The following is a 57,671-nucleotide window of genomic DNA, read 5'->3' as shown; positions in this document are numbered from 1 at the left end:
GCTTACCGTTGAGTTTGAGCATGTGCCGGAAGGCTTGCTTGAAACCGCTGAGCAATCCGGCAAATTGTATCCGAACAAAGAAGCGATTCTGGTTGGGGCTGATCGCGTGCGCGAAAAAGCACTACTGGAACGTTTGAGTATTCCCAACTGTGCGCACCACATCGTAACGGACCTTGCGCAATTGGATGCCTGCGTTGAAGCATTGGGCGAGCGCCTGATCATTAAAGCCAGCCGTGACGGCTACGATGGTTATGGCCAGTGGCGTTTGTCGCAAAAGTCAGATTTACCTGCACTAAAGGCGCAACTTGAAGGGTTGGATTTGGTGCGCGTACCGTTGGTGGTTGAGCAAATGCTGCAGTTCGACCGCGAAGTGTCGTTGATTGGCGCGCGCAATGTAAGTGGGGAAATCAAGGTCTATCCGCTGGCGGAAAACCTGCATTACCAGGGGCAGTTGCATGTGTCAGTAGCGCCCGCTACGAACAGCAATGATGCGCTAACAGCCAAAGCGTTGGAGATTTTCAGCAAGCTGGTAGAAGGCATGGATTATGTGGGTGTACTCGCAGTGGAATTGTTCCAATGTGGCGACACACTGCTGGTGAACGAGCTAGCTCCACGTGTACACAACTCTGGTCACTGGACTCAGGCCGGTGCGGATACCAGTCAGTTCGAAAATCACCTGCGTGCGGTGCTGGATTTACCCCTCGGCGATACGGCTAATATTGGTGGTAACGCCGCGGTAAGTGCAATGATCAATATCATTGGTTGCGACAGCCATGACCTGGCGTTACTCAGCTTGCCTGGGGTACATCTAAACTGGTATGGCAAAACGGTGCGCAACAAGCGCAAAATGGGCCACATCAACGTCACTGCGGGCAGTTATCAGGCACTTGGCGCTAAACTGGAACAGCTTTCAGGCTATTTATCAGCAGAACACTTCCCTGAATTAATAAAAGAAGCGTCACGTTTGCAAAAGTAAGCTTGACATTCACGCGTCGCAGCATACAATGCGGCGCGCTTACCCAGAAGGGTAAGTGCAAAACTTAATGGGCCGACTTAGCTCAGTTGGTAGAGCAACTGACTTGTAATCAGTAGGTCGCCAGTTCGATTCCGGCAGTCGGCACCATTTCCCTCTTAAAGCAATTCGTTTTTTTCAATCAGGCGAATCGCTTATCCAGATCAATAATTCATGTTTTCTCGCTTGTTTTAACAGGCTTTTATCGTCTACATTGTTAACAGGTAAACGACACAAAAGAAAACAAAATACATGCCTCATTTGTCTGTAGTAAAGCGCGCTGTCGCGCTCAGTGTTTGCGTATTGGGCTTAGTTTACGCGGGTGCAATTACCGCTATGCAAGGTGTAATGGTACACAATGCTAATGCCCGTGCTACCTTTGCCATGGCTACTACTGGTGCCGTGTATTTTACCGTTATGAACCACAGTGAGCGCGCCGTTACGTTGACCGGAGTAAGTGTAGACAGCGCTGTTGCCGCAGAAGCACAACTGCATACCACGGTAATGGAAGGCGATATGATGAAGATGCGCCAAATGACTGATGGCATCGAAATTGCGCCGGGAGACATGGTTGAATTTAAGTCGGGCAGCTACCATGTAATGTTACTGGGGTTAACTAAACCACTAAACGAAGGGACGACGTTCGATATAACACTGACCTTCGTCAATCAACCGCCCATTATCACCACCGTAACCGTAGGTAAGGGTGGCAGTGAGCAGTCGCATCACCACCATGAGTGATGGGCAAGAGGAGTCATCCTATTATGCGATTTCCCTCTATAAATAACACAACCGATTAAAGCTAAGGAGTGAATGATGAGCAAGATTGACATTGGTATATCAGAAACCGATCGCGAAGCCATTGCCGGGGGCCTGAAAAAAGTACTGGCCGATTCGTACACCCTGTATTTGCAAACTCACAACTTTCACTGGAACGTGACCGGGCCTCAGTTCCGTGAACTGCATCTGATGTTCGAAGAACACTACAACGAACTGGCGCTGGCAGTGGATGATATTGCTGAGCGTATTCGTACATTGGGTTTTGCTGCGCCTGGTACTTACCGTGCGTTTGCTGAATTAAGCAGTATTGAAGAAGTTGACGGTGTGCCTGAAGCGTCTGAGATGGTAAGGCTGTTAACTCACGGCCACGAACAGGTTGTGAAAACCTGCCGCAGTGTGCTACGTGTAGCCCAAGATGCCGATGACGAATCCACTTCGGCACTGGTCTCAGATCGTATGCGAGTCCACGAAAAAACCGCCTGGATGCTGCGCGCTATGGTACAGTAAATTCAACGTTAAAAACGAGAATAACAATGATGAAGCAGCCTATAAAACGGGTTGCCAAACTAACAGCACTGGCTTTCGCCGGTGCTGTTGCGTTTAGCAGCCAAGCGACAGAAGACGTCACCGTTACCGAACTGGCCACAGGACTTAACCACCCTTGGGGAATGACATTCCTGCCTACTGGCGAAGTACTTATTACTGAACGCAGTGGGCAGATGCGCGCATTTAATTTTGCTTCTGGGTTGAGTAGCCCATTGAAAGGCGTGCCTCAGGTTGCTGCCAACAATCAGGGCGGCCTGCTGGATGTGATTGCAGATCCTGATTTCGCCAATAACCAAACCATTTATTTCTGTTACTCGCGTCCCACAGAAGGCGGTAGCAGTTCGTCTGTTGCCAGCGCTACTTATGCGGCCGGTGAACTCAAGAATGTTAAGGATATCTTTATCGCCGACTCGGTGGTCGACAATGGTTTTCACTTTGGTTGTCGGTTAGCGTTTGACGCTGAAAACGATCTTTATATAGCACTGGGCGATCGCTACAAGTACATGAAAGAAGCGCAAAACACCGACAACCATTTTGGCAAGATAGTGCGAATCGGCAAAGACGGTGGCGTGCCTTCAGACAATCCGTTTGCAGAGGGTAAGGCGCCCGAAGTGTTCAGTTATGGCCACCGCAACGTGCAGGGGCTGACCGTTCATCCGGAAACCGGTGAAGTATGGGCCATGGAGCATGGACCCAAAGGCGGCGACGAGATTAACCTGATCAAAGCGGGCAACAACTATGGCTGGCCGGTGATCACTTATGGTATCGACTACAATGGCGATATTATCTCTGATAAAACCCATCAGGACGGCATGGAACAGCCAGTGTTGTACTGGAATCCTTCAATAGCCCCCAGCGGAATGACGTTTTATAACGGGGATGTGTTTAAAGCATGGCAGGGTGATTTACTGGTTGGCGCACTGAAATTCCGCCATCTGCGCCGGATCAGTTTTAACGACAAAGGTGAGCCGGTTTCACAAACCGAATACCTTAAAGATCGCAACGAACGTATTCGCGACGTCGAAGTAGGTCCGAATGGCTTTATCTACCTGTTAACCGACGAAGACAACGGTAAATTACTGCAAGTTACGCCAAAGATGTAATCAATATCCGGTATGAAGTGCGCTACCCAAGCAGGTAGCGCGCTCAACTTGCTTATTTGGCCTCAGATGGAGACGTATCGTCACTGCTGGTTTTATAGCGCTCAAACCAGGCCAGAATATTTCCCACCTTTTGAATCAGCCGTGATGGCTTGGATGCAATGCCATGCGAGGCGCCCGGTAAACGCAACATCGCTGCATCAACACCTTTTAATTTTAATGCCTGATAAAACTGCTCGGATTCACTGATCGGCGTGCGGTAATCTGACTCGCCGGTAAGCAGCAGTGTGGGTGTGGTAACATTACCTACCAACGACAGCGGCGAATGTTTCCACAAGTGTTCTGGTATCTCCCAAGGCATCCCTGGCATCCAGTACTGACTAAAATAGGGGTAGGCGTCGGCTGTTAGGGCAAAGCTCATCCAGTTAATTACCGGCTTAGCAACAACCGCGGCAGCAAAGCGATCGGTTTTGCCAATCGACCATGCCGTGAGTACGCCACCACCCGAACCACCGGTAATAAACAGATTTTTCGTATCTACATTACCCTTGGCTATCACGCCATCAACCACGTCCATCAAGTCGTTGTAATCCTGAGACGGGTAATTGTGGTGGATAAGATTGGCGAAGTCTTCACCGTACGACGTGCTGCCGCGAGGATTCGACCACACAACAATATAACCTTTGGCCGCCATTAACTGGATTTCAGCACCAAAGTGTGGGCCATAAGCAGTGTGAGGTCCGCCGTGAATTTCCAGAATAAGCGGGTAGGTTTTGGTTGCATCAAAATCCGGCGGTAACAGCATCCAGGCGTCAATGGTTTTGCCGTCTACTGATGACGTTACGGTTAACGCCTGAATATCAGACATAGTGAGATGCCCAAGTACATCTTCATTGAGGTTTGAAATGGATGATGTTTTACCGCGCTTGCTTCTCAGGAATAAATCCGCTGGGCGGGTGCCAGAAGAATAGGTGTAAGCTATCTCGTCATTTACCGATACCGCAAATTGCCCCGATGTGTACGGACGTCCCAGGGACTGCCCTGAAAGGGTCACATTCAACGATGTTTCGCTGCCATTGAGTGAAAATTCAGATAATTTTACCTGACCGTGGTCCTGATAGCTGATATACAAGCTATCGCTGTCTGGTGCCCATTCTGCCTGGTCAACCTGACGATCCAGTTGTTCGGTAATGTTACGCATCTTGCCATTAGCCAGCGTCATTACCCAAATGTCGGATTGCTGGTGGCTGAGTTTGCGATCGTTAACATAACGAAACGCCAGATACTTGCCGTCGGGGCTGAGCATGGGCGCTGATTCCGGCCCAGCCAAATCGGTAATTTGAGTGACTTGCGATGTTTTTACATCGATTTGATAAATGTCGCTGCTCATGACTTCCATGGCGTAGTTGTCACTGGGATTCATGGAGAAATAAATATGGGTACCGGCTTTGTTCCAGCTCAGGTCGCCATTGTTTGGATATGCATCAAACGTGAGCTGACGCGGTGTACCGCCATCTGCAGGGAGAACATATATCTGAGAAAATCCAGAGGGTGCATACCCCGCACCATCGAAGCGATAGTTAGTTTTTTCAATATAGCTGCCCGTGGGTGCCCATTCTGCTTTGGCTGGTTTGGCCGGCATACCGGTAAATAACGGTTTTTCGGATACGGGGGTAAACAGGGTGAATGCCAGTTGCTGGCTGTCAGGCGACCACACAATACTACCGGGCGAGTAACTTAAATTGGTTAATTTGGCGTCTTCACCTGTATCAAGGTAGCGAATATACAATTGCTGACCTCCATCGCGGTCTGACAGGTACGCCAGCTTTTTGCCATCTGGCGAAATAACCGGGTTGCGGACGCTTGCGCTTTCAGACAACAGTGGACGATGTGTCCCTTGTTTAATGTCATAACGCCACAGACTAATATGCGTACGGTCGTGCATGATATCGTTGCTGCGGCGCTCGTAGATCACTTGCTTACCGTCGGGAGTGAACAGCGGAGAGGCCGCGTATTCCAATTCAAAGACGTGTGGGTAGTCGAAGTACTTTGCAGGTTCAGTGGCATTTACCAGCCCGCTAACAGATAGCAGTGCAGTAGCCAGCATCATGGGTTTTACAGGTGCTTTCATCTTATTTATTGTCCCGGTTTTCTGTCGTTGTAAGGGAAATATTGCCCGTCCAAATATCTTTATACATTACCCAGTCGCCCAACAGACTATAAAAAGGGTAACGAAACGTTGCGGGTTTATTGTGTTCAAAAACAAAGTGTCCTACCCAGGCAAAACCGTATCCAGCCAACGGTAAGCACCACAGTAGCATCCAATGCCCGGTAACAGCAGACAAGATCAATAAGATTATTACCAGCGTCGAGCCGATGAAATGCATCAACCTGCATCTCGGATCGCGGTGTTCGTTCAGATAGTAAGGGTAAAAATCGCTAAAGCGGTTAAAGGGACCTGCGTGTTTTTCTGTCATGACTGCCTCGTTATCAATTGTTGTTTTCAGCGAGTAATTGGCCTGGATACTTGTAATTGCGTTCAGGATGCCCATATTGTTACACAACGCTAATACTGACAAATGAGCATACCGCAGATGATGTCGAACAATATTGTTGACCTGACCGTCGAGAATTTCCAGCAGGTTATTCTGGAAATCTCCAGAGAGAAAGTTGTCCTGATTGATTTTTGGGCCGAATGGTGTGAGCCATGTAAAGATTTGATGCCGGTACTGGAGAAAATTGCCAGAGATTACCCCGATACACTGCTATTGGCGAAAGTAGACTGTGATCGCCAGCAAGAGGTGGCCGCACAGTTTGGTATTCGCAACCTGCCTACCGTTATGGTAGTGAAAGACGCGCAACCGGTTGATGGATTTGCCGGCGTACAGCCAGAATCCGAAATTCGCGCTATGTTAGCGAAATATTTGCCAAGCCCGGAAGATGAATACTTGCAAAAGGCGTCTGAATGCCTTGCCGAAGGCGATTATGCGGCAGCCTTTCCGTTTGCGAAGCAGGCCTACGACATCAATCCCGGTAATATCGATAGTAAGTTTTTGTACATTGATTGTTTAGTCGAGACAGGTGCGCTGGAGCAGGCAAAAACCCTGCTAGGCGAAATTAAAATGGTCGACCAGGATCATCGCTACCAGTCACTCCAGGCTAAAATAGAACTCGCCGAGCAAGCCGCCGATACCCCGGAAATTCGCGCTTTGTTTGAACAGGTTGAAGCACAACCCGACAACCTGCAGTTAAAAGTGGATTTGGCTGTGGCCCTTTATCGGGTGCAGCGTTCGGCTGAGGCGCTGGAACTACTGCACGGTGTGCTGTTAAAAGACTTTGGTTTTGGTGAAGCAAAGAAAACCATGCTGGATGTGATTAACGCCCTGCCTGATGGCGACGCGCTGAAGTCGACCTATCGCAGAAAACTGTACAGCCTGATGTATTAATTGAACTGCCCTGGGAGGGTCGTCTCTCAGGGCGTATATCCATCGCCTTGAAGCCACTTTAGTGCTTCCAGATAACTGGTGAAATACTGCCTTTTATATGCTTTCAGGGCCGGATTATTGCTTACCATTTGCGGATTTGTTCGCTCTAATTGCGCGTGTTTTATGTGATTTGTGTCTACCACATACGCCGCCCTGCACAAGCCTTTGCTGATATTACGGGCAATGCCCTCCCGCACTTTAACCTGAGATTCAGGCGTGCTGAGCACCCATCGGCGACAGTCAATGATGGCCGCCCATGGGGTATTGTTGAATGTTTCTGATACTGGCAGCATTTCGTCTACCAGCAAATTCGCCATGGCCAAATCCCAGGCGCCGGTAACGTAGACTTCCAGTATATTGTTGGAAACCGTCAGGCTAAACTGACCTAAATTAGGAAATAGCATGGCACATTCAGTTAACAGGTGTACGCTGAGTATAGAGGGAAATACTGTGTTGCAACATAAAAATTTGGAGATAGCCAAAAATGCCTGATTGGTTCTGGCCAGCAATAGCCATGGTAGTGATTTTGGAAGGGCTGGGCCCCCTTTGTTTTCCAAACAGATGGAAAGCCTATATCAAGGAGCTCAGCAGTTTGACTGTTGCCCAACTGCGGCAAATTGGTGGTGTCACCGTGATTATTGGCGCATTGTGGCTACTCTGGGCAACAACCTGATTCGTTTCTCGATGGTAAGGGATAACCGGTAGCACCCTCGTTATTGGTATTAATTGTAAGATATTCCTTATTAAATCACTCCGTGCTGAATATTTGTGCATAAAACAGATGATCAGGTGTGGGGAATTTTGATAGAATCCACGCCTAATTTTTTACACATACTCGACTCATGGCTAAAAATATTGTAGTCCTCGGTACCCAATGGGGTGACGAGGGTAAAGGTAAGGTAGTAGATCTACTCACTGACCGGGCAAAGTATGTTGTGCGCTATCAGGGCGGACACAACGCTGGTCACACCCTGGTGATCGACGGTCAAAAAACCGTTTTGCACCTGATCCCCTCTGGTATTCTGCGCGACAATGTAACCTGTATTATTGGTAACGGTGTGGTGTTGAGCCCGGAAGCGCTGATGACTGAAGTCGGCATGCTTGAAGCACGCGGCGTACCGGTACGCGAGCGTCTTAAGATCAGCGAAGCCTGCCCGCTTATTCTGCCTTATCACGTGGCACTGGATGTGGCTCGTGAAAAAGCGCGCGGTAACAAAGCCATCGGAACCACAGGCCGCGGTATTGGTCCGGCATATGAAGACAAAGTATCCCGTCGCGGTTTACGCGTTGGCGATCTGTTTAATGCAGAAGACTTCGCCGCTAAGCTGAAAGAAGTATTACACGTACATAACTTCACACTGACTCAGTACTATGGTGCAGAGCCGGTTGATTTCGATAAAACCCTGGCTGATGCGCTGGCAGTTGCCGACATATTGCGCGCCATGGTGGTAGATGTAACTGATGAGCTGGATAAGGCTCAGAAAGCGGGTCTGCCAATTATGTTTGAAGGTGCACAAGGCACGTTACTGGACATCGACCACGGCACGTACCCTTATGTTACGTCTTCAAACACCACCGTAGGTGGCGTAGCAACAGGCGCTGGCTTTGGTCCGCTCAACCTGGATTACGTACTGGGTATTGTAAAAGCCTATACCACTCGCGTGGGTTCAGGCCCGTTCCCAACTGAGCTTGCCTGTGAAGTGGGTGAGCATCTGGGCGTGAAAGGTCACGAATTTGGTGCTACTACTGGTCGTAAACGCCGCACTGGCTGGTTTGATGCGGTAGCAATGAAGCGCGCCGTACAGATTAACTCCATTACTGGTTTTTGCTTAACCAAGCTGGACGTGCTGGATGGTCTGAAAACCCTGCAAATTTGCGTTGGTTATAAAGACAAAGACGGCAACATTAAAGATGTGCCGCCAATGGCTGCCGATGGTTACGAATTGGTTACTCCTGTATATGAAGAAATGCCAGGCTGGAGCGATACCACTTTCGGCGTGACTGAATATGAAAAACTGCCTCAGGCGGCGAAAAACTATATTGCGCGCCTGGAAGCATTAACGGGTGTACCGGTAGACATTATTTCTACAGGTCCGGATCGCAACGAAACAATTGTACTGCGCCACCCTTACGACGCGTAAGCGCTCTGCGTAGTTCAAATCGATAAAGCCCCGATGCCGGGGCTTTTTTTTGCCTGCTGGCCACTCGAATAATCTCCAGTGCGGATTGGCGTAAATTAGTGTTAGGATAGGTCGGTCCAGTTAAGGTGGAGTTGACCAGTAATGTCGCAAAATACCCCAATTGTTCAGGCGTTTGAACGTTTACAGCAAACCTTTCAGCTAGGTAAAACGCGCACGTACGCGTGGAGAAAATCACAGTTGGAAGCCCTGCAGCGCCTGCTTACGGAAAATGAGCAAGCGTTTTGCAATGCTTTGGCAGAAGATCTGGGCAAAAGTCAAAGCGAAGCCTTTACAACTGAAATTGGCTTTTTGCTGAGTGACATTAAACATACCAAGAAACACCTCAAGCAATGGATGAAGCCCGTAAGGGTAAGCACGCCCATAGTGGCACAACCGGGGCGCAGTTTTATTCAACCAGAGCCACTTGGAACCGTATTGATTATTGGTGCCTGGAATTACCCCGTACAACTTACTCTGGCACCTTATATTGCGGCCCTGGCTGCAGGCAATTGCGCTTTGTTGAAACCTTCTGAATTATCGCCAGCCAGCTCAGCATTAATGGCTTCACTTGTGCCGCGTTATCTGGACGGCGATGCAATTTCAGTGATAGAAGGTGGTAAAGAAGAAGCGGCGGAACTACTGACATTGCCCTTCGACCACATCTTCTACACAGGTGGCGACCGCGTGGGCAAAATTGTAATGCAAGCAGCGGCTAACCATTTAACGCCAGTAACGCTGGAATTGGGTGGCAAAAGTCCGTGCATTATCGATAGTGAAACCGACCTGGCGGTGAGTGCGCGCCGTGTGGTCTGGGGAAAATGGACTAACGCAGGTCAAACTTGCATTGCACCGGATTACCTGTTGGTAGAGCGTTCGGTAACCCGGGAGTTTCTTTTGTTGCTGGAGCAGGAAATCGCCCGCCAGTTCGGCACTCAGCCGCTGACCAGTAAGGATTACGGACGGATTGTAAACCGCACCCATTTCGACCGCCTGCGCGGTTATTTGCAGCAACAGAATGTTGTGATGGGCGGGCAGGTTGACGAATCAGCACTTCGCATAGCCCCCACTATTGTGCTTAATCCGGATATCGACAGCCCTGTTATGCAGGAAGAAATATTTGGCCCTGTTATGCCGCTACTTGAAGTCAGCAGTGTGCAGGAAGCCTTTGATTTTGTGAAACGCCGGCCAAAACCTCTGGCGGCCTATTTGTTTAGCCATCGTCAATCGGTACAGCAGCAAATCGTCGGTGAAGTAAGTGCGGGCAGTATATGTATAAACGATGTAATGATGTTCATGGCAAATCCGGAGCTGCCTTTTGGCGGTACTGGTTTTAGTGGCATGGGGCGTTATCACGGTAAATTTGGCTTTGATACGTTTTCTCACCATAAGAGTGTTATGAAACGCAGCTTCTGGTTCGACGTGGCTATTCGCTACGCGCCGTCCAGTGCGCGGAAACGCTATTTGTTGAAGAAGTTGCTTTAGCACTATTTCGTCTATTGCCAGCTTCTTTTCATCGGTTTTAGAACGGCTCTAATAAAAGTTAAATGTTCCCTTTTGGGCGTGCTAACTTTCAATTCGATAACCTGAGCGTTTGATTTGAAAATAAGAGACGAAGCGTATTAAAAGCGACAAAACAACACACAGCGCTTTGCGTTTATCACTTTATTTTCTACTATGCTTCCTTTCATCATACATTCGCGGTGTAAACGCGAATGTGCTTTGACAGATTTTCATTATCCGACATAAGGGCAGGGTATGACGCAACCTTTTCATTTAGCCATTCCGGTAGACGATTTAGATAAGGCCCGTGCGTTTTACGGTGACTTGCTGGGCTGTAAGCAGGGCAGAAGTGATACTCACTGGATCGATTGGGACTTGTATGGGCACCAGTTAGTTACGCATTGCGTAAAACGTATGCCAACACCACCGGAATACAATAGCGTAGATGGCCACAATGTGCCCGTGCCGCATTTTGGTGTGGTGCTTGGCATGGCTGACTGGCAACAGCTGGCCGACAGACTTACTGCGGCTGGTGTGTCATTTGTAATTGAGCCATACATCCGTTTTAAAGGGCAGGCGGGCGAGCAAGCTACCTTGTTCTTTATGGATCCTGCGGGTAATGCGCTGGAATTCAAAGCGTTTAAAGATATGAAACAGTTGTTTGCGGTAGATTAAAAAATACGCAAAATGATACTGGCTTTTTTTGCTAACTTATTGTTAGTATGAAACTATTGTATTCGGCGCTGGTCGAATCACAAGCAGTTAACACAACAGGAACGAGATAAATGGAGTTTATCCAAAAGAAACGCGGCGTTAAGCATACGTTTACCCTGAAGGAAGACCACTTCAATTTTGCTTATGAGGATAAATCAGGCGCAGGAGACATCGATGTAAACTACGCTGATTTTCCGGTGAAGTCGTCGGTAACCATTGAGCAAAACGAATGGTTGCGCAACGTGGGTTTTTTATGGATTGCGCTGGGTGTGGCCCAAATTGGTTGGGCGTTGTTTAATGACCTGAGCCTGTCTGGCAAAGGTTTTTGGCTAATGGTGGGAACGGCATGTGTATTGTGGGCGCATTTTTCTAAAACCCGCTACTCGGTGTTTCGAACTGATCAGGGTCATGTACTGGTACTCCAGAACAAGCAGCATCAGCAAATAGTCGATACGCTGCATGCACGCAGAAAGGCACAATTGCTTAATTGGTACGGCGATGTGAATCCTGAAAACGATCTGCAAAACGAAATCAGGAAGTTTCAGTGGTTGGCAGAACAAAAAGTAATAACAAAAGCGGAGTCTGAGCAGAAAATTGCCCAGGCGCAACTGCTGCACAATAGTCAGTACGAGACAAACGACAATACATTAAATTAATGCGACTGCTCACGTTAATCGCAAAAAAATAATAATAAAGGAGCGACATCATGCGTGAAGAATTTATAACTGATGGTCAGCGCAGGCGCTCATTATCAAAGGTGTTTTTGGGTTGGTTGTTCTGGGGTGTGTGTTATGCCGTTGGCTGGCCGGTGTGCAAGGTATTCACCCTTGGATCTTATCCACACTCTCAATCCCGTGAGCGGGCTATATTCCGGCATCAGCGGGCACATACGGGCTTTAGTTGTGCTATGGTGGGCTTGATTGTACTGAGTTTGGTTGTGGCGTATTTTACGGGTTATCTTCCCGCGCTTACGCTGAGATAACAATGCGCTGACAGGCTGAACCCAAAACGGGATCAGCGCAAAAAACGGGCATAAATAAAAACCTAATGCCCGCTTACTAGTCGCTACTGTACCATGCAGAACGCGTTGAGTTCTAAGTGGGGAACAACAGGTGCCGTTCCCCGCGGTGGATTAATGGGTACTGCGAACCTCTGCCTTGCCACGGCCGTTTTTCTCAGACGCCGCAGACAGCTTGCCGTTTTCGCTTAAAATCAGGTGCAGATCGCCAAAGCGGCTTTCGTCAATGGTATAACCCATTGCTTTCAGGGTTGCCAATGTCTCAGCACTAAATCCATCGTGTACACGAATAGTATCTTTGGGCCATAACTGATGATGGAAGCGCGGGCTGTTCACTGCCTCTTCTGCACTCATGCCATATAACAGCGTATTGAATACAGAGAGTGTTACTGAGGAGATAATGGTGGTGCCACCGGGGGAGCCGGTAACCAGCTTAACCTTGTCGTTATCCAGAACAATAGTCGGTGTCATCGACGACAACATGCGTTTGAACGGTTCAATTGCGTTGGCATCGCCGCCCATTGCCCCAAAGAAATTGGGGACGCCAGGTTTGGCACTAAAGTCATCCATTTCGTCGTTTAACAGAAATCCTGCGCCCTCAGCTACCACGCCTGCACCAAAACTCAGGTTAATGGTGGTGGTATTCGATACGGCATTACCCCATTGATCAACAATAGAAAAGTGGGTGGTGTCTTCACTTTCATGCAAACCAGGTTGTATGCCTTCTGTAGCGGAAATAGCGGTCAGGTTAATGTCTTTGGCCCGGCTTTCGATATACGCCGGTGCCATTAACTGGCTCTGTGGCACATTAACAAAATCCGGGTCACCCAGATATTCAGCACGGTCGGCGAATACGCGTTTGCCGGCTTCTGACACCATGTGCAAATAGGGCGCAGAGTTGTGTGCAGGCATTACATTGGTGCTTAATACGCTATCAACCATACCCAGCCATTGTGCTACAGCGATCCCCCCTGAACTAGGCGGTGGCGCCGTAACGATTTTGTAGCCGCGCCAATCAAATGTCAGCGGCGTGCGCCATTTGGCGTGATAATTGGTTAAATCACGGTGGGTCATTAACCCATTGGTTTTCTGCATGTAGGCTACGATGGCATCGGCCGTTTCACCTTTGTAGAAGCCATCCGGTCCCTGGTCGCGAATGCGAGCCAGTGTGGCGGCCAGTTCAGGTTGCGTAAATAACACCTCTGGTTCAGCAGCGGCGCCAAAATAGGTTTCAAAATTGCTCTCGCGGCTATTTTCACCTAATCGCTTAATATAGCGGCTCACACGTCCAGCCAGTTTTGGCGGCACGTTAAATCCATCTTTTGCCAGCGACACGGCAGGCTGAACCAGTCTGGCCCAGGGCAGTTTGCCGTATTTCTGGTGAGCTTCCCACATGCCGGCAACCGTGCCAGGAATACCGGACGCTTTGGCACCAAATAAGGAGTCCGTGGGATGAACGTTGCCGTCGGCGTCTAAATACATATCGCGAGAGGCAGCTTCCGGCGCCATTTCACGGTAATCCAGAAAATCGGATTGTCCATCGATATAGATGGTCATAAAGCCGCCGCCACCAATGTTACCTGCCTCCGGGTAGGTTACTGCCAGCGCGAACTGGGCTGCGATAGCAGCATCCACGGCATTGCCGCCCTGTTCCAGAACGTCCATGGCTACTTGTGCGCCGAACTTGTCGGGCATGGCTACCGCATAATCAGATGTCGTTTGATTTGCAGGTTGATTCGAGCAGGCAACCAGCCCGAACAAGCCTAATGTGATCAGTAATATTCGCATTGTTATCCCACCATTATAATACTTGCGACGAGGTAAGCGACGAGGGCCAGTCCTCCGCCAACCAATGCATAGGGTAATTGGGTTCTTACGTGTTCCAGCAAGTCACAGCCGGAGGCGATGGACGATACCGCTGTGGTATCAGAAATTGGCGAGCAATGGTCGCCAAACACCCCGCCACCCAGAATGGCGCCTATCACTAAAGAAGGCGGCAAGCCTAACTGCTGGATTAGCGGCACACCAATTGGGATCAAAATAGCAAAGGTTCCCCAGGATGTACCGGTAGTGAATGACATTATGGCACCAGCAATAAACAACATGGGCACTACCAGTACAACTGGTAAGTACTCACCAACTAATCCTGCCACGAATACGCCGGTACCCAGAATTTTAAGGCTGCTGCCCAGGGTTAACGACAACAGTACAATCGTAACCAGTGGCAGAATTTCTCCCATGCCTTTAAAGCCGGTTTCAACGGCTTCATGATGAGTGAACCGCTTGCCAAAAACCAGCATCAGGTAAGCAACGGCAGTCGCCAGTATGGTGGCGTAAAGTACCGATTTACTGCCGCTGCCCTGGGCAATTTCACCGTTTCCTGTCCACAGCATAAAGCCCACCATGCTCAACACCATGGTAACAATAGGGACTACCATGTAACTGGCTTTGGTTGCCGGAGCGGCCTCGAGTGTTTGCTGGTTACTACTTAACTGCTGTTCTGCTTTTGCCATTGGGCCGTGTACCTTGTCGGCAAATACGGTATAGGCTGCAAGTACCAGGGCAATGATGGCGTAAAAGTTAAAGGGCACTGAACCCCACAAAATACTGGCGGAAGACTCGGGTAGGTCGTATGTGTCGAGCATGCCCAGTACAAATGCCCCCCAGCCATTTAACAGAATTAATATACACACAGGTGCACTGGTACTGTCTATCAGGTAGGCCAGTCGTGCGCGGCTCATGCCGAATTTATCGAACAGCCCTCGCGCGAAAATACCTGCGGTGAGTACACTCAGGTTGGATTCAATGAATACCACTATGCCAGTGGCCATGGTTAATCCACCCACCTGACGCTTACTACGCGCAACACCGCGCTGGGTAAGCCAATTAACGGTGGCGGTGACCCCGCCGGAATCGCGAATATAGGCAAGCAGTGCACCTACCAGCACACTGAATAACAAAATCCGTGTGTTGCCCGCACTGGTTGCAACGTCCACCACCCGTTCAATAGAGGTGATGGGAGCAAGAAGCAGCGAGCCGTCATTTGCGGTGAAGAGAATAAGTGCTTCGGCGCACAATACCGCCATCAGCAGCGCCATAATGACTTCTTTCTTCCAGAAAACAATCACGATAGCGACCAGCGGTGGAATAATGGAAACCCATTCCATAATGTAAAGCCCTGTTGTTGTTCTTGTAGTGTGGCATTAATGCCAGGATCAGCGGTTTAGTACCGCTTCGTATACCAGCGATACAATACTGCCATATTTGCCGGTTTCAAAGGTTTTACCGGTAAATTGCAATTCGCCGTCTTCATTTTCTACAATGGGCGAGTGGCGGGCATTGGTCAACAGAATGACGGCCAAATCCAGAGCAGGGTCGATAACTGTCGCTGTGCCGGTCCATCCGGTGTGGCCAAACGCCTGTTCACTGGCGTAAGGGCCAAAATGCCAGCGGTTTACGCCATTAGCCGCTCGCCGCCAGCCTAGTCCGTAACTCCAAAAGCGGTTATCCGGCTTAATAAAAGCATTAAGTACACTGTTTTCAAAAAGCTGCACTGTGCCATATCCGCCGCCGTTCAGCAGCAGTTGTGCCATGACGGCCAGATCATCAGCAGTGGAAAACAAACCCGCATGACCCGATACCCCAAGCATTGCATGAAACGCCTTTTCATCGTGCACTTCACCCTGCAGGGTATAGGTGCGGATATTGGGGAAGTCCAATCGTCCACCACGGGTATTGCCCATGAGTTCAGTGGCGGCAAAATCCTCGCTTTGATGCCCTTTAAGCAAGGGGTTAAAGCGCGTGTGGGTAAGCCCGAGTGGAGCGTAAAGCTGCTCTTCGCAATATTGGTCCAGAGGCATACCGGTAATGCGTTCAACCAATAAACCCAAGAGCATAAAATTGGTATCGCTGTACGCGGTAGTTAGTCCGTTGCCGGTGTCAAAGGGCACCTGGGTTACCAGTAGTTCTGAGGTGCGTTGTTTGTCCTGAGAGTAGAAGGCCGGGCCAAGTGGATTGTCTGGCTTGTGAAACGGGATCTCTGGCGCATAACCGGATTTGTGTGACAGTAAATCACTGACAAGGCGGGCTTCGCGTCCATCACCCTGATATTCCGGCAGATAAAATTGAATAGGTTTGGACACGTCGAGTTGCCTGGTTTCCACCAGCCGCATCAGGGCAAACGTAGTAGCAAACATTTTGGTATTCGACGCCAGATCAAAGCCTGTGTCGGTGCGCATTGGCTGTGGATGTATCAATTCCTGCTCAGATTCGTTGTAACGTTTTGCATAACCGTAAGCGGTACGTTTAATAATGGCACCGTCTTTGACTACCAGAAGTACAGCACCCGGAAAACCTTGCTGCACTTCCTGATTAATCAGCGCATCTACTGCTGAGAAGCGCTGCTTATTTTGCTCAGTCTGGTCGGTTAGGGTGGGGAAAGGCACTGTTACTCGCAATGTAGCGGATTCAGGTTCAACCTGGCTCACCGCAAGGGTGTTTACGCCGTTGCGGGTTCGTCGCGCTAGTGAATACTGATAAGGGGTGTCAGGCATCAGAGGTTGGTCTATGTTGATTCGCTCACCATTTACGGTAATGGTAGCTCGCGTGGGTTCAGAGGCTTTGATCATCAATTCGCCGCGGCCTTGGTAACCTTTAAAAGAAAACCTGTCGTTTACCAAAGCGCGCTCCGAGGGGGACATATCGGGTACGATGGCGTCGATTTGACCGTGTTTCGGCTCATAACTCAATTGTTCCGAAGGTTGTAGCTCTTTTGCATAACGGGCCAGCAGGTTTTCTGCAGTGGCAGGGAAATACTTCTCCAACAACGCAAACAAGGCCGCAGCCGTGCGGCTATCCGGCTCACCCGTAACGTGCCAGGGTAAAAAATGCATTTGAAATGCCGACACCGCGTTCAGTGTACTGCTGTCTTTTATGCCGGTTTCCACCAAACCATAGCCATAGGCACGAAAAGCGGCCTGAATTAGTCCAACTGAAGCCGGGTGCTCATTAAATTGCTTCCAATAGTGCGCAAGGGTGTCGTTGTCGTACCACGCACCAATCCCTTCCTGATAAAGCTCGTACCAGGGAAATCGCGGGCCTGGATCGTTCTTGCGGTTAAACGCGATGTCTGAATGACCAATGACTGCCGTTGGATGAATATCCGGGTTGCGTGACAGAATATCTTTAGCTAATTGAATTACCACTTCTATTTGTTTGGGATCGTAGTCTGGAAACAAGCACAGGCGATTATTGCCATGTTCTGCCAATGATGGGCCAAGCTGCCCATCCCGTTCGCAGGTAGGTACGTTAACAATTTCAATACCGATAGAATGATCGTTTAAGCCTGTACGACCCTGCCAGTAACTTTGCCCGGCATGCCAGGCCCGTTTGTTTTCATCTACCAGTTGGATGACCCGGGGCTTGCCCACCGGATCGGAAGGATCATTGGATTCGGGCACCAGATAATGCGCGCTAAGTCCGCCTTCCTTTACCAGTGCGTCGACCGATTTCGCGTAATCAATGGCGGTGAAGTGGATCACCAGTGACTTAACCCTTTCGCCGTAGTTGCTGGACGGCATTTGAATAACATTGCGACTACTACAACTGATCATCAGAAGGGTGCAAAGCAGTAAGGTAAACGGGGTGCGTGCTACGCGCTTGATCACGGAGATTCCTTTGCTACTGGTGTTATTCATCATTCAGCTCAAATTAACAATACCCAACCGGAATGTAAATAATAAAATATTCCAATATTGTGTCAGTGATGCCGAAGGCGTTACTTGCTGTTTCAAGCTTCATACTGTCGCTATATTAGTCCTTTTGGGCGTTTTTAGACTTGACCCAATAAATTCTATGTCGAAGCAATAAGGTGGTAAATCAGCGGGTGAATAGACATTTGTTGGAATAATTTATTTTTTGTGGCGGATCAGGTAAGCTGCATGAATAATGAAACAGCAATACGGATTACAGGTATTATGTTGCGAGGGTTGTATGGTTTTTTGGGAGTGCTGGTTATGCTGAGCGTGTCGGCGGGTTGCTCGTTTTCCAGTGAGTCACCATTGTGGCTTGGCCAGAAACTAATGTTGGATTTGCGTTATTATTGCGCAGACGGCACCGATGAAAAGCAATGTAAAACGCCTGTTACCGAACTGCCGCCAGTATTAATTGAGGTCATTAAGCAAGGTAAGATTGGCGGTGTGATCCTGTTTGCGGAAAACCTGCAGGATACCGCGCAAGTGGTTAAGCTTAATTACCAGTTGCAATCGATTGTCAAGGAAGCCGGACTGCCTCCTTTGTTTGTTGCCATTGATCAGGAAGGCGGCAGGGTTGCGAGATTACCCGATGCCGTTGCCACCCGTTTTGTTGGCAACATGGCGATAGGTGCAACCTATCCTGAGCACGGCACCCGGTTTTCGGCTGAGGTGAATGCGGGAATTGCGAAATCTATCCGCTTGTTGGGGTTTAACGTTAACTTTGCCCCCACGGTGGATGTAAACGTGAATGCTGACAATCCGGTGATCAATGTGCGTTCGTATGGTGAATCAGCCGAACTCGTCGCCGAAATGGGGGCTGTAGCTGTGTCAGCACTTCAAAAGAATGGGGTGATGAGTGCCCTCAAGCACTTTCCGGGACATGGTGACACGCATGTGGACAGCCACACTGGCTTGCCGAAAGTAGAACACGATGCGGCAACCATCGAGGCAGTTGACCTATTGCCATTTAACTATGCTATTGAGCAGCCTGATTACCCCGCTATGATCATGACTGCGCATATTCAATATCCTGCACTGGATGACACAACGTTCACCACAAAAGACGGCGAGCAAAAAGTGTTACCCGCCACGTTATCTCATAATATTTTAACCGGCTTGTTGCGCAACAAAATGGGTTACAGTGGCTTGATCGTAACCGACGCGCTGGACATGGCTGGTATTGCGCAATATGTTGATCACCGCGACGCGGTGGTGAAAACCTTTAACGCCGGCGCTGACATCGCGCTCATGCCGTTTGCCATCCGTAATCCGCAGGGTGTAAAGCAGTTTTGGCAATTGTACGAACAGTGGATACAAGCCAGAGCAACCGGTGAGTTAAATGCTGCCGAGCTGGATACTTCGCTACAGCGTATTTTGGCAGCCAAGCAGGCTTATGCGTTGGACGAGTTTATAGAGCAGCCGCTCAGCAAGCGTCTTGCTGATGCCACATCACAGCTTCCTATGCCGGATAATCAGCAATTGGAACGTCAGTTGGCGGAGGCGTCGCTAACCAAGGTATTTGACAAGGGCGTACTGCCGCTCAAAGGTAAGCACTTTGCGCTGGTTATGCCAGACGAAGCGCGCTGCGATGCGCTTTCAACCGCACTTGAACAGCACGGTAAGGGGATTACCACAACGTGCCTGTCGCTTAATCGCATTGCTGCCCAGCCAGATGTCAGACCGTTGTTAGAGGCCGACGCGTTGATTATTGGCGATATTACCCCTCTGCACTCTTTGGTGGAAATGGGCGGAATGGATGATCTGGCTAACTGGAAAGCAAGGCCGGATAAATCCGCCATAGACAAGTGGGTGAAAGGGCTGGTGGAACAGGCCCGCTCCAGGCAGGTGCCGGTTGTGATGGTTGCGCTTCGCACGCCCTATATGCTCAGTGAATATCGGGAGCTTGCCGATGCGGGTGTAGCAACCTTTGGTTACAACGTTACAGTAAATAGTACAGCAAAGGGCGAGGTGGCAGTAGGTGCAGTGTTTACCGCGCTGGCCGCAGGGCTGTTAGGGCATATTCCAATGCCCGGACAATCGCCGGTAACCATAGAATGACCCAACGGGTACAGGCGCTGGATGCACTCAGAGGGCTGGCGATATTTGCCATGTTGTTGGTAAATAATCCGGGCTCCTGGCAGCATGTCTATGCGCCTTTACTGCATGCCTCCTGGCACGGATTAACGCCAACAGATCTGGTGTTTCCGGGCTTTATTTTTGTGATGGGGGTGACCATTGCCATTCAGTTTCCCAAGGCTATGGCGACGTCATCAGGCCGAGCAGCCCTGTGTTTATCGGCACTACGTCGCGGTGCGGTGCTGGTGCTGTTGGGCTGGCTGTTATACCTGTTCTGGTTTGATTTTTCTGCGCCTCAATACAGTTGGCTGGATGCCCGATTAGCTACATTACGCTACTTTGGTGTGCTGCAACGCCTTGGTTTGGTGTATTTTTTAACCATAGTTGTGTTGTGTATTGTGCCCGCCAGGGGGATATTTTACAGCGCAATAGCGCTGCTGATTTTCTATTGGTTAATAATGAGTTTCCTGCCTTATCAGGCGGCCACTGGTGAGCAATTTCAGGGGTTGTGGCTGCATGGTAATAGCCTGGCTGCTTTTGTAGACAACCAGCTGTTTGGCGCGCAACACCTTTACTACGCAAAGGCCAGTCCGTTTGCGTTCGATCCGGAAGGTTTGCTTTCAACAATACCGGCTGTTAGCAGTTGTCTGTTTGGCGTGGTTGCTGGCCGTCATGCGCTGGTGGTTTCTGGTTGTAGCTCACGATTATTGAATATAGCACTAGCTGGAATATGTATTGGCGCAGCAATGTCGGCATGGGTCCCGGTAAATAAAGCGTTATGGACACCCACTTTTGTGCTGATCACCAGCGGCATTATGGTGTACCTGCTGTGGGGATTTATGATGCTGGAACGCCGCTTTCAGCTGTTTAAACCAGGGAATCCCTTGCTGGTGGCCGGTACCAATAGTATCGCGCTTTATATGCTTGCTGGCGTGTTGGCCCGGCTATTGTTGATGGTGCGTATAAATGGTGAAACGCTGAAGCATTGGTTGTATCAGCCCATTTCGCAGGTAATAAGCTCACCGGAACTGGCGTCGTTGTGTTTTGCATTGCTGTTTTGCGGAGTGTGTTATTTGCCGCTTCGCTGGATGTACCGGCGCGGTATCTTTTGGCGGGTGTAATACTGATTTCTTTAGTATTGCTCTGGACGGTCTGGTAGGTCCACCTGACCATTGGGTCAAGGGCAGAATAGAATGGGTTTGAAAATTCATTGTGAGTAAAAGGATTTAAGGATGATTGCCAGGCGGCTCAGGCATACGTTGTATATCACAGCTATGGTGTTTTGCTGTGCAGTTACAGCACAGAGTGACCAAACCCTGTATCTGGCCATGGCAGAAGACTGGAAGCCTTATGTTTATCTGGATGCCAACGGCAAAGCAGCGGGTGACGACTTTTCTTTGCTTCAACGCACACTAACCAGTATGCAATACGATTTAATGGCGGTTGACCTCCCGGAGCAACGGTTAGGGCGGGATATATTCCGTGGTCACGTAGATGTGACGTTGGGGGCCGTTTCTACCCCCGAGCGACGCGAGCAAAATTATTTTTCTATTCCCTATCGCCTGGAAACTATCGTATTTGCCTACCGTAAGTCATTGCATCCCGATTGGCAGGATAAGGGGCTTGAACAGATCCTGCAGCAGCAAGAACTCATTGCAGTAAACAATAGCGGTTGGTTCGGCGATTGGTTCAGATACCATATTCAGGAGACCTATCCGACCCAGTTGATTCATGCTGAAGGTACGCTCAGGCGAATGCAACTGCTCAAAATGGGCCGGGTATCGGCAGTGATTGGCGACATCCGTGTTTTACAGGAGGCGGCCAGGGAACTGGAAATCACCGATTTACAAACCGGCGCAGCCATCATCAATCAAACACCGGTGCATTTTATGTTTAGCCGCTTGCGTGTCGATGCTGACTTTATGAAGCGATTTAATCAGGCTTTAAAGCAACAACTGGATGCTAATGTAAAACTTCCGTAAAGGTTTGAATAAACCGCCACTTTCGCTGCCAAACTGGCTCAGGCTTTAAGTGGAGAGCATTATTGTGGACCGTCAACCACCATTCAATTCAAATCAAATTACGCAGCGCAGAAAGGTTATCCGAACCCTGTTGGGCGCCGCCATGGCAACACCGGTATTATCCCTGATTGGGTGCGGTGGAGCGAGTACATCAACTGCGTCAACTTCAGCGTCGGCAGCGACTTCAACTGGCTCCACGGGCAGTAGTGGCGGCACCACGTCGGGAAGCGGTACTAAGAGTAGCGGTGTAACTACCACTACCGATTGGCTAAGTGGCGGCACCTCATCTATGACCGAGAATTTTCCGGATGACAGCTTATTTGAGAGTAGCAGTACCTGTTCGGTTGAACTCACTCAGACCTTAACCGAAGGGCCGTGCTACTTCGACAGTGAGTACCGGGACGATATTTCCGAAGGCCAAACCGGCTTGCCAATGATGCTGTGCCTGCAACTGGTAGATGCTAATTGTAATCCATTGTCGGGCTATGAAATTGAAGTATGGCATTGTGACGTGGAAGGTATTTACTCAGGTGATACCAGCGACAGCAGTGATGCAAATGGATTCAGCTCGTCCTTTTGTACCGGCAACGACCGCGACGCCCTGGCTGCCAAATGGTTCCGAGGAATTCAGGTAACCGACAGTGCAGGGCGGGTTAATTTTTCGTCGTGCTTCCCTGGCTGGTATTCGAGCCGGGTGATCCATATTCATTTCAGGGTGAAAAGCAACAACAACGATGAAGTGGTATCACAGTTTGCGTTTAGTGATGATTTTGTCGATGCGATTTGTACATCTCATACAGACTATTCATCACGAGGCGAGCCAGACACACACTTGTCGGGCGATACGGTGTTCCGCAGCAGTGACGAAGCCTATTTGTTTGACCTTCAGCAGAATGCCGACGGTTCCCTACTGGCCTACAAACGCATTGTTATTAGTTAATTAACCAGCGGGCTAATCAGCTCTCTACGCTGACTAGCTCGCCATTTAACACCGCAACACAGTGGCCATTGTCGTGTTGCATAATCCAGTAGGCCGCAGTGTCGGGTTGCAACCAGTGGTGTGTTAACGCTTCAGGCACGCAAAGAACGGGTAAGCCCGATTGGTTGTTCAGGTAATGCTGATCACCAATAAAGTACCCAATTCCCGCCGACAGTTTGTTCAGATAATCCTGCCTGGTTAAGGTTAACGGGGCCACTAATGCTTCTCCAACCAGAGGCAGTACCTTCATCCCCGAAGTGTTGGGGTTATAAAAAGCCTGTTGCACCGATAAATCGCCAATGTGTTTAATACTGGCTCTGCCTGTCTTACGGCAGATATTCACGCTGATATCGGCATGGAAGTGTTCGTTAAAACATGTCATTGCAAGCTGTTGGAATTTGATATCTACCAGGCCGTCTTCGACATTGTCGGGAATGCTGTAGTAGTCTGCCAGCGATTTCGCCATAAACTGATTGCTGAGCAGTGCCTCCAGGGCGGTTTGTAATGCAATCACGTTCATTTTTCTGGCCATCTGGCGATTGGGATCGCCCGGATAAGCGCCGGACTCAATTAAAATGGTGCTGGCGCCGGTTGCGGCAATGTTATCGCCAAATGAACGCAGAGAGTAAGTATCATCATAGCGTCCAATGTGGCGGGGTAACCAGTGTTTTATCGCGTCTGCCATACAGGCGATCAACTGCTTTGCACGCAGGCGTGGTGCGTCTACATGTTTATCTACATGGAACGCCGGGGCTAAAAAGGCAATGGTAGCGCTTTCGCCTTGGTTGCCTGCGGTGTAATAAGGGTTCTGGTCGTGCAGGTTAAACGCAATGTCGGGCTTTAGCAGGCTAACCTGCTCCCACAATATCCGGCCTTCCGGCGATTGCAGCGCTTTGGCGTCACGATTGATATCAATGCCCTGTGCGTTAACTCTGGTGCGTTGTTCAGCGCCGTCTGGATTGAGCATGGGAATAATGTGTAGCGTAACCAGCGACTGCCAGTTTGTGTCCAGTGAGGGCAATGGCTGGGTTAGCAAAATATGCAGCCAGTCCAACACGGCTGCGGTAGCAGTGGGTTCGTCTCCATGCATCTGAGTCCATGCTAGCAACACCAGCGGCCCCTCACCAACGGTCAAACGCGTAACCGGGGTACCTGAACACGCATGGCCTATTACCTGGTGCCGCACATTGGAGTGTTCCGTAAACTGTGTTATTAGCCCGGTAATGTCACTAAACCGTAAATGGGGTTTATTCAAACAGGCAAAGTGCTGCTCATCCCAGATTGACGCAATGGAATTGGCAGGCAGGTGTGGATGGGCAGTGTGCATAATTTACGGTAACCTATTTGGAATAATTTAAGGACGCCTTGCTCGCTACCCTTTATTTAAAGAGATTTTGATATTCGTAGCAACTAGTTTATATTTGAATAAAAAATTCATGTTGAAGGTTTTGCGTTGTACATTGCGATTGTGACGTTTGAACCTGAGAGTAGGAAATAATCTGCTATGTCTGCCTTTGTAAAAATCAAAGCCATTAAACATTCGTTGTCTTCAAGCGAAGCAAAACTGGCAACCTTTACCCTGGATTCACCCAATGCGGTGCGAGATTTGTCGTCGCAGGAACTGGCAAATGTGGTAGGTGTGAGTCAGTCCAGTGTTGTGAAGTTTGCACAGAAGCTGGGTTACAAAGGTTATCCTGCGTTTAAGCTGGCGGTTATTGATGCGCTTAATCGCGAAACGCCGAATACCCAGTTACACGGTAAAATTACGCTGAACGACGGCTTTGAACAGATGGCCGATAAACTGCTAAGCAGTAAGATCAGCGTGCTGAACGAAACCCGTAACCTCAATGAAATTGTTGAATTCGAAAAATCTGTAGAGATCATTAAAAATGCCAAACGGATTTTAATTTGCGGAGTAGGCGGCTCAGCGCTGGTCAGCAAGGACTTCTCATTCAAGCTACAAAAGCTGGGGATGGTGGCGATGGCTGAAGCCGATGGTCATATACAGTTAGCCATTGCTGCAACCTATAGTGAGGCTGACGTAGTTATTGCCATTTCTGAGTCTGGCACGACCCGGGAAATTGTGAATGTGGTGCAGCAGGCAAAAGCCAATCACGCAAAAGTGATTTCGATTACCAAATACGGCACAACTCCGGTGTCTGAATTGGCTGATGTGAAACTCTATTCCGTAGCCGAAGAGGCATCAGCGCGGCTTTCATCCATTCTGGCCAGAACGGCGCAGGAACTCATTATTGATATGCTGTTTATTGCGTTAACTCAGGCGTCGCGTCCTGGTCGTAAGCTACTGGAGAAAACCAATGAAGTGGTTTCGCAGTTCCGTCAGGGGACGCCGCCGGTAAACGGGGCCGGTTAGTATTTTCGCCTAATAATTTATAGGTCACACCGGTAGTCAGCATTGCTATTCAATGCTGATCACATGGGGCTACATTAAGATCAGGTAACCAAGCAGGCTGGTCACTAACAGTCCAAAAAACGCAGCCGCCACCTGAACCAGCCCATCGCGTTCCAATAAGCCAAGGCCCATTAAAATAATAAACAATGCGGGCGGCAGGTTTGTCAGTGGAATGGGGATCATGGTAGCCATACCAAATACCGTAATGGCGACACCGTTGATGCGATCAACGATGGGCGCTTCACAAAATTGCCAGCGAGGCCGGATATAGTACTCCAGTTTTACAATGCTGGGATGAAAAGTGTTCAGCGCCTTTTGAATTTGTACCGGGTTCAACTGGTAATGCATAACAGAGGCGGGCAGCCAGGCTCTGCGCATGCCCAGAATCATTTGTACGCCCAGAAATACAATCAACAACCCCGAAATAATCGAAATAATCGGCACGATATTAATTATCGCTAAAAATATCAGCAGGATACCGAAGGTACGGTCGCCAAATTGCGTTGCCAGGGTGCCCAGCGACAACGAGTGATCGGCCCCCTGACGGGCGATAGATAGCAGTATATCCGACGTCCTCGAGCGTTTTGCAGCTGGAACGTCAAAGAGATGGTGTGATTGACGACTCAAAGTAATAGGTACAAATAAAATTGAACCGCAATTATGCGGGCTTTATGGTTGCTAGTCCATGGTTAATCAATATTTACCTGCGGTGTGGTTACCGTTCCGCCAATGTGTTGGCCTCAGCCCGTTCTTCGTCGCTAAGTCTTATATAGAGTCTGTCCTGAAACCACTGATACCGGTTGTAGGTGTCATTGTCGTCACTAAGCGCCAATATCAGCTGGTTAAGTTCGGTTAATTCAACCAGGTTGGTTGCTGCATGTGATGGTGATACTGGGCGTGCGGATTGCCATTGGCATTCTCCACTTCCAATCGCATCCGGCTCACCGAAAAGTAAGCCAGATTTAAACCGGAAAATAGTGCTGATTGCACTAAATACAGCGCAATACCCAGCCAGATAACGGTATTCATTGATCTACTTTATCAGGTTGATCACGCATTGGTCGTGCTCATTGTCGGGAATTACCCGTAATGGCACTACATCACTCTTGCTGGTTATGATAGCGCTGGTATCTACACGGGTACACATACCGCGCATCGCACCCGTTACACAGAAGCTGCAAATTTGCACATACTGTTCCCCTACAAATGGCAAAGGAAACAGGGCCTGATAAATGCGATCCTGAGCAGAAAATTTCCCTAGTGATTCAGAAAGCTTCTGATCAGAAGCATCTACCATTGTGATATTGGCGCCGCAGCGACCGGCAATCGGCTTGCTCACATAGCCACTGGCGCTGAGGCTGTCGGTGATCTCAAACGTTGATTCAAGCAGATAGGGGCTATCGGGGTACAATTCCCACAACACGGTAAGCATGGCTTTGTTGCTGGGCAATAACGTCCATAATGGTTCGTGAACCATTACGTTGTCTTGCAGCAAAATATCAGACAATCGGGGTTGGCCAGAAGCGGGCGCGCTGGTGTCATTGAGGTCGGCCCGTAATTGGTCGAGCGCCGTTTCCCAGGCCCAGGTTTTCCATACACGGGTAATCGGACGGTCATTGGCGTCTACAACCTGCCCTGCATCGTTAAAATGCAGTCCTTTAAAACCCTGCTGAAGGTGCGTAACAATGCCGGCGGCTTCCATGGCTTCACACATATATCGGGCGTGATATGCTTCCTCTAAATCAGAATCGTACAGCACGTGAATATGCAGCGGTTCGCCGTTTTCGGTGACCTCCTCTACCAGTTCTGTCCAGGCAGTAACCAGCGAACCAAAAAGATCCTGACCGCTGTCAGCTCCCATTTCAACCCCGGCGACACGCGCCCATTTTCCCTGAATACGGCCTGCTTCCATATAACAGGAGGCGGAATCGGCGTTGTACTCGTATAACTTGAGTCCCCGCTCACTTAAGCAAAAATCGAAGCGGCCTGTCATCACTTCATTGCGCCGATTGTTCCAGCTTTGCTGTATTTTCGGCCAGATAACGTCAGGAATATTAAACGCGGGCCAGCAAGTAGGGTTTTGCAGTACGTAGTCAATGGCATGCATAAACTGACGGTGAAGCTCGGTTGTAGCCCGTTTTACGGCTTTTCTGGCTGTGTCCGACACAGAATAAAACTGATTGGGATCACTCTGCGCCACCATGGCATGACCTTCCATCATGTCTACATAGGCCTTTTCGGCCAGGTTGGCTTCGTTCAACCAATGATTGGCTGAAAACGCTTTTTTTATGCGATGGGCCAGCACCTGCATTCGCGAGGGAATAAAGGGTACCGAGGGTTCGGCAAATTCACTGTCCTGGGTTTGGATCATCCAACCCAGTACCGCTGTGCCGTGTTCGGGTTCTTTAATCCACACGCCACCTGATTCGTCGGTATACATTGGCAGGCTGCGAGCGTAATCAGCGCCTTCAGGCCAGGCCTGATAGGAAGCATTTTGTTCAGCTACATGCACACAGTCGTCATTTACCCTGACAATAATGGCAACATGGCCGGTCACCGCAAATTCACCGCCTTCTTCCCAAATAAGCAAGCAACCGGCTTGCGGCTTTTGCTTACTGCCGTTGCGAAATGCCTGTAGTGGCAGCGACGCTTTTTGCTGCACGTGAGTCAGGGTGCGCAAGGTGAAGATGTCGTAAGCCATGGCAACGTCATCAAATACACACCCGGTATTGATCAGTAACCAGCGACGCGCAAATTCCACACACTGCCATTTATAACCTGTGTAAATGCCATTGTGATAATGTTTGAAAGACTGACGATTGGGATGCTGTGTTTCATCCACTGTGTCGTAATCACTGCAATAGGCAGGCACATTGCCTGGTGCAATCCCCTGAACCATGCCAAAAGGAAGATCGGTGTTCGTGTGTTTCGCGGTCATAGTTAGCGTCCTAAGCCAGGGCAATGAGACCAGTGCGTATAATGTGGAGAGTCAATGGTAAAAATGCAAGTCACACTGGAACCTACCTGCAAAATAAAATGTCGTCCGCCCAGTGAAATGGTGTAATTAGTGTGTCGGGTAGAGCAGATAAGGTTTGCGCTGAACCAGAAAATGTTCAATACCCGATTGCCAGCTCAATCGAATGGACTTTTCACTCAGGCCCTGTTCCATTTGCGTACGCAATACGTCGGTGCCTGCCAGCAAATCAAAAAAACGCGGGCGGTCTATGAAGGTATGGTCTGTAGCGGCGAAAGCGTCTCTTGCTTTAATTAATAACGATAAATCAAATCCTTTAACGGTGCTTGAACGCAAGTCTAATCCCCGTAACGCTTCTCCCATGAGTTTGGGGTTCGGTGCACTGTTTGGCATGGACACCGGCGTAAATTCAAAGTTTCCTGGCTGAATAACCGGATGCCCGAGCACCTGAAATGGCCAGGGCGTGCCGCGCCCAATGCTCATGGAGGTGGCTTCAAACAAACACAGCGAGGGGTACAATTGAATTGCCTGGTCGTTGGGTAAGTTTGGGCTGGGCGGTACGGGCAGTGAATAGTGATTAGTTTTGCGGTAACGGAATACCGGTATGACGGTTAACGACAGCGAATTCGCCTGATTTATCCACTGTTCACCGCGGATCATTAATGCCAGCTCACCTACTGTCATGCCGTGGAGTAACGGAATCGGATGCATGCCTACAAACGACTTAAAAGCGGGTTCCAATACCGGGCCATCAACAAATCGACCATTTGGATTGGGACGGTCCAGCACCATAATGGCAATGCCTTGTTCGGCAGCGGCCTCCATCACATAGTGCAGGGTACTGATATAAGTGTAAAAGCGCGCACCAACGTCCTGAATATCAAACACCAGTACGTCAATGCCGGCTAGCATGTCAGGGGTTGGCTTCTTCGTTTTACCGTATAACGAGCGAATCGGCAGGCCCGTTTGGATATCGATACCATCGCTAATGGTTTCACCGGCTCCAGCATCACCCCTGAAGCCGTGCTCTGGCGCGAACACCGATTTGACATTGATGTGTTGCGACAACAAATAATCAACCAGATGCTGTTCCCTAACCCGGCTGGTTTGATTAACAACCAGTCCCACCTGTTTGTCTTTTAATAATGGCAGATAAATGGCGGATTGCTCAGCGCCTACCACCAACGCCTTTGCCTGAAAGCTCACAATCAGCCAGCAAACTAACAAACAGACACTGCGTATTAAGCCCGTCATGCGCTTATCCTTGGGTATAGGGCTAAGATTGCGATTGTACGGCTTGTCTTAGGAAGCCATTGTTCTGAGTTAAAATGGTTTCTGCCTCAACGGCGCCCAAACCCGTTAATATCATAAGAATAGCGAGTTTGGCGTGGTTGTTTGCCGCGATCAGTGCTTCGCTGGCTACCTGCTCATTGCAGTCGGTAGCTTGCATTACAATGCGGATGGCTCTGGCTTTGAGTTTTTGGTTAGTTGCATTGACATCCACCATCAGGTTTTCGTAGGTTTTACCCAGTCGAATCATGCTGGCGGTACTCAGCATATTTAATATCAGCTTTTGCGCGGTACCTGATTTCATCCGCGTTGAACCGGTAATACATTCCGGACCAACAACAGGGCAGATGCCAATTTGCGCGCATTCCATCATGGGTGAACCAGGATTACAGGTAACCGTAACGGTAACGGCGCCTAATTTGTTGGCGTGTTCAAGTGCGCCGATCGCATAGGGGGTCCGTCCACTGGCAGACAGGGCAACCAGTACATCCTTGCTGTTAAACTGGATAGTTTCCAGATCCAACACGCCCTGTGCAGTGTTATCTTCTGCACCTTCAATGGCTTGCTTAATAGCGCTGTCGCCACCGGCAATAATGCCAATCACTACAGATTCAGACACACTAAATGTGGGGCGGCACTCTACTGCATCCAGAATGCCGAGTCTGCCGCTGGTGCCTGCACCAAGATACACCAGGCGACCACCATTCTGGAGGCGGGGCACGATGGCATCAACTGCTTTTGCAATATGCGGAATGGTTTTGCGAACCGCATCCGCGACACCCGCATCTTCCTGATTAATTTTTTCAAGTATCGAAATGGTGGGTAACAGGTCAATATCCATGGTGTTTGGATTGCGACCTTCAGAGACAATCTTGTTGAGTTGTTCCAGTAGCGTTGCTGAGTTTTTATTAGTCATGAGCATAATTATTAACGCTTGATTGCGCCTGTCCGAAACATAAAATACCGTTCGTACGTGTCATTGTACGCTGGCCTCCTGCCATGTTTTGCCAGACGGTCTTCCGACCGCACACACTACACCGGCAATCAGTGTGCCTATTACCAGTTGCCACGTAAATCCCAGCGAGAAACGCATAGATTCAGGCAAATACCATTCCATTATATAAGGTTGTAGCAGCAGAGGGATGATAAAACCAATAATCAGAGCGGTTAATACTGAGGCAGGACTTCCACGCTGGGTAAACAGCGTAACAAAGTACACGCCAAGTAATCCGCTGTAAGAGAAAACCATCACCCCAAGCGCAAACTGCAACAGTGGCGTATCTGAATACTGTTGCCAGTAATAGCACAAACACGCCATAAGCGCTAATGCCAACGCCACTATCGCCATTGCTACCCGGCCTGCGCTAACAAAGTGCTCTTCTGCACAAGAATCGTGCTGCTTTAATTTCCAGGGCCGGTACAAATCCTGAATCAATACACTCGACATGGAATTGAGCCCGGAATTGAGAGTAGAAAGCGCCGCAGCAAGTATTCCAATGGTAACCAGCCCTTTTAGCCCAGCTGGTAAATCGGTGAGCACATAATACATAAAAATAGTCACCTGTTCGCCAGCGAATTCAGGTACTGGCGCACCCGAGCCGGTACTCATTATGTCAGGTCGCTGATAGTAGATATACAACAACAAGCCAATAATGATGAATAGCAGCATAACCGGGATCACCATAACTACCGAAAGCAGCATCGCCCGTGCTCCTTCCTGGGCATTTTTGCAGGTGAGTACCCGCTGCGTCATGTCCTGATCCAGGCCAAAGGCGGCAATGTTCAGCAGAACAAAACCAGTGAATACCGACAACAAGGTGAATACGCCACCAGGGCCAATATCCAGTCGTGTGTCAAAAAGTAGTAGTTTAGACTGACCATCGCTGGGATGCTGAAGGGCCTCGAGCACCGTGCTGAAATCGGCGGGTATCGCCAGCCATAGCGCAACAATAACCGCAATTGCAGCGCTCACATAGGTAATAGCCTGCATGACATCGCTGTAGATAACGGTGCGAATGCCCCCGTAAATACTATACACCAGGCCGATAACACTAATGATTAGGGTGGCTGATATCACACTGGAGGCATTTATATTGCCAAAGATAATCATCGCCACGGCCAGTGCTGCCATGTAGAGCCTGGCACCGCTTGCGAATACACGGCCGAATAAATACATCAGCCCGGCTTGTTGTTTCGCGGGCTCACCGAATCGATTTTCCAGTAGTTCGTAAACGGTAAAGGCCTTTAGGGCGTAAAAGCGCGGGATTAAAAAGCGGGCAACGAAAAACGCGGCAATAAAAGCCCCGATGTTAGTGGCTAAATACGTCAGATCTCCGCGGTATCCCTGGTCGGGGCCGCCCAAAAACGTCGCAGCAGACTGCGAGGTGGCAAGTACCGATATGGCAACCATCCAAACCGGCATAACGTGCCCACCCAGAAAATAATCGCTGGTTGTGGTGGTTTTTCGATTAAAATACCAACCGCTTACGGCAAGTAATAATCCGTATAGGATAAAGAGCAACAGATCGATACTGGTATATTGGGTTAGCATGTATCCACTTTATCGCTATTGGCTGGCTGAGTTATGATGCTGTAAACAGCGTTAACTGCATCATTGTTATGTTACTGCTTTGCAATAATATCAGTGATTATTACGTACAGTCTCAGTCTAGAATATATTATTCTGTGAACATTTCAAATTAAGAATTTATTAATTAATGCAGTCAGTGTATTGTATGATTTGCGTTCGTTAAAGAGAGTCAGTTAGTTGAGCAGACAAACCCGCGCCATAATTCATCCTAAGGCGCTACAGGCTAATTTTTCCAGGCTTCAGCCATCGTTGCCTTCTCGGGCTATTGCGGTTATTAAAGCTGATGCGTATGGGCATGGTGCGGTTAACGTTGCAAGTGCATTACGCGATCGCTGTGAGTGCTTTGCTGTGGCGATATGTGATGAGGTTCACCCGTTGCGGGAGGCCGGTATCACACAACCGGTTGTTGTGTTGGAAGGACCGCATGACAAGCAGGACTGTGTAGTGGCCAAATCCAGCAATTGTATTCTGGTTGTACACAACCAGGTGCAACTGGAATGGCTATCTGAGTTACCCCCCCAACACAGACCTGTCATTTGGCTCAAGGTTGATTCCGGAATGCACCGTTTAGGATTTTCCGTGCAGGAAGCAGCCAGAGTGCTGGCCGAAAATTCCTGGTTAACTGAGCAGCCCTGTGTGCTGGTCACGCATTTTGCGTGTGCTGATGAACCGGATAATCCGTTTAATGCGCACCAAATTGAGCAGTTTAATCAGATCGCAGTGAATTCCGGTTTGCCGGTGTGTATGGCTAATTCCGCTGCAACCCTTGCGCATCCTGAAACCAGTGGCGCATGGTGTCGGCTTGGAATAGGCATGTACGGTGCGTCACCATTGGCTAACGAAACGGCCAAAGCACTGTCGCTGGAAGCTGCCATGACACTTCAGGCTGAAGTGATTGGTTTGCACAGGATAAAAAAAGGCGAATCGGTGGGTTACAGCCAGACCTGGGTTGCCGACAGAGACAGCGTGATTGCAACCGTAGGCATTGGCTATGCTGACGGTTACCCACGCCACTGCCCAAGCGGTACGCCGGTCATTGTGAACGGACAGCGAGCAGCCCTGGCCGGCAGGGTTTCCATGGACATGATCACGGTAGATGTAACCGATATTCCAGAGGTGTCATTGCAGGACAAAGTGGAATTATGGGGGCGTCAGTTGCCGGTTGACGAAGTGGCCGCCTGGGCGGGCACAATCAGTTATGAACTGACTACCCGGGTATCTACCCGTGTACCCAGAGTACTGGAACAAATTAGCGAAGGCGCATAGTAACCATGTCCGCAATCCCCATGGACGTACAACACATAATTGTGGCGGGTTTGATCGCCAGCACATGTGCAAGCCTGGGGACGGCCGTAGGCAGTGTTGGGGTGTTCTTTATACAAACGCTGTCAAGACGCCTGGAAGACGGGTTGCTGAGCCTGGCAGCAGGAATCATGCTAGCAGCGACGTTTTTTTCGTTGTTATTGCCTGCCATCGAGTACGGCAGTGAACAGTACGCCAGCGAAATGGCGGGGGCTCTGATAGCTGGTGCAGGTGTGCTCAGTGGAGCGTTGTTGCTGTTTTTTATTCACCAGGCTGTGCCACACGAGCATTTCGTGACCGGTCGGGAAGGGGCTGAAGGAAAAAAATTAGCAAGAATATGGCTGTTTGTGATTGCCATTACATTGCATAATTTTCCGGAAGGACTGGCAGTGGGCGTGGGGTTTGCGGGTGGCGAAATAACGAATGGCCTGTCGCTGGCCGTGGGTATCGGTATTCAGAATATACCCGAAGGGTTGGCGGTTTCCGTAGCCCTGATGTCAGTTGGTTACAGCCGAATCCAATCGGCCGCAATTGGCGTGGCAAGTGGATTGGTTGAACCAGTTGGCGGGTTAATAGGTGCAATCGCAGTAAGTAGCACCGCGAGTGTCATGCCCTGGGCGCTGGCACTTTCGGCAGGGGCAATGTTATTCATTATCTCCGATGAAATCATTCCGGAGACGCACCAGAATGGCAATCAAAACGTGGCGACGTTTAGTCTTATTATAGGGTTCGTTGCAATGATGTTTTTAGATATCGTGTTGGGTTAACGACATGACAAATAGTAAACAACGGTATTGGGTTGGGATTGACGGTGGCGGCACCAAGTGCCGGGCTGTGCTTTTTAGTGAGCAGGGCGATGCGTTGGCTGAAGGACTCGGTGGTCCGGCAAACATTGCCAGGTATAAGGCGCTTGCGCTTGACGCCATGCTGGATGCAGTAAAAGCGGCCGTTGCTCAGGCTGGGCTGGAATTTGATGAAGTGAGTACATCTTCAACAGTATGTGCAGGACTTGCGGGTGCATTTTTGCCGTCGTCACGACAATTGCTTTCGCAGTGGCAGCATCCGTTTGGCAACTTTGTGTTTACGTCTGATCTGCAAATTGCATTATTAGGCGCCCATGGCGGTCAGGACGGTGCCGTTATGATCGCGGGTACGGGTTCTTGTGCTGCTACTCTGTGTAAGGTCAACGGAGACTTTCGCGTAAAGCAAGTGGGGGGATACGGTTTCCAGTTAGGCGATCAGGCCAGCGGAGCCTGGCTCGGCAGACAGGCAGTGCAGCAAGCGCTGTTGCACGCCGACGCTATTGTTGAAGCACCTGGAATATACACTTTGGTAACGGGATTTTATCAGTGTCAGTCTGCTACCGATATTGTTGACCGTTTAAATCAGGGGCAACCCGGTGAGTTTGCGCAACTGGCGCCGGGGCTGTTTGCGCTTGCAAAACACGATGAACAAGCCAGGCAACTCCTACAAAGCGGTGCAGAATACCTGAATGCCCTTGCAAAAAGTGCGTTGACCGATGCGTCGCTGAAACTGGTTTTTCTGGGCGGTTTGGCTGAAAAATGGACGCCATTGCTCAATACAGACATACAGAAGCGACTGATTCAGCCGCTGCACTCTGCAGAATGGGGAGCGATGTTTTACGCGAGAACGTTACAAGCGTCCCAATCTACTGTGTGCGCTGATCAGGACGCGCTGGTTAAATAACCCGAGCCAGATTCCTGAGCCACATTGCCTGGCAATTAACTGTTTTGCGGATGTAAGTGGTCTACTTCGGTAGTGTTGGGTTGTGCTGGCTGCTCGGCAGGCTTGGCGACTTGTGGCAAGGTATAACGTTCTGGGCGGTGGTTAAGCGAGATCACCATGTTCAGGCAAAACGCTGCCAGAATCGAAATAAGTACCAGGTGCGTGTCGATAAACAAAAAAGACACGCTCAGAATGACCGAGTCGGCACAAAGCTGAAAGGTACCGGCACGAATGTTAAACCGGCTTTGTAAGTAAAACGCCAGAATGCCCAGGCCGCCTAAACTGGAACTATGGCGAAACATAATCAGCATACCTACACCAATTAAAATGCCTCCGAAAATAGCGGCAAAAAATGGGTCGATCATAGACAGGTTAACAAAACGGGGAACCCACTCTGAAAATAACGAAACTGTGGTAACCGAAATAAACGTATTGATCATGAACCGCTTGCTGATTTGATGCCACGCTAAATAATAAAACGGCAGATTAACCAGGAAGAACAACACGCCAAATTCAACTGGAAAAGCATAGGTACCCAGCAGTGCTAATCCCGCAGCACCGCCTACCATGAGTTCCTGAGACTGGAACAGGAAAATACCAAACGCGACAAATAATCCCGCGCAAAGTAAAGCGAAAACATCTTCGAAAACACTGTGTGATGCGTTTTTCATAAGCCTTAAGCGTATAGTCAATAAAGATAACCAGGACCGGGTAATACACAAAGGAAAACAAGTCCTTGTAGTGAGCGTGTGTATTATACTGCTGGTGCAGAGTGAATACACCGGGATGTCCCGACAGGCTGGTGGTGCTGTCGTTGGGCTGGTAAGGCAGCTTTACGTATTGTAGAAGCCGTGTAATGGCCGTGTAGTAAAATTGTGAATGACGGGCGCCCCGTCATTCCGTATCAGGTGTTTTGTTGCAGGTTGCCAGCAGGTAGCCAACGAGTGCATCCAGTGGCAGAGGTTTGCTCAGCAGGTATCCCTGAATACTGTCGCAGCCGATGTCTTTTAACACTGCACGCTGGTCGTCGTGATCGACGCCTTCGGCAAGCACTTTAAAGTCGAGCGCTTTACAAATATCAATCATTCCTTTGTACACTTTTCTGGCTTGCGTCGACGCGGCGAGTTCGCGAACAAAACTCATATCAATTTTTACCGTGTCTACCGGTAGTTTAGTCAGATAACTCAGCGAACTGTAGCCGGTGCCAAAATCGTCAATTGACAACGCAAACCCTGCTTCTTTCAAGGAGTTTAACAGTAGGATACAGTGGTCAAAATCACTGATGAACGCGCCTTCTGTTATTTCTAACTCAATATCGGACGTACTGATTTGCTGTTCGGTAATAATGTCGAGCAGCGCCTGAACAACATTGGGCCGCAAGAAATCATTGGCAGAAATGTTTATCGATATCATTCCTTCAAAGCCTTGCTTTCGCAAGGTGGGCAGATCTCTGGCGACCTGCTTAACCACAAAATCGGTCACTTTGCATATCAGTCCAGTGCGTTCTGCCAGCGGAATAAATTCCCCGGGGGATATCAAACCGTCGTTGGGGTGGCGCCAGCGGATCAACGCTTCCAGGCCACTGATGTGCATATTGTGCAGACTTTGCTTGGGCTGATACCAGATTTCCAGATCGGTTTCATCGTCAAGCGCCTGATTTAGCTGGGATTCAAGCAATACCTGGCGGATTATTTTCTGTTCGTGCTGCGGGTTAAACAATTTTTCCCGGGTAAGCGGATCGCTCTTCGCATGATTTAACGCTACATAGGCACATTCGAGCAACGATACAGGTTCGCCATTGGTATTAATATTCAGCGACATACCTATTGAAGGGGTAAGGAAAACCGCGCCTTTTTGTGTATTAAAGGGGGCTTCAAACTGGTCACCTATCCATTTCGATACGCCCCAAATCTCTTCGTGGCTGCTCATATTGGTAACCGCCAGGGCAAATTCATCGCCATGCAGTCTCACCAACTTAAACTTGTGGCTATTGTATCGTTCAAGACGGCGCGCAATTTCAAACAGAATGGAATCGCCGGTGGCATGGCCAACGGTATCGTTAATGTTGCTAAACCCGTCCAGCTCTACTAAGCAAATCCCGGTAATCGCATTGGGCGATGTTTGATACCAGATTTCTATCTGTCTCAAAAGGGCCACACGCAGGGGTAATTGTGTGACGTGATCTATTTTTTCCTGTTCCCGGTTAACGATGATCTCTATCAGGTTATCTTTTTGAATCAACGTAACACAGCGATGGCACAAGGGCACAACGCCGCGGGTGTTCTGATTGGAAGTGGCTTGCAGTTCGTTTTTGTGCTGAAGAAGAAACTCACATTCGTCTGGATAGATAACCGACCGACGCTGTAGCGACAGTAAGTAACTCTCCAGTTCGGCTACCTGACACTCAAAATACCAGATACCAGTGGAATCACTTTGCATGCCTGTTTCCTTTTGGGTTTGATGACCAATGGCAGTTGCCTTCTACCGCGCAAACTCCGCCTTACAGCCTGGCCGTTAAACGTGTGTATTCAATAATGATAATAAACCTTTGTTGAATATATACACGCAAAATTTTGCGCTTTTGTCTGAATATGACGCGATTTGGCAACAGGTAGGAACAGTTGTCGATGTGACTTTGTTATTGGTTTGTAAATTGTTTTGCGTTAATACAGTTAACTCGCGATAAAAATCCTTAAAAAGGTACTTTTGGTGGAGACAATACGGGTGAAATCTGGATAAACTGCGATGAACGAGTTGTATTAGTGCAATAACCCAACAATTGGATTATATTTACCACTTGTGGTTTAAAAGTTGGTAATTGGAGACACCATGTTAGTGTGCAATGGAAGCGTAGGCCGTTTGTTTCGCGTCGCATTCACGCTCTGCGCTTTGTTAAGCGCCGGGTTCAGTTCAGTTGTATCTGCGAAACTGGTGGAAGCCAAAGGGATCAGTGAATTTACTGAAGGCAATATGGTAGAAGCGCGAAAGGTCGCGCTGGAAAACGCCAAACGCGCAGCGGTGGAGCAGGTTGTAGGGACCTTTGTTCGCTCGCGCACCGATGTGAATAACTATCTTTTAGGTAAAGACCAAATCTACTCCAGCACCGCTGGCCAGATTGACGAATATAAAATCATGTACGACGGCCCCGGCGACAACGGCGTGTACGAAGTGGTTATTCAGGCAGATGTCCGGGTAAATGCACTGGTCGATAAAGTTGCACAAATCCAGGCCTCTATGGGCTGGACTAAAATGCCTCGTATAACCGTGGTGATCGACGATACCTCTGAAAATGAAATTGTTGCGCAAAATGTGCGTAATGAGATGGTAGAGCGTTTATTGCGTGATGGTTTCCAGGTGTTTGACGAATCCGAACCTGTGTATGCAGGATTTGCCGTGAACTTAACCGTTGATGCGCAAATTAAACCTGATGAATTTCAGGGCATGCAAATTAATGCCAATGAGCTGACGCTGGGTATGAAAATTACCCGCGTGGGCGACAATCAGGTGCTGGCCGCCGGCGTCAAGAGTGCGAGTAAACCCGGGGTAAAATCCAACAGTATTTTCAGCAAATTGTCTGCTGACATTATCCGCAAAGAATGGCCACAATTGCGCAAGCAGCTTATCAAGTTCTGGCACCTCGAACAGGTACAGGCGCGCAACATATTTTTAGACATTGAAGGCGTTGAATCACTGGAAACTGCCAATCAGGTGAAAGCAGCACTCCAGGATGCCATGCCGGCAGTGGAACAAATTGAAGTATCAACCATCGCCAATGGTGTTGCACATCTGGTAATTAGCTACAAAGGGTGGACCGAACAGCTTTACGAAGAGTTGTTGGCAAGCCAAATTGCCCAGCGTCACCAAATGACCATTCTTGGCGTGTCTGGAAATAAAATCACCGCAACCAAAGTTTGAGGATAAACAATGAGACGGTATGTACTGGCCGCTCTGGTATTGTCAGCCCTAGCAGGGTGTCAATCAACGGGCAAGGGAAAGAAAGAGTTTGACGTATCTCAACAATTGGCGGCAGCCGGTAACTACGCAGAAGCCATTGCGTACTTGCAGCAGGCTATTGCTAAGGAACCTGATAACAAGCAGTACGCTGCGCAATTGAGCAGTATGCGGTTGAAGGCCACCCAGGACTTGCTGAGCCAGGCGCAAACGTTGCTTAATGGTGCGAGTGTAGACATTAATGCTATTGAAAAAGCTGAATCGCTGGTAAATGAAGCGAAAAAGTTCTCCTCAGGTTTGCCCGCCATTGCCGAACTGGAAAGTACGATCACTACATCCAGAACCGCGCTGATTGACGAAGTGAAAGAGAAATACTCTGAAGCGCTGGCGCTGATTGATCGCCAGGATTGGGTTCGCGCGAACTTAACGTTGCAACAGGTTCAGAAGCTGTATCCGAACTTTGAAGCATCGGTACCACTGGCATCGCGTATTAAAACCGAAGGTACGCGTGATTACCTGTTACAAGCGAAGAAAGCGTTTGTAAACTATGAATTTGAAGAAGCGAAACTGGCTGCCCGCAAAGCTAATATGCTGGATCCAACGAATGCCATCGCTAAAAAGATGGCAGACGATGCAGACTCAAAGAATACGCCAATATTCTTCAAGAGCCTGGCGGCAGAGTCGATGGATGTTCAGAACTGGGCGCAGGTAGAGTTTGCCTGTAACAAGGTACTTGCCTTGTCGGGTGACGATCAGGACTGCCGCTCATGGAAAGTGACAGCCGTTGAGAAGCAGGTAGACGAGAAAGTACTGGAAGGTACGCGCTTGCTCCAACAGGGATACATTGCCCGCGCAGTAATGCTGGCTGTTCAGATTGATGAAGCAACGGGCGGAGCATTACCGGCGCGTGCTGTAGCACTGCGCAATGCAGTTGTTTCCAAGGCAGAAGACATTGCGTTGGAATACCTGGATAACGGGAATTACGGTGTAGCCTGGTACATGTATGAGCTGATTGGCAAACTGGACCCGTTAATGGACGGTTTGTTTGAAAAATCACGTGACGTACAGGACAAAATCCGTGAACGCGTGGTGAAGTCGATTGCGGTATTCGATTTCAAAAGCCCGTCTTATAACATGGACGCTGGTGGTTTAATTGCAGGTAAACTGATTTCCAACCTGTTTAACAACGCAAGCAAGGATATCAATATACTTGAGCGTGAAAACTTAAAATCGATTCTGGAAGAGATGAAACTGGGCCAGATTGGTGTGGTATCAGAGGATACGGCCAAGGAAATGGGCCGTTTGTACGGTATCGATGTGGCAATTATGGGTTCCGTACTGCTGTTCAAAGTAGATCAAACCCGCTCTGAGAGCGCCGAAACTGTGCGTTATCAGGTTGGTCAGGAAATTCAGGACAACATTGACTTCCTGAACTGGCAGGCACTGAATCCGAATCCTAAGAAAGAAGATTTGCAGTCTGCTCCACAGGCCAAAATCATGGTGCCGGTATACGCTGAAAAAGAGTACACCGTAACCAAAGCCAAAAAAGTGGGCTTTATTGAAATTTCTTACCGGATTGTTGATGTTTCTACAGGCCAGAACGTAAGTGTAGATACCATTCGCTCACGCCTGGTAAAAGAAGACGAAGGTAATGATGGCGTAAAAGACGCCAATGTGCCTTACGATCCACTGGAAATTGCTACCGACACAGAAATGCTGCAAATGATGGCAGATCAGGTGGTAGAAGACCTGTCGCGTAAAGTATTGCAACCGCTGCGCAACCGCGAGGTTGGTTACTTTGAGCAAGGTGAGGAATTCCTGCTGAGACGTAAAGAGCCACTCGCTGCGCTGGAACAATTTATCAACGCCATGTTTGATGAAAAAGTGAAATCAAATATTAATTCACCCATTTCATCAAAAATTGATGGGTATATTGAGCAAATTATCGATACTTATCAGTTTAAAAACTAAGCAGTAGGCGAGGGATATGCGCAGAGTGATTAACAGGTTACTTGTGCTGGTGATGTTATGCATCCCAGCTGTTGTTCAGGGTAAAACCAGTCTGGCGTTATTTAATTTAACGCCAGCCAGCATAGATGCAATCGGGCTGGATGGTGACCTGTTGTTTTCGATGCGCAAGGAGTTGGAACGCACGCAAACTTACCAGCTACTATCTCGCCGTCAAATGGAAGAAGGACTTTATCGGATTGGCGGTGCGCAAGTTGCCGATACCGATAAAGTGATCACTTACGGTAATGATTTAGGTGTTAACTTTATTCTTACCGGCACCATCGACATTAAACGCGCCACGATTATTGTCGATTTCAAACTGGTTGATGTTAGTAATTCCAGAGAAGCGTCTATCTGGCAGGAAAGCTTTCTGACCCAGGGTGAGTTGGTTTCCAGAGCGGCAGAGATTGTTGAATCACTGGAACGACGAATTCGCAAAGCGCAATCGGTTAAACCCGACACTTCTTCAGCAGCATCCTCTTTAACACAATTCCGAAGCACAATTAAAGGCGAGCAGGTATTACTGGAATGGGCAACGATAGAGCTTGGTCCGGTTTTCTACTACAACCTGTATCGCGGAGAATCTGAATCTGGCCCATTTGAGTTTGTGGAAAGCACAACCGAAGCCAAATACGTGGATAACCGGGTTCCACAAAGCGGCACCTATTTTTACCGGTTGGACATTATTCTTGAATCGGGTGACGAAATTGACGGGGGCATGCTCGCCCGGGCCAGCATTTCGAAAGCAGAAGTGGCCACCGATGTTACCGCTCCGGCCATATTGTCACATCAGATCTTTGTTAATGGCGTGGCGCTCGACTTTGTACCCTCTATTGCTAACAAAGAGAAAACCGCAGCCTATCAGGTGTACTACCGCGAATCGGGCGGTGAGTGGCAACTGGCAGTAAAAGTGGAAGACACCGGTAAGATTAATTATTCGGTAACCGCGGTAAATATTCTGGAAGCAGACAAACAATACGAATTTGCAGTCACCACGCTCACCGTTAGTGGCAAGGAAAGTGCGAAGTCATCACCCATTCAAATCACCAGTGCCCCCTCTGTTACGCTAACGGTAAATGAAGCGGAATTAACGCGTGAAGTGGGCCTTGCCTGGCAACCAACGGCAAGTGAATATGGTGTAAAGGTATATCGACGTGAAGCAGGCTCTGCAAACTGGGCACCAGTAGCCGAAGTTGCTGCAGGACACGGAGGGCAATACACTGACACCAAGGAACTGGGAGATGGTATTACTTACGAATACACCGTAACCCTGTACGACAGACTATCTGAATCCGCTCGAACCAATATTGTACAAAAAACCACAAAGAAATTGCCTGCCCCTGCAGAGTTCTCGGCATCTGGAGGAGTGAAATCCGTACACCTGCTCTGGTCTGAAGTGCCCGACAACGATGTTACGGGTTATCGCATTTTCCGTACACAGGGAGCACTGACACCCGAGACTTTACTGGATGAACTGGCTAATGTGAGTGGCAAAACCAAAACGCAGTTTGTAGATGGCGTTGATAACAGCAAGCCTCTCCAAGATGGGCAGGAGTACCATTATCTGGTGGTTGCTACCAATAAATTTGGTGGGGTTGGGGTTGTTTCTCAAACACAAACTGCAGTCACTAAACCACGTCCTGATCAGGCTGGCAGTCCGGTGTTGACCGTGCAGGCCAGCAGCATACTGGTTAGCTGGGAACCCTCCAACGAAATCGACATTAAGCAGTACCGTTTGTACCGGCGCTGGAACAATGGGAGCTGGCAACAATTAGCAACGGTGCCGGCCAGTGAGACACAGTTTGCCGACAGTGATTTAAAACCTTATGCGCAGACGTCCTATTATGTGGTTGCCGAAGACAAGGACGGTCTGCTGAGCGACCCGTCAGATTATGCTGTCGCCAAGAGCCCCGATACTATTGCACTGCAAGTTACTGCCGAAGGCGGACTGCGCAGAACGGATCTGTCGTGGAGTCAACACCGTAACATCGACGGTTACCGCATTTATCGTCGGTTGCAAGGTAGTGCAAGCTGGAAGTTAATAAAAAATATTACTACGCCGTCTATCACTGAGTTTAGCGATGACGACAGGCGCAACCTTGCCGACGGTGTCACCTATGACTATGTGATTACCGCAGTTGATGGCGATACCGAAACAGAACAATCCAATATTGTAAGTGCAACTACCAAGCCTGTACCGATGCCGCCTGATCAATTTCAGGCTGTCAGTGGCGAAGTGAAGAAAGTCGTGCTTAGCTGGGTGCCCCTTACTGACCCGGACGTAAAAGGCTATAAAATTTATCGCAAGGACGGCAGCAGCTTCGACCTGTTGGACACGCTGGACAGCCGTACCCGTAGCTCATATGCAGACGAAGGCAATTTCTTTAAGAAGCTGAAAGACGGCACTGAGTACGAGTACCAGATTGTCGCCTATAATCAATATGACGCAATTGGTCCGGCTTCGGCCTCGGTGGTAGCGCAAACTAAACCCGTGCCTGCAAATGTAGAGGGTTTGGTTGCGTCTGAATCCATACCGAATGTGGTACTCAACTGGCAGGCCAATCCCGAGTCTGATATTGGTGTGTACCAGGTGTATCGCGGGTCGGGTTGTAGCAGCCTCAGAAAACTGGCTAGTGTGAAAAATACCTCGTATGTGGACGCAGATGTGTCAGGTGGCAGAAGTTATTGCTATCGCGTTAGCGCAATTGATATCGACGAACTCGAAGGTAATCCCTCTTCATCGGTGGAAATCACCACTACTGCTGTGGCCGGAGGAGGCCAATAAATGATTATGTTAAGGAAGTTGCGAGGCATGGCAACGGCAATCTGCGCCGGCCTGCTGTTGGTAACAGCGTCGGGTGCCATTGCCAACGAGTTGTCGGCGATTAAAAAAGTGAGCGAATCAAAGGAATTGGGCACGCTGCGGGATAATTACCGCGCCTGTGTGGTAGCGAAAGCAAAATTATATTTAAAAGTGAATTCTATTGATTCCACCATTGTGCACGCGCCGATTGCATGCAAACGCGAATTACTGAGTATTCGTCAGTTTTTACTGTCGGGTGCCTTTAAAGTAGATGTTGTAGACCAACTGATGGATTCAGTTCGTGAAGGGGTTGAAATTGACCTGGTGAACAGCGTTTACGACGAAGTTCTCAAAAAGAAAGGTATTCAACCATGATGCGTAAATTGTTAACTGCTGCGGTACTGTTGGGTTGTGTTGGAATTGCTCAGGCACAGGACTCGTTGCCTGGCGTGGTTACTGCACTGGGGTTTGGCACCATTGATCCCGCTATGGCCAAAACAAATGCCCAGGCCCGTATGCTAGCCAAGCGCGCAGCCCAATTGGATGCGCAACGTCAGTTATCTGAGCAGGTTAAAGGTATCGAAATTCGCGCGGGATCGACAGTTGAAGAATATGAAGTTCGCAGCGACATTATTGCCACGCGCGTGAAAACCTGGCTTCAGGGAACGGTTGTGGTGGATGAGAAAGTGTATGAATCCGAAGGTACCTGGGTAGCGGAAGTGACATTGGGGATTTGCTTAACCAACGAAGCTGAAATCTGCAAGCAAAAGGAAAGTCTAGAGGCCATTAGTAATGCGGCGAATCAAAACTAAATTAGTCGTTTCGCTACTGGCGCTCACTGTGAGCGGTGTTGGTGTTGTATCTGCACAGTCGGTAGATGATTTTGATGAAGTCAGCGCGCAAATGGACCTTGAATTTAACACCCAGGCGCAGCGAATAGACGACATATACAACGCCGTAGACAAAGCTATCGATAAAGCCTTCAAAGGTTTAACTAAACGCATTGAAGTTAAGTGGCCGGATGGTGCCTTGCCCGACCGTCACCGTTGGGTAACCTACAACGCCTCTATGACAAGCAGGGCAATTGCCGATTTCGATAAAGGCGAACTGGTGGTGGAAACCATCATTGAGCCAGGCTCAAATGTACAGGAAAAACTAGCAGAGCTAATGGCCATGTCGGGATCTATTGCGACGGCTACTCCGGAGCAACTGGACGCGCAGGATGTGTTGCGTCAGGCTGTTATCGAAGAAGTGGCGCAAGTGACAGAGCCAACCAATGAGATTATTCCATCAACGGAATCGTCTATACAAACGGTGTTACCGGTTAAGATTGATTCCGATCTGGCGAACCTTAATGAGCAACTGGCTGCCAAAATAGCCGAAGCCGAAGCGGAAACGAAGCATCCAGTCGCTAAACAGAGCAATACTGTCACGCAAAGCAAGCAACTTAGTGCTATTACAGCATTAGCCGGTCCGGTAAATCCAGCAGGAGTGGAAAGCAAGCCTGAAGCGGTGAAACAAGAAAAAGAGGCGGGTTCACGAATCAATCAGTTGCCAGCTCAGGATACGAAGGTTGCTGCAACACCCCAACCCAAAAGTACAGCGCCAGCCTTGCCCGTTGTGGATGTGATTGAAGAAAACGGACAAACACGCTTGCAACTGCGTATCGCGTTCGTTAACGACTACCAGGAAAAACTGTTTGGGCAGTACTTCAACGAAATCAAGGATTATGCAGAGCAGTACGACGTGCCCGTGTCGGTGATCATGGCGATCATCGAAACCGAATCAAGCTTTAATCCGCGTGCGGTGTCACCTATTCCCGCATTTGGTTTAATGCAGTTGGTACCTAAAACTGCCGGACTGGACGCGCATTTATTCGTACATGGCGAAAAGAAAATCGTTAGCGCCGATTATTTATTTAACGAGGAAAATAACCTCAAACTCGGCTCGGCGTATTTTCACCTGTTAACCCATCGTTATTTGCGCAAAATAAGCGATCCTACCGCACGTTTTTACTGCGCTGTTGCAAGCTACAACACCGGTGTGGGTAATGTTGCCAGAACATTTACAGGAACCAAAAGTATCAGTGCTGCGGTAGATGCCATTAATCAAATGGCACCCGGTGATGTGTATGATTTTCTGCTTACGCATTTACCGGCACAGGAAACCAGGAACTACCTGAAAAAGGTGGTAACCCGAATGGAAAAATACAAGCAATTTGACGCATAGCGAGTCAACCTTATGAAAAAGTCTTCAACTACCGTTCTTACACTACTGACCTTATGCAGTAGTTTATTATTAGGCTCAGCCAGTGCAGACGACGTGGTACAGCAGCAGGCGGGCGGTCAAATCAACTGGTCTACCGGGGTGATTTCCGCTTATGGTTATGGGGTTGCGCCTGATGATGTGCCGCTGGTTAAACAGCGTTTACTGGCTCGAAGAGCCGCGCAGTTGGATGCTTATCGAAACCTGGCCGAAATGGTACGTGGCGTGCGCGTAACGTCTGAAACCGTTGTTGAGCAAATGGTGACGCAAAGCGATACGGTAAAAACCAGTCTGGAAGCCATGATCAAGGGCGCGGCGATGACCGCGGATCATTACCAGAATGACATTGCCACCGTGACTATGACGATGTCGATGGACGGGCGCTTTATTCAGATGATAGCGCCACAAGCGGCAAAGGCCGGTATGGGCGCAACAGCCTGGTATCAGGCGCCGGTTGACTGGGTGCTGGCCAGCACGTCTAACATTCGCCTGCCAGCATTAACGTTGTTTCCACAAGCAATGGCCAGTGACAGTACTCAGCAGGTGTTGGTAATCGACAACCCCAATCAACTGGAACTGGTAAAAAATATTACGCAAATGCTGCGTGCTCAGCCACAGCAGCAGGTGATCGCGCAATTAGAACAACAAATTGAATTCTATGAAAGCAACAGCAATTTTACTGGCGTGCTGATTGATGCCAGTCAGGTGGGTGCTTTTGAGCTGGCAACCATTCCACGTATCCGCAACAAGAACGGCGACATTATTTATCCTAATTCTGACGATTTAGCAGACGGTAATATCAGCCGCAGACCGGTTTCTTACGATTTTGACGTAGGTGATGCCGTACGCAATTCCCGAATTGCTGTGAAGCCATTAATTATTCCGGCGGAAGGTATTTATAAGTCGCGCAATTCCGATTTGGTGATTTCTGATCAAGCGGTAGCACTACTCAAATCACAGCAAACCCTGTTAAAAGCGTTGGGCAATGCTGAAGTAATGATTGTGGTGGCCAGGTGATAAAACGGCTTGCTGCGTGGTTACTAATGAGTGTGCTGTGCTTGCCAGTAGTGGCAAATGCACAGCAGCCGTCATCGCCCAAAGTAGCCATTGTGCAAGCGCAGATACTCATCGATAAAGGCGAAATTGAAAACGCCATCGCCCTGCTGGAAAATGCGAATAAGCAGTTTCCGGGCAATGATATGTTATTGATTTTGTATGGTGACGCGCTTTACGAAAATAAGCAGATGACGCTGGCAGAGCAGGTGTATATGCAGGCGTTGGAAATCAATCCGCTCAGTCCCACCGCCGCAAAACGTATTGAAGTGATACGCGCTATTTCGAATGCATCGGTAAGTGAAAAGGCCCAGCAACTGGAAGAGCTGACACTCGATAAATTATTTGATCTGCTGGCCATGGCGCTGGCATTTGCGCTCGGTACAGTGATGTCGAAGTATCTGCGTAAATTTTCTGACTGGAACTTTATGCGTCGCTGCCGCAAGTTGTTTCTTAAAGGCGATTACGATGACTTCGTGGATTTACTGGAAATTCAGTTATCTACCAATGAATTAAAGCCGCTGCGCAAAAGTATTGAATTTATGCAGCAGCATATGACACCGGAAGAAATAAACCGTTTGCTGAATCGCTATGTCAATACCGAAGATAACCTGCATACCCTGACACGCATGGTGAGGTTGAGTTATGAAGCAGGCTATCAAAAGATATAGTGTGTTGTGCCTGCTGGCTGTATTAGGTGGTTGTGCCAGTGCACCACCGCCCCCCACGCCAGCCCAGTCATTTGCCGAATTGTCGGCAGATCCCGCTTTTTCGCCTTATGCCATGCGCGCCATTGCCAGTAACGCATTTGACAACGGCGATTTTGACTTACTGTCCGACGCGCTCTGGCGATTGTGTCAGCGCAGTGTTGCCACTGCCGGTGGCACAGAAGATTGCAGCAATTATCTGGACGTGGCGATCATTCAGAACAATGTGGTTGATCAGGCACAGGCTAATATGGCCCTGTATTTTCTTACCCGCGATGCGGCTTATCATCAGCGCGCAACAGTATTGCTGCCAGACAACAATGACTATTATCAGCAATTGCTGGCCGCGCGACTGGAAGATTGTTTGCAGGTAAGTCAGCAAAGTGAACCGCTGGCGATGCAGTGTTATGTGAGCGGCAAACACTTTAAACATCAAGCGGCACTGGAAAAGGCACTGAGCCTGTTTGAGCGATACAATGCAAAGCACAATATGGCTGATACGTATTTTGTGCTGGCCCAATTGGCCGCGCAGGATAATAAACTGCAACAGGCAGAGAAGCTCGCCGCCCGGTCGTCATTGATATTGAGTCAGCTTGGCGAAACTCAAAAAGCACAGCAAGTTCGCCAGTGGCGTCAGGAAACCCTTCGGGTACCCCATAGGGAAACCCCTCGGGAAACCCCAGCGGAAATCCCTCATGCTCAGTAAAATTGGCGGCGGAGCCAGACGTTCAGGCAATGTATTGATTGGCATAATCGGATTACTGGGGTTAGCACTTAATACTTGTCCGCAACTGCTCAAGCCTCAACGGCGCCGGATTTTTTGGTTGCTGTTTAAACGGCAGCTATACAACTCCGGGCTCAGGGCAGCCTCGATTAATACCATCATAGCCATGTTACTGGGTATTTTTGTTATGTCGAAAGCCTACGCGGTGATCCCCAACAATACCCAGTTTATTGATTATTACGCACAGTTTTTTAATATCGTGGTCAATCGCGAAATAGGCCCATTGATTTCAGGCATCATTCTCATCGCCAGGTCTGCCTCTGCCGTTACCGCAGAAGTAGGACAAATGCAGTTGTACCGACAGTTCGATGCCTTGTCGGCAGTTCACATGAGCCCGGCGCTGGTGTTTTTATTGCCGGTGTTTTTTGCGTTTCCTGTTTCACTGCTGCTGATGTTCTTCTACTTCAATATGATTTGCGTGTTAACGTCATTTGCTATGATAGAGCTATACCACGATGGCGGGATCACCTTAATCGATTACATACGGGCGCTGTTGCAGCAATTAACGGTGGTTGAGGTGGTGGTGAGCATGACCAAAGCCATGGTGGGTGGTTGCCTGATTGGGCTGGCCAGCCTGTATTTCGGTTATCATGTAGAAGATCGCTTTACCGATGTCTCTCGTGCCATTTCAAACTCCAATACCTTTCAGTTGTTTGCCTTTTTTGTACTGAACATTGGGCTGTCGTATCTGGTGTACTTATGATGCGGCTGAAGCTGGACAGTATTGACCTGGCGTTTGACGGAAGGCCTATTTTTCAGGATTTGAATCTGCAGTTAAAACCCTCGGAAATTGTCTGCGTGCAAACCGGTGTGCTGGATGGCGGGTCAAGTTTACTCAGGCTGGCAGCAGGGTTGCTTTCCCCCGACAGTGGTAATGTAGTGGTGGATGGCATGGCGCTCAAAGACATGACCGAGCAAGCGCGGTTTGGCGCAACGTGCATGGGTTTTGAAGCCGGTGGCTTACTCAGTATTTTTACCAACTATAATAATATTGCGTTTCCCTTGCTGTATCACACGGATATGTCTGAAATGGCTATTGCGGAGCGCATAGCGCCGCTGGCTGACGCATTACAAGTTAAGGCGTTGTTGCAACAAGAGCCTCATCAGCTCAACGATGTACAAACCCGTTTGATGAATTTGTTGCGGGCAATGGTGTTTCGCCCCAAACTGGTATTATTGGATGAAGTGCAAAGTGGAATGTCGTTCGATATGCGGGAAAATATGCTGAATGTGCTACTTGCTGAGCAACAAGCGCACGGGTATTCCGTACTGATGACCACTACGGTGGGTGATAGAACCGACTTTGCGGATCGCACCTTGGCGATAGCCGGGGGAAAACTGGAGCCGATACAATGAGTTTCGCGCCATCACAATCACTCTCTTCCCGGGCACAGGATACTGTGCTTGGGCTGTTTGTGGTGATTGCCCTGGTACTGGCAGGCTGGCTATTTTTCGAAGATACCCGACAGGGGCAGGGCAAGCAGTTGTCGTTTGGTGCGATATTGTCTTCTTCCTATGGGCTCAGCAAAGGCTCACCGGTGAGATTAAATGGGGTAAATGTGGGCCGCATTGAATCGATTGGCCTGACTGCTAAAGGTGATGTGGCGCTTACCCTGATGATGCAGACGGAATATCAGGCGCTATATACCGAAGGCAGCCAACTTAAAGTAGATTCCACCCTCGATATCGATAATGTGCTATCCGGTGCCGGCATTGCGTTTATTCCGGGAAAGGGCGCACCACTTCAGGATGGCGCGATTCTCAGTGCCTCGGAACCCAAATCGCTCAAAGCCCTTATGGAAGAATGGGATATTCAGGCGTTGTCGCAAAAAGTGGCCGATATACTGATTAACCTTGATGCTATAGTGAGTAATGTGAGCAGCAATCAGGATAACCTGACGCGCAGCCTGGAAAACGTTGCCACCCTCACTGAAAGTATGAATGCCGCCAGTCAGCAGTTACCTGCGGTACTGGCGCAAATGCAGCAAACCATGAAGGTAATGGAATCTACGCTGCAAAGCGGGCAGGCAACGCTGGCCGACAATATGGGGGCCTTTACTGACGTTGCGGAACAATCCAGCGCCCTGATTAAAAGTATCGATAAGATCGCCAGTAATATTGAGCCGACAGTGAGTGAATTACCCGAAACCCAGGCGTTGCTGAACAATTTGTTGTTTGAAGTGAATGGGTTGACTCAACAATTACGACAACACTGGTTACTGCAAGGCAGCCAGGCACCTGCAAAAAATACAGGCCAGCGTTCCCCGGGCAACGGTCTGTTCCCACCCGACGACTCACTGTATCAGTCTGAAAGTGGTACTTCACAAGGAGAACCTGAATCATGAATAAGCTGTTAACGCGCCTGATGTGTGGTGCGGTGATGATCACCCTTGCCGGTTGTACTGTGAGTACCAAGGATTCTATTTCGATAGGTCAGCCTCAGCGCTCGGCGTCCAGCTCTATTGAAAACAATACAGGTAATAGTGGCGATAAACAGGAGATTCCTGGCAGTATTGCCATTCTGCCTTTTAGCAACACCACCGAAGAAAAGGTTGCTGCGCCTTTGCTGCGCCAGGTAATTAACAGTCAACTGGCAGGGCGAAATTTTTCGTTAATGCACCCGGCTGAAGTAGATAAGCGACTGCCATCTGGCCCGGTCGACTACACTAAAATGGCTTCCTATCTGGGGGTAGAAGGTGTTCTGGTAGGCGAAGTCGTCGATTTTGAGCGGTTTTTCGCAGGTATCTATTCGGAAATTCGGCTGGAAGTTGCGTTGTCGCTGTATAACACCAAAGGCGAGGTGGTATGGAGCGGCGAACACGAAGTGACGCAACGGGCTGGTGGGGTATCCACGACGGCCTGGGGATTGTTGTTAAACGCCGCTATTGCTGCAATGAATCTGGATGATGAAAACCTGCTGGCTGCTGCGGATGAACTGGGCCGCAAAGTGGCGTTCGATTTCCCTCAGCCTTCAGCTTATGCCGGTAACGCCGGGCCTGTTATCGAGTCGGTCATCCATGATCAGGCCGGACAATGGTTGCGTTATTCTGATGTGCTTGAAGTAGGTGTGAAGGGTGAGCCCGGCTTGCAGGCGTTTGCAGAGCTTGGCAATGTGGCGCGGGTGCAGCTAAAAGAAGTAGAACCCGGCGTGTACATTACAAAAATTCCCGTGCAACCAGACTGGAATCAGGTGCGTGTGCCAGTAACCGGTATCCTGCAAGGAAAAGATGGCAACACGTCTACCATGCTGAGTATTGCCGGATTAGTGAATTTTGATAATACACCGCCCGGCGCGGTGAAAAATCTGGTTGGCAGCCAAACAGAAACAACATTAAAGCTGTCCTGGCAAGCAGAGGACGATGCGCAGACATTCACAGTGTTTCGCATGGTAGATGGCGAAAAGTCTGTGGTGTATTCCGGCCCCGACAGTTTCGCCAACCTGGCAATCACAACCGAAGCCTTTAGTCTGAATGAATATAAAGTAGTTGCCGCAGACCGGGCTGGTAATAGCAGTGATACCAAATCCATCACGCTCACCACCTATATCAAAGAAGTGGGTCAGCAAACGTATTTGAGCGGTCCGTTACAGGGCGAATATACCGGTGTAATGGCACTCACCAAAACCTTTAGTCCCTATCAGGTTAAAGGTCAGGTTGTGTTTTCCCAGGACAGTGAAATCTATGTAGAGCCGGGCGTTGAACTGCAATTTGATCCACAGGCAACCATTACTATTCGCGGAGAGGCGTACTTTTGGGGGCTTAAACAGGCTATCAGGATTGGCCCGGTTGCCGACGCTGAGCGCCGTGCACCGTATCTGATCCTGGAAAATAACAAAGCCACTCAAATCAGTGGTGTGCAAATGTTCAATGGCGGTATCGGCATTGCCATTAAATCTGGTCAGCCGCTTCTGGAAGCCATTGAGATAATAGGCAGTAAATTTACGGCTGTTATGATTGAAGGCGAAGCAAATGTTACCCTGCGTCACTGTTTGCTGGACGGGAGTAACACATCAGGTGTGGTGGTGAGTGATTTTGCCAAACTTAAAATTAACGATTGCACGATTCGCAACAACTTCCCTTTCCACATCCAAAATGCATCCAGCTATGAGATTGATGCTACGGGTAACGCCTGGGATCCAAAAGCAACCACATCCAATTTACTGGGCAAAATAAGGACAGAATAATGAAAAAGGTATGTATAGCGCTGGCATTGATGCTACCCGGTTTTTCAGGATTGGCTGCAAATGCGCATTACGAAGAATGGACGGCCGCGGGCGGTAAAGTAAACTGGACCACCGGGCAAATTGCGGCGGAAGGATACGGATTGCCTCCAGCCAATGCGGTGGGTAATGCGGGGCCGTTACTGGCGTGTCGCGCAGCGGTGGTTGATGCCCAGCGCAACCTGCTTGAGGCTACCCAGGGCGTGCGGGTAACCGCAACAACGGTGATCGATAATTACATGCTCAATAATGATGAGGTAAAGAGTCAGGTTGAGGGTGTGATCCGCAATGCCCGCATACTGAGTCGGACCCCGGCACCAGATGGAAGCTGTAAAATAGAAATGGCAATCAATCTGGGCGGCCCGGCATCAAAAGCCGTATACAACGAACTGTACAAGCCCGCAGGGCTGCAAAGCTGGGTTAAGCAACCACTCGAGTGGCTGGCACTGGCGATAGTGCCCAAAGCCTACGCCCAGGATGATGTGCCTTTGGAGAAAGCCCCCTGGCTGGTGGAAGTGGAAAAAGTAAAAGGCCGGTTAGCCGTGCTTGAGCAGGAACTTGCCACTCAGAGACGTCAGGATGCAACGCCTGCGATTAAACCTGATACACAGCCAACCGGACTGGTAGTGGATGCGCGGGGCAGTAACTTTATTCCTTCGTTAAGCCCTAAAATTCGTCAGCTTCGCGGTGGTATTGTGTATCCTGACTCCACTGCAGAAAAGAGCGACCGGTTATTGGAGCGGGGCCAACTGGTGTCGTTGTTTGCCCGCGACGTAGACTTTGCTGTGCAACATCCGGTGGTAGGTAGTCGCCCATTGCTGGTTAAAGCTCTGCGTACTTACGGTGATACCCGTACCGAAATTGTACTGGCAACCGAGTACGCCCAACGTATTGAAGCACTCAATGAAAGCGGATTCTTTAGTGAGGCAGGCGTAATCATCGTGTTGGATTAACACCATCAGTAAGCCGTGCCAGTTATCAGACAAATCTGATGGCTGGCCGTTAGGCAATCCATTCGGCTAGCCATCACCCCGGGCATTAGGGCATACTACCGGCCTGTAATATTCATACTTTTTCCTATGCCAGAACTTACTCACCGACATACGTTTGCACTTCCAAGTCATTGTAAACAGCTAAAGTCCTTCGCATCTGTAGCGTCACTGCTGGCCGCCTACCGCACCGATATGCCGGTGTACATACTGGGTGGCGGCAGTAACAGTATCTTCATAGACGATTTCGAAGGCCTGGTTCTGGTGAATGACATTAAGGGCATCGATGTTCAGCACGATGAAGAGGGTGTGCGTCTCACGGTAGGTGGTGGTGAAAATTGGCATGATCTCGTGACTTACACCGTTGAGCAAGGTTGGCATGGCCTTGAAAATCTGGCACTCATTCCCGGTTCAGTGGGCGCGGCCCCTATCCAGAATATCGGTGCCTATGGCCTTGAAGTGGGTGAGCGCATAGAAAAGGTAGATGTGGTGGTACTGGATACCGGTGAGCAGTTCAGTTTGTCTCAGCAGGCATGTGAATTTGGTTACCGCGACAGCGTTTTTAAACGGCCGGAGCACAACAAATGGATTGTCACCCACGTGCACTTTTTTCTGCCGCATAATGCTGTGCCTATCACCCGTTATGCTGAACTGGACGCACTGATTAACCCCACCGCTAAGGACATTTTTAACACCGTAATTGCGGTGAGACAGCGCAAATTACCCGATCCTAAATTACTGGGTAATGCCGGGAGCTTCTTTAAAAATCCGGTGATCAGCAAACAACACTATACTGAATTATGTGGGCGCTACGGCACTGTACCGGGCTTTGAGGTAGATGCCGCTAACGTGAAGGTGCCTGCAGCCTGGTTAATTGATAATGCGGGATTTAAAGGGCAGTGCCGGGACGGCGTATGCAGTTATCAGCATCAACCTCTGGTACTGGTGAATCAGTCTGCAACGTCTGGCCTTGCCGTTGTGGCGTTTGCCCGGGAAATTATCGACACCGTTTACACCCGGTTTGGTGTTCAGCTCGAGCCTGAAGTCAGACTGGTAGGAAAAACAGGATTGGTGACACTATGAAACCCAAAGCACGTGAAGTCCGGCAAACCTTGTTGAGCACCTTGGCCGACGGTGAATTTCACTCTGGTGAAACGCTGGCGCAAACACTTGGGTTGTCGCGCACGGCCATTGCTGGCCATATTACCCAGCTAACGGGCTGGGGGCTGGATGTGTTCAAAGTAAAAGGAAAGGGTTACAAGTTAAACCGACCGTTCATTCTGTTAGACGAAGCCCAAATAACACAGCGGATCCAAATGCCACTCAAAGGCAAGGTGCGCGTTGCCCAGGTTATCGAGTCTACTAATACGGAGCTGAAGGAGGGTTCCACTCCCCGAGCTAATGGTGATGTGATCCTGGCTGAAATTCAGACGGCAGGCCGGGGACGTCATGGTCGTCAGTGGCTGGCACCGGTTGGTGGTAGTCTCACTATGTCGATGTACTGGCGATTTAACGACGGTTACCAGAGTATGGCCGGGCTGTCTTTGCTGGTGGGCATTGCAGTGTGTCAGGCGCTAAAGGATTGCGGATTGGACGATGCGCGCCTCAAATGGCCAAACGATGTGTATTTATATGGGAAAAAACTCGCAGGCGTATTGATTGAAGTGGAAGGGCAATTGGGTGCCCCAGCCGACAGTATCATCGGGATTGGACTTAACGTAACCGTGCCCGAAAACGAATTCGATGTAGGTCAGCCACACATAGATATGAGTCAGGTGTTAGGGGCCGAAATCAACCGCAACGACGTAGCTGCGCGGATAATCGAACAATTGTGGACCTTGTTGCCCGCATTTACACAGCGGGGCTTCGAGCCGTTTGTCTCAGACTGGCAGGAACTGGATTGGTTTGCCGACCGCACGGTAGTCATTAAAGCTGGTAATAAACGTATCAGCGGTATTAACCGGGGCATTGACGCCAGTGGTGCGCTGTTACTGGAAACCAGTGACGGTATAACTCGTTTTCACGGTGGCGAGGTAAGTTTGCGTGCAGGCTAACAAGGTGTTGTTGGTGGATACAGGGAATACCTGTATTAAATATCGCTGGTTATCTGATGCCAGTGACGACATCGAAATAGCGGGTACCGTTGAATTGCTATTGGAGCGACTTGCTCACACCGACGTCGAGCAGGTGTATTTATCTAATGTAGCTAATCAGGAGGCCGAGCAGGCGCTTACCGCGTTTTGTTCGGCCCGCAATATCACTTTGCATGTTATTGCTACACCTCAGCAGGCCTTTGGCATTAAAAACAGTTATAAGAATCCACAAAAAATGGGCGTGGATCGCTGGTTAGCAATGGTGGGCGCGGCAGGCAGAACCAATTTACCGTTTGCGGTTATCGACGCCGGAACTGCAATAACCGTTGATTTTGTGGCAGATGGTCAACATTTAGGCGGTTGGATCCTGCCTGGCTATCAAACGATGAAAAATGCATTGGTTAGTGCAACAAAACGTGTCACTCAGGATAAAAATGTGCCCAAACAGCTTTTGGCTGGTACAGACACGGAAGAATGCGTTGCTATGGGCTGTCTGGCTGCGGTGCAGGGGGCGGTAATTGCTGCCAAGCGGTATTTAGCTGAACAATTTGATGAATATTTAGTCATTTGCACCGGTGGTGATAAAAATCTGCTGACAAGTGCCGAGGGGAGTGGTAACCTCAGCGCCGCGAATTTGGTGATAGACGGCCTAGCCCGCTATGCTGAAAATGCTTCTTTTGATTGAGATTGCTCAATTAAACGTCGAGTTGGTAAATAAATGACCACTTAGACAAAAAAAAGAAAAATTTTCGCAAAAGACTATTGCACCGAGTGATTCATTACTCTAGAATTCGCACCCACTTGATGAGGAGCCGACTTAGCTCAGTTGGTAGAGCAACTGACTTGTAATCAGTAGGTCGCCAGTTCGATTCCGGCAGTCGGCACCATTCATCAATCTCTGGAGGGGTTCCCGAGCGGTCAAAGGGATCAGACTGTAAATCTGACGGCTCAGCCTTCGCAGGTTCGAATCCTGCCCCCTCCACCACTTTTTCATTGAGGTGGCCAGAGAATTAGGATTGCGGGCATCGTATAATGGCTATTACCTCAGCCTTCCAAGCTGATGATGCGGGTTCGATTCCCGCTGCCCGCTCCAAGTCCCGTGCTGATATAGCTCAGTTGGTAGAGCGCACCCTTGGTAAGGGTGAGGTCGGCAGTTCGAATCTGCCTATCAGCACCATATTTCTCCCCAGCTCATGTTAGAACTTGTTTTTTCACCTAAATCGACTTTGCTGGGATATTAGAAAATGGCAAAAGAAAAGTTTGAACGTAAGAAACCCCACGTAAACGTTGGTACTATCGGCCACGTTGACCACGGTAA

51 protein-coding genes, 5 tRNA genes and 1 pseudogene (1 of these 57 running past the window's edge) are annotated in these 57,671 nt (G+C 49.2%); 42 read left to right on the top strand and 15 right to left on the bottom strand.

From position 1 onward, the window contains the following. The 5 genes from FJ444_RS09875 to FJ444_RS09855 all read left to right on the top strand — a co-directional run. A protein-coding gene (locus tag FJ444_RS09875) for a 5-(carboxyamino)imidazole ribonucleotide synthase (RefSeq protein ID WP_140958126.1) crosses the window boundary here: on the top strand, window positions 1–976 show its 3' portion. 173 nt of this gene lie to the left of the window's left edge; 976 of the gene's 1,149 nt are visible here — the last part of the coding sequence; its start codon lies beyond the left edge, outside the window; the stop codon is at window positions 974–976. A gap of 71 nt (window positions 977–1,047) precedes the next feature. Next, window positions 1,048–1,123, top strand: a tRNA-Thr gene (locus FJ444_RS09870). A gap of 141 nt (window positions 1,124–1,264) precedes the next feature. Next, window positions 1,265–1,753 carry a copper chaperone PCu(A)C gene (locus tag FJ444_RS09865; protein ID WP_140958125.1) on the top strand — a complete coding sequence of 163 codons (489 nt, stop codon included), beginning with the start codon at window positions 1,265–1,267 and terminating at the stop codon, window positions 1,751–1,753. A gap of 75 nt (window positions 1,754–1,828) precedes the next feature. After that, complete coding sequence (locus FJ444_RS09860) at window positions 1,829–2,299, top strand: Dps family protein (RefSeq protein WP_140958366.1); 471 nt, start codon at window positions 1,829–1,831, stop codon at window positions 2,297–2,299. A gap of 26 nt (window positions 2,300–2,325) precedes the next feature. Continuing rightward, complete coding sequence (locus FJ444_RS09855) at window positions 2,326–3,441, top strand: PQQ-dependent sugar dehydrogenase (RefSeq protein WP_140958124.1); 1,116 nt, start codon at window positions 2,326–2,328, stop codon at window positions 3,439–3,441. Between the two features lie 52 nt (window positions 3,442–3,493). Here the strand turns inward: FJ444_RS09855 and FJ444_RS09850 are convergent, their stop codons facing one another. Together FJ444_RS09850 and FJ444_RS09845 are read right to left on the bottom strand one after the other, a co-directional pair. Continuing rightward, window positions 3,494–5,569, bottom strand: coding sequence for a S9 family peptidase (locus FJ444_RS09850; RefSeq protein ID WP_140958123.1), 2,076 nt, complete (start codon window positions 5,567–5,569; stop codon window positions 3,494–3,496). Between the two features lies 1 nt (window position 5,570). Then, window positions 5,571–5,915: a DUF962 domain-containing protein gene (locus tag FJ444_RS09845; RefSeq protein ID WP_140958122.1), complete on the bottom strand. Its 345-nt coding sequence runs from the start codon at window positions 5,913–5,915 to the stop codon at window positions 5,571–5,573. 117 nt (window positions 5,916–6,032) lie between these two features. Here FJ444_RS09845 and trxA point away from each other — a divergent pair, with 117 nt between their 5' ends. Continuing rightward, window positions 6,033–6,884: a thioredoxin gene (gene trxA, locus FJ444_RS09840; protein ID WP_140958365.1), complete on the top strand. Its 852-nt coding sequence runs from the start codon at window positions 6,033–6,035 to the stop codon at window positions 6,882–6,884. A 26-nt stretch (window positions 6,885–6,910) separates the two neighbouring features. On the opposite strand, the gene FJ444_RS09835 is transcribed toward trxA, so the two are convergent. Next, window positions 6,911–7,327 (bottom strand): hypothetical protein, encoded by a 417-nt coding sequence (locus FJ444_RS09835; RefSeq protein WP_140958121.1) that lies wholly within the window; start codon window positions 7,325–7,327, stop codon window positions 6,911–6,913. An 80-nt stretch (window positions 7,328–7,407) separates the two neighbouring features. Here FJ444_RS09835 and FJ444_RS09830 point away from each other — a divergent pair, with 80 nt between their 5' ends. From FJ444_RS09830 to FJ444_RS09805, 6 genes are all read left to right on the top strand, one after another. Then, the gene (locus tag FJ444_RS09830; protein WP_140958120.1) at window positions 7,408–7,596 is read left to right on the top strand and encodes a DUF2065 domain-containing protein; all 189 of its coding nucleotides are present in this window, start codon (window positions 7,408–7,410) and stop codon (window positions 7,594–7,596) included. 169 nt (window positions 7,597–7,765) lie between these two features. After that, a complete protein-coding gene (locus tag FJ444_RS09825; protein WP_140958119.1) occupies window positions 7,766–9,064 on the top strand; it encodes an adenylosuccinate synthase in 1,299 nt (432 codons plus the stop codon). A 141-nt stretch (window positions 9,065–9,205) separates the two neighbouring features. After that, window positions 9,206–10,585 (top strand): aldehyde dehydrogenase family protein, encoded by a 1,380-nt coding sequence (locus tag FJ444_RS09820; protein WP_140958118.1) that lies wholly within the window; start codon window positions 9,206–9,208, stop codon window positions 10,583–10,585. A gap of 273 nt (window positions 10,586–10,858) precedes the next feature. Beyond that, window positions 10,859–11,278, top strand: coding sequence for a VOC family protein (locus tag FJ444_RS09815; protein WP_140958117.1), 420 nt, complete (start codon window positions 10,859–10,861; stop codon window positions 11,276–11,278). 110 nt (window positions 11,279–11,388) lie between these two features. Then, window positions 11,389–11,973: a hypothetical protein gene (locus FJ444_RS09810; protein ID WP_140958116.1), complete on the top strand. Its 585-nt coding sequence runs from the start codon at window positions 11,389–11,391 to the stop codon at window positions 11,971–11,973. A gap of 50 nt (window positions 11,974–12,023) precedes the next feature. After that, window positions 12,024–12,299 (top strand): hypothetical protein, encoded by a 276-nt coding sequence (locus FJ444_RS09805; RefSeq protein WP_140958115.1) that lies wholly within the window; start codon window positions 12,024–12,026, stop codon window positions 12,297–12,299. 150 nt (window positions 12,300–12,449) lie between these two features. On the opposite strand, the gene ggt is transcribed toward FJ444_RS09805, so the two are convergent. From ggt to pbp4b, 3 genes are read right to left on the bottom strand one after another with little or no spacing between them, the layout of a single operon-like run. Continuing rightward, window positions 12,450–14,123: a gamma-glutamyltransferase gene (ggt, locus tag FJ444_RS09800; RefSeq protein ID WP_140958114.1), complete on the bottom strand. Its 1,674-nt coding sequence runs from the start codon at window positions 14,121–14,123 to the stop codon at window positions 12,450–12,452. A gap of 2 nt (window positions 14,124–14,125) precedes the next feature. Beyond that, window positions 14,126–15,502, bottom strand: coding sequence for a Na+/H+ antiporter NhaC family protein (locus tag FJ444_RS09795; protein ID WP_140958113.1), 1,377 nt, complete (start codon window positions 15,500–15,502; stop codon window positions 14,126–14,128). Between the two features lie 48 nt (window positions 15,503–15,550). Next, entirely contained in the window at window positions 15,551–18,001 is a 2,451-nt protein-coding gene (pbp4b, locus tag FJ444_RS09790) for a penicillin binding protein PBP4B (RefSeq protein ID WP_370298035.1), read from the bottom strand. A 273-nt stretch (window positions 18,002–18,274) separates the two neighbouring features. Between pbp4b and FJ444_RS09785 the strand changes: the two genes are divergently transcribed. From FJ444_RS09785 to FJ444_RS09770, 4 genes are all read left to right on the top strand, one after another. Next, complete coding sequence (locus tag FJ444_RS09785; RefSeq protein ID WP_140958112.1) at window positions 18,275–20,146, top strand: glycoside hydrolase family 3 protein; 1,872 nt, start codon at window positions 18,275–18,277, stop codon at window positions 20,144–20,146. Beyond that, entirely contained in the window at window positions 20,143–21,285 is a 1,143-nt protein-coding gene (locus FJ444_RS09780) for an acyltransferase family protein (protein ID WP_140958111.1), read from the top strand. The genes FJ444_RS09785 and FJ444_RS09780 overlap by 4 nt, the downstream gene beginning before the upstream one ends. A gap of 111 nt (window positions 21,286–21,396) precedes the next feature. After that, window positions 21,397–22,146: an ABC transporter substrate-binding protein gene (locus tag FJ444_RS09775; protein ID WP_140958110.1), complete on the top strand. Its 750-nt coding sequence runs from the start codon at window positions 21,397–21,399 to the stop codon at window positions 22,144–22,146. Window positions 22,147–22,210: 64 nt separating this feature from the next. Continuing rightward, window positions 22,211–23,125 carry an intradiol ring-cleavage dioxygenase gene (locus FJ444_RS09770; protein ID WP_255439111.1) on the top strand — a complete coding sequence of 305 codons (915 nt, stop codon included), beginning with the start codon at window positions 22,211–22,213 and terminating at the stop codon, window positions 23,123–23,125. 16 nt (window positions 23,126–23,141) lie between these two features. On the opposite strand, the gene FJ444_RS09765 is transcribed toward FJ444_RS09770, so the two are convergent. Next, window positions 23,142–24,491, bottom strand: coding sequence for a M14 family zinc carboxypeptidase (locus FJ444_RS09765; RefSeq protein ID WP_140958109.1), 1,350 nt, complete (start codon window positions 24,489–24,491; stop codon window positions 23,142–23,144). 177 nt (window positions 24,492–24,668) lie between these two features. Here FJ444_RS09765 and FJ444_RS09760 point away from each other — a divergent pair, with 177 nt between their 5' ends. Beyond that, window positions 24,669–25,538 carry a MurR/RpiR family transcriptional regulator gene (locus tag FJ444_RS09760; RefSeq protein ID WP_140958108.1) on the top strand — a complete coding sequence of 290 codons (870 nt, stop codon included), beginning with the start codon at window positions 24,669–24,671 and terminating at the stop codon, window positions 25,536–25,538. A 69-nt stretch (window positions 25,539–25,607) separates the two neighbouring features. Here FJ444_RS09760 and FJ444_RS09755 read toward each other — a convergent pair whose 3' ends face one another. The 6 genes from FJ444_RS09755 to FJ444_RS09730 form a co-directional block, all read right to left on the bottom strand. Further along, window positions 25,608–26,204, bottom strand: a complete 597-nt coding sequence (locus FJ444_RS09755; RefSeq protein WP_255439110.1) for an exopolysaccharide biosynthesis protein — start codon at window positions 26,202–26,204, stop codon at window positions 25,608–25,610. 225 nt (window positions 26,205–26,429) lie between these two features. Next, window positions 26,430–26,606 carry a CNNM domain-containing protein gene (locus FJ444_RS09750; RefSeq protein WP_140958107.1) on the bottom strand — a complete coding sequence of 59 codons (177 nt, stop codon included), beginning with the start codon at window positions 26,604–26,606 and terminating at the stop codon, window positions 26,430–26,432. A 4-nt stretch (window positions 26,607–26,610) separates the two neighbouring features. Next, on the bottom strand, window positions 26,611–28,515 hold the full coding sequence (locus tag FJ444_RS09745) for a glutathionylspermidine synthase family protein (RefSeq protein WP_140958106.1): 1,905 nt from the start codon (window positions 28,513–28,515) through the stop codon (window positions 26,611–26,613). 126 nt (window positions 28,516–28,641) lie between these two features. After that, complete coding sequence (locus FJ444_RS09740; protein ID WP_140958105.1) at window positions 28,642–29,805, bottom strand: exo-beta-N-acetylmuramidase NamZ domain-containing protein; 1,164 nt, start codon at window positions 29,803–29,805, stop codon at window positions 28,642–28,644. A gap of 22 nt (window positions 29,806–29,827) precedes the next feature. Beyond that, window positions 29,828–30,757: an N-acetylmuramic acid 6-phosphate etherase gene (murQ, locus tag FJ444_RS09735; RefSeq protein ID WP_140958104.1), complete on the bottom strand. Its 930-nt coding sequence runs from the start codon at window positions 30,755–30,757 to the stop codon at window positions 29,828–29,830. Window positions 30,758–30,817: 60 nt separating this feature from the next. Next, window positions 30,818–32,392: a sodium:solute symporter gene (locus FJ444_RS09730; protein ID WP_140958103.1), complete on the bottom strand. Its 1,575-nt coding sequence runs from the start codon at window positions 32,390–32,392 to the stop codon at window positions 30,818–30,820. Window positions 32,393–32,608: 216 nt separating this feature from the next. On the opposite strand from FJ444_RS09730, the gene alr reads away from it, so the two are divergent. The 3 genes from alr to FJ444_RS09715 are packed head-to-tail and all read left to right on the top strand — an operon-like array spanning window position 32,609 to window position 35,440. Beyond that, window positions 32,609–33,697 (top strand): alanine racemase, encoded by a 1,089-nt coding sequence (gene alr / locus FJ444_RS09725; protein WP_140958102.1) that lies wholly within the window; start codon window positions 32,609–32,611, stop codon window positions 33,695–33,697. 5 nt (window positions 33,698–33,702) lie between these two features. Further along, window positions 33,703–34,500 carry a ZIP family metal transporter gene (locus FJ444_RS09720; protein WP_219993890.1) on the top strand — a complete coding sequence of 266 codons (798 nt, stop codon included), beginning with the start codon at window positions 33,703–33,705 and terminating at the stop codon, window positions 34,498–34,500. Between the two features lie 4 nt (window positions 34,501–34,504). After that, on the top strand, window positions 34,505–35,440 hold the full coding sequence (locus FJ444_RS09715) for a BadF/BadG/BcrA/BcrD ATPase family protein (protein WP_140958101.1): 936 nt from the start codon (window positions 34,505–34,507) through the stop codon (window positions 35,438–35,440). A gap of 35 nt (window positions 35,441–35,475) precedes the next feature. On the opposite strand, the gene FJ444_RS09710 is transcribed toward FJ444_RS09715, so the two are convergent. Both FJ444_RS09710 and FJ444_RS09705 read right to left on the bottom strand, forming a co-directional pair. Beyond that, on the bottom strand, window positions 35,476–36,150 hold the full coding sequence (locus FJ444_RS09710) for a YitT family protein (RefSeq protein WP_140958100.1): 675 nt from the start codon (window positions 36,148–36,150) through the stop codon (window positions 35,476–35,478). 223 nt (window positions 36,151–36,373) lie between these two features. Further along, on the bottom strand, window positions 36,374–37,918 hold the full coding sequence (locus FJ444_RS09705) for a bifunctional diguanylate cyclase/phosphodiesterase (protein WP_140958099.1): 1,545 nt from the start codon (window positions 37,916–37,918) through the stop codon (window positions 36,374–36,376). A gap of 390 nt (window positions 37,919–38,308) precedes the next feature. Between FJ444_RS09705 and FJ444_RS09700 the strand changes: the two genes are divergently transcribed. From FJ444_RS09700 to FJ444_RS21495, 22 genes and pseudogenes are all read left to right on the top strand, one after another. Further along, complete coding sequence (locus FJ444_RS09700; RefSeq protein ID WP_140958098.1) at window positions 38,309–39,394, top strand: hypothetical protein; 1,086 nt, start codon at window positions 38,309–38,311, stop codon at window positions 39,392–39,394. Between the two features lie 9 nt (window positions 39,395–39,403). Then, complete coding sequence (locus tag FJ444_RS09695) at window positions 39,404–41,401, top strand: CsgG/HfaB family protein (protein ID WP_140958097.1); 1,998 nt, start codon at window positions 39,404–39,406, stop codon at window positions 41,399–41,401. A gap of 16 nt (window positions 41,402–41,417) precedes the next feature. Continuing rightward, window positions 41,418–44,225 (top strand): hypothetical protein, encoded by a 2,808-nt coding sequence (locus tag FJ444_RS09690; RefSeq protein WP_140958096.1) that lies wholly within the window; start codon window positions 41,418–41,420, stop codon window positions 44,223–44,225. Beyond that, window positions 44,226–44,618: a hypothetical protein gene (locus FJ444_RS09685; RefSeq protein ID WP_140958095.1), complete on the top strand. Its 393-nt coding sequence runs from the start codon at window positions 44,226–44,228 to the stop codon at window positions 44,616–44,618. After that, window positions 44,615–45,055: an LPP20 family lipoprotein gene (locus FJ444_RS09680; RefSeq protein ID WP_140958094.1), complete on the top strand. Its 441-nt coding sequence runs from the start codon at window positions 44,615–44,617 to the stop codon at window positions 45,053–45,055. The genes FJ444_RS09685 and FJ444_RS09680 overlap by 4 nt, the downstream gene beginning before the upstream one ends. Further along, entirely contained in the window at window positions 45,036–46,472 is a 1,437-nt protein-coding gene (locus tag FJ444_RS09675; RefSeq protein ID WP_140958093.1) for a murein transglycosylase domain-containing protein, read from the top strand. Before FJ444_RS09680 ends, FJ444_RS09675 begins: the two co-directional genes overlap by 20 nt. A 12-nt stretch (window positions 46,473–46,484) precedes the next feature. Then, complete coding sequence (locus tag FJ444_RS09670) at window positions 46,485–47,525, top strand: LPP20 family lipoprotein (protein WP_140958091.1); 1,041 nt, start codon at window positions 46,485–46,487, stop codon at window positions 47,523–47,525. Beyond that, window positions 47,522–48,232 carry a M48 family metallopeptidase gene (locus FJ444_RS09665; protein WP_140958089.1) on the top strand — a complete coding sequence of 237 codons (711 nt, stop codon included), beginning with the start codon at window positions 47,522–47,524 and terminating at the stop codon, window positions 48,230–48,232. Before FJ444_RS09670 ends, FJ444_RS09665 begins: the two co-directional genes overlap by 4 nt. After that, entirely contained in the window at window positions 48,207–48,974 is a 768-nt protein-coding gene (locus FJ444_RS09660; RefSeq protein WP_140958087.1) for a hypothetical protein, read from the top strand. The genes FJ444_RS09665 and FJ444_RS09660 overlap by 26 nt, the downstream gene beginning before the upstream one ends. Next, entirely contained in the window at window positions 48,964–49,755 is a 792-nt protein-coding gene (locus FJ444_RS09655) for an ABC transporter permease (protein WP_140958085.1), read from the top strand. The genes FJ444_RS09660 and FJ444_RS09655 overlap by 11 nt, the downstream gene beginning before the upstream one ends. Beyond that, window positions 49,752–50,408, top strand: a complete 657-nt coding sequence (locus tag FJ444_RS09650) for an ATP-binding cassette domain-containing protein (RefSeq protein ID WP_140958084.1) — start codon at window positions 49,752–49,754, stop codon at window positions 50,406–50,408. The genes FJ444_RS09655 and FJ444_RS09650 overlap by 4 nt, the downstream gene beginning before the upstream one ends. Continuing rightward, window positions 50,405–51,397 carry an MlaD family protein gene (locus FJ444_RS09645; protein ID WP_140958082.1) on the top strand — a complete coding sequence of 331 codons (993 nt, stop codon included), beginning with the start codon at window positions 50,405–50,407 and terminating at the stop codon, window positions 51,395–51,397. The genes FJ444_RS09650 and FJ444_RS09645 overlap by 4 nt, the downstream gene beginning before the upstream one ends. Then, on the top strand, window positions 51,394–53,235 hold the full coding sequence (locus FJ444_RS09640) for a right-handed parallel beta-helix repeat-containing protein (protein ID WP_140958080.1): 1,842 nt from the start codon (window positions 51,394–51,396) through the stop codon (window positions 53,233–53,235). Before FJ444_RS09645 ends, FJ444_RS09640 begins: the two co-directional genes overlap by 4 nt. Then, complete coding sequence (locus tag FJ444_RS09635; protein WP_140958078.1) at window positions 53,235–54,224, top strand: LPP20 family lipoprotein; 990 nt, start codon at window positions 53,235–53,237, stop codon at window positions 54,222–54,224. The genes FJ444_RS09640 and FJ444_RS09635 overlap by 1 nt, the downstream gene beginning before the upstream one ends. A 126-nt stretch (window positions 54,225–54,350) precedes the next feature. After that, window positions 54,351–55,343 carry a UDP-N-acetylmuramate dehydrogenase gene (gene murB / locus FJ444_RS09630; RefSeq protein ID WP_140958076.1) on the top strand — a complete coding sequence of 331 codons (993 nt, stop codon included), beginning with the start codon at window positions 54,351–54,353 and terminating at the stop codon, window positions 55,341–55,343. Continuing rightward, window positions 55,340–56,314 carry a bifunctional biotin--[acetyl-CoA-carboxylase] ligase/biotin operon repressor BirA gene (gene birA / locus FJ444_RS09625; RefSeq protein WP_140958075.1) on the top strand — a complete coding sequence of 325 codons (975 nt, stop codon included), beginning with the start codon at window positions 55,340–55,342 and terminating at the stop codon, window positions 56,312–56,314. Before murB ends, birA begins: the two co-directional genes overlap by 4 nt. Continuing rightward, a complete protein-coding gene (locus tag FJ444_RS09620; RefSeq protein ID WP_140958073.1) occupies window positions 56,304–57,038 on the top strand; it encodes a type III pantothenate kinase in 735 nt (244 codons plus the stop codon). Before birA ends, FJ444_RS09620 begins: the two co-directional genes overlap by 11 nt. 126 nt (window positions 57,039–57,164) lie before the next feature. Beyond that, window positions 57,165–57,240: transfer RNA gene (locus FJ444_RS09615), tRNA-Thr, on the top strand. 13 nt (window positions 57,241–57,253) lie between these two features. Beyond that, window positions 57,254–57,338: transfer RNA gene (locus FJ444_RS09610), tRNA-Tyr, on the top strand. Between the two features lie 33 nt (window positions 57,339–57,371). Beyond that, window positions 57,372–57,446, top strand: a tRNA-Gly gene (locus FJ444_RS09605). Between the two features lie 8 nt (window positions 57,447–57,454). Then, window positions 57,455–57,530, top strand: a tRNA-Thr gene (locus FJ444_RS09600). A gap of 67 nt (window positions 57,531–57,597) precedes the next feature. Then, window positions 57,598–57,671: pseudogene (locus FJ444_RS21495) on the top strand (elongation factor Tu); the annotation flags it as partial.

This window comes from Aestuariibacter sp. GS-14 (assembly GCF_006494365.1).
GTDB lineage: Bacteria > Pseudomonadota > Gammaproteobacteria > Enterobacterales > Alteromonadaceae > Alteromonas > Alteromonas mangrovi.
Note: the sequence above shows the minus strand (reverse complement) of the source record. Positions and strands in the feature narration are given on the sequence as shown.

Coding starts and splice junctions, on each gene's coding strand:
- FJ444_RS09830 (WP_140958120.1), top strand. CDS start 7,408: ATGCCTGATTGGTTCTGGCCAGCAATAGCCATGGTAGTGATTTTGGAA.
- FJ444_RS09850 (WP_140958123.1), bottom strand. CDS start 5,569: ATGAAAGCACCTGTAAAACCCATGATGCTGGCTACTGCACTGCTATCT.
- FJ444_RS09660 (WP_140958087.1), top strand. CDS start 48,207: ATGAAGCAGGCTATCAAAAGATATAGTGTGTTGTGCCTGCTGGCTGTA.
- FJ444_RS09645 (WP_140958082.1), top strand. CDS start 50,405: ATGAGTTTCGCGCCATCACAATCACTCTCTTCCCGGGCACAGGATACT.
- FJ444_RS09775 (WP_140958110.1), top strand. CDS start 21,397: ATGATTGCCAGGCGGCTCAGGCATACGTTGTATATCACAGCTATGGTG.
- ggt (WP_140958114.1), bottom strand. CDS start 14,123: ATGCGAATATTACTGATCACATTAGGCTTGTTCGGGCTGGTTGCCTGC.
- FJ444_RS09730 (WP_140958103.1), bottom strand. CDS start 32,392: ATGCTAACCCAATATACCAGTATCGATCTGTTGCTCTTTATCCTATAC.
- FJ444_RS09740 (WP_140958105.1), bottom strand. CDS start 29,805: ATGACGGGCTTAATACGCAGTGTCTGTTTGTTAGTTTGCTGGCTGATT.
- FJ444_RS09815 (WP_140958117.1), top strand. CDS start 10,859: ATGACGCAACCTTTTCATTTAGCCATTCCGGTAGACGATTTAGATAAG.
- FJ444_RS09785 (WP_140958112.1), top strand. CDS start 18,275: ATGAATAATGAAACAGCAATACGGATTACAGGTATTATGTTGCGAGGG.
- FJ444_RS09690 (WP_140958096.1), top strand. CDS start 41,418: ATGCGCAGAGTGATTAACAGGTTACTTGTGCTGGTGATGTTATGCATC.
- FJ444_RS09780 (WP_140958111.1), top strand. CDS start 20,143: ATGACCCAACGGGTACAGGCGCTGGATGCACTCAGAGGGCTGGCGATA.
- birA (WP_140958075.1), top strand. CDS start 55,340: ATGAAACCCAAAGCACGTGAAGTCCGGCAAACCTTGTTGAGCACCTTG.
- FJ444_RS09760 (WP_140958108.1), top strand. CDS start 24,669: ATGTCTGCCTTTGTAAAAATCAAAGCCATTAAACATTCGTTGTCTTCA.
- FJ444_RS09675 (WP_140958093.1), top strand. CDS start 45,036: ATGCGGCGAATCAAAACTAAATTAGTCGTTTCGCTACTGGCGCTCACT.
- FJ444_RS09845 (WP_140958122.1), bottom strand. CDS start 5,915: ATGACAGAAAAACACGCAGGTCCCTTTAACCGCTTTAGCGATTTTTAC.
- FJ444_RS09640 (WP_140958080.1), top strand. CDS start 51,394: ATGAATAAGCTGTTAACGCGCCTGATGTGTGGTGCGGTGATGATCACC.
- murQ (WP_140958104.1), bottom strand. CDS start 30,757: ATGACTAATAAAAACTCAGCAACGCTACTGGAACAACTCAACAAGATT.
- FJ444_RS09825 (WP_140958119.1), top strand. CDS start 7,766: ATGGCTAAAAATATTGTAGTCCTCGGTACCCAATGGGGTGACGAGGGT.
- FJ444_RS09820 (WP_140958118.1), top strand. CDS start 9,206: ATGTCGCAAAATACCCCAATTGTTCAGGCGTTTGAACGTTTACAGCAA.
- FJ444_RS09860 (WP_140958366.1), top strand. CDS start 1,829: ATGAGCAAGATTGACATTGGTATATCAGAAACCGATCGCGAAGCCATT.
- FJ444_RS09835 (WP_140958121.1), bottom strand. CDS start 7,327: ATGCTATTTCCTAATTTAGGTCAGTTTAGCCTGACGGTTTCCAACAAT.
- FJ444_RS09715 (WP_140958101.1), top strand. CDS start 34,505: ATGACAAATAGTAAACAACGGTATTGGGTTGGGATTGACGGTGGCGGC.
- FJ444_RS09810 (WP_140958116.1), top strand. CDS start 11,389: ATGGAGTTTATCCAAAAGAAACGCGGCGTTAAGCATACGTTTACCCTG.
- FJ444_RS09765 (WP_140958109.1), bottom strand. CDS start 24,491: ATGCACACTGCCCATCCACACCTGCCTGCCAATTCCATTGCGTCAATC.
- FJ444_RS09710 (WP_140958100.1), bottom strand. CDS start 36,150: ATGAAAAACGCATCACACAGTGTTTTCGAAGATGTTTTCGCTTTACTT.
- murB (WP_140958076.1), top strand. CDS start 54,351: ATGCCAGAACTTACTCACCGACATACGTTTGCACTTCCAAGTCATTGT.
- FJ444_RS09695 (WP_140958097.1), top strand. CDS start 39,404: ATGAGACGGTATGTACTGGCCGCTCTGGTATTGTCAGCCCTAGCAGGG.
- FJ444_RS09670 (WP_140958091.1), top strand. CDS start 46,485: ATGAAAAAGTCTTCAACTACCGTTCTTACACTACTGACCTTATGCAGT.
- FJ444_RS09750 (WP_140958107.1), bottom strand. CDS start 26,606: ATGAATACCGTTATCTGGCTGGGTATTGCGCTGTATTTAGTGCAATCA.
- FJ444_RS09805 (WP_140958115.1), top strand. CDS start 12,024: ATGCGTGAAGAATTTATAACTGATGGTCAGCGCAGGCGCTCATTATCA.
- FJ444_RS09720 (WP_219993890.1), top strand. CDS start 33,703: ATGTCCGCAATCCCCATGGACGTACAACACATAATTGTGGCGGGTTTG.
- FJ444_RS09795 (WP_140958113.1), bottom strand. CDS start 15,502: ATGGAATGGGTTTCCATTATTCCACCGCTGGTCGCTATCGTGATTGTT.
- FJ444_RS09635 (WP_140958078.1), top strand. CDS start 53,235: ATGAAAAAGGTATGTATAGCGCTGGCATTGATGCTACCCGGTTTTTCA.
- FJ444_RS09855 (WP_140958124.1), top strand. CDS start 2,326: ATGATGAAGCAGCCTATAAAACGGGTTGCCAAACTAACAGCACTGGCT.
- FJ444_RS09705 (WP_140958099.1), bottom strand. CDS start 37,918: ATGCAAAGTGATTCCACTGGTATCTGGTATTTTGAGTGTCAGGTAGCC.
- FJ444_RS09745 (WP_140958106.1), bottom strand. CDS start 28,515: ATGACCGCGAAACACACGAACACCGATCTTCCTTTTGGCATGGTTCAG.
- trxA (WP_140958365.1), top strand. CDS start 6,033: ATGATGTCGAACAATATTGTTGACCTGACCGTCGAGAATTTCCAGCAG.
- FJ444_RS09685 (WP_140958095.1), top strand. CDS start 44,226: ATGATTATGTTAAGGAAGTTGCGAGGCATGGCAACGGCAATCTGCGCC.
- FJ444_RS09655 (WP_140958085.1), top strand. CDS start 48,964: ATGCTCAGTAAAATTGGCGGCGGAGCCAGACGTTCAGGCAATGTATTG.
- FJ444_RS09700 (WP_140958098.1), top strand. CDS start 38,309: ATGTTAGTGTGCAATGGAAGCGTAGGCCGTTTGTTTCGCGTCGCATTC.
- FJ444_RS09650 (WP_140958084.1), top strand. CDS start 49,752: ATGATGCGGCTGAAGCTGGACAGTATTGACCTGGCGTTTGACGGAAGG.
- FJ444_RS09680 (WP_140958094.1), top strand. CDS start 44,615: ATGATGCGTAAATTGTTAACTGCTGCGGTACTGTTGGGTTGTGTTGGA.
- FJ444_RS09865 (WP_140958125.1), top strand. CDS start 1,265: ATGCCTCATTTGTCTGTAGTAAAGCGCGCTGTCGCGCTCAGTGTTTGC.